Source organism: Asanoa iriomotensis (genome assembly GCF_016862515.1).
Lineage (GTDB): Bacteria > Actinomycetota > Actinomycetes > Mycobacteriales > Micromonosporaceae > Asanoa > Asanoa iriomotensis.
The window spans coordinates 1-47,567 of record NZ_BONC01000063.1; the positions used below are offsets into that span (position 1 = coordinate 1).

The window sequence follows — 47,567 nt, forward strand, 5'->3', positions numbered from 1 at the left end:
GCGGCAGGACAGACCCTAGGCAACACCGTGGTGCGGGGTCCCCGCTACCGAGTTTCTGGCCTACTGTCTGGTGGTGGAGAGTGCGCCGGTCACGGTCGCCATCGTGCGGAGCCGCATCGAGGCGGAGCTGGCCGTGGGGCTGTTGCGCAGCCAGGGGCTGCGGGCGGCGTTCATCGCGGACGACGTCGGTGGGCTGGAGCCGCAGTTGCAGCAGAGCGGCGTACGCGTGCTGGTCGCGGCCGAGGACGAAGCCGCGGCCCGGCGCATCCTCGCGGACGTGGACGACGACGGGAGCTGACTTTGTTGGCGCGCAGCGAAGGCATGTGGTGGGGCACGGCGGTCGAGGCACCGGATCCGGGTGCGCTCTCGCGGTTCTACTCCGCGCTGCTCGGGTGGCCGATCGTCCACGAGGAGCCCGACACGGCCGTGGTCGCGACCGCGCCGACTGGGCCGTTTGTCGTTTTCCAGCGCGCGACCGACTATCGCGAGCCGGTGTGGCCGCCGGCCGACGGCGCGCAGAGGCCGATGATGCATTTCGACTTCCAGGTCGGCGACCTGGACGCCGCGGTGGCGGAGGCGGTCGCCCTCGGCGCGAAGCAGGCCGACCACCAGCCGCAGGAGCACGTCCGGGTGCTCTTCGACCCGGCCGGCCACCCCTTCTGCCTCTGCCGCGACGACGGCTGACCGGGCGGCGGCATGCACGACGTTGATCAACCGCTGCGTTACCGCCTGATCACCGGGCCCGACGACGCCGAGTTCTGCGCCCGGGTCAGCGGGCTGCTCGAGCGCGGCTACCGGCTGCACGGGTCGCCGGCGCTGACCTTCGACGGCGAGCGGGTGATCGCCGCGCAGGCGCTGGTGCTGGGGCCCGGCGACTGACAGACCGGTCAGGAATCGAGAAGCAACCGCGACCGGTCCGGGCATAGCGTCGAGGGCATGGATATCACCGTTCGTTGGACATTTCTCCCGCACACCGATCCTGACAAGTCACTCGCCTTCTACCGGGACGCCCTGGGTCTGACGGTGCACAACGACGTCGGACAGGGCACCATGCGGTGGATCACCGTCGGGCCCGCCGACGCGGCCGGCACCGCGATCGTCCTGACGCCGCCGGCCGCCGACCCGGGCGTCACCGACGAGGAGCGGCGCATCATCAACGAGATGATGGCCAAGGGCAGCTATGCCACCATCGTGCTGGGCACCGCCGACCTGGATGCGACGTTCGCGAAGGTCCGGGACAGCGGCGCCGAGGTCACCCAGGAGCCGACCGAGCAGCCGTGGGGCGTCCGGGACTGCGCGTTCCGCGACCCGGCCGGCAACCAGGTCCGGATCAACGAGGTGCGCTGAGCCGAAAACTGTCGCCCGGGCCGCGTAGCATGGCCGGACCCTGCTCGTACGCTGCGAAATCTCGCTCTGACCGGATGGAGAACCGATGAGCAAGGCGACCACGTCCGCTTCGCACGTCGCCGACAGTCACGACCTGATCCGTGTGCAGGGCGCCCGCGAGAACAATCTCAAGGACGTCAGCATCGAGATCCCGAAGCGCCGGCTGACGGTGTTCACGGGCGTCTCGGGGTCGGGCAAGAGCTCGCTGGTCTTCGACACGATCGCCGCAGAGTCGCAGCGGATGATCAACGAGACCTACAGCGCGTTCGTGCAGGGGTTCATGCCGACGCTCGCGCGGCCCGAGGTCGACCTCCTCGACGGTCTGACCACCGCGATCATCGTCGACCAGGAGCGGATGGGCGCCAACCCCCGCTCCACGGTCGGCACCGCCACCGATGCCAACGCCATGCTGCGCATCCTGTTCAGCCGGCTCGGCCAGCCGCACATCGGCCCGCCCAACGCGTTCTCGTTCAACGTGCCGTCGGTGCGCGCGAGCGGCGCGATCACCGTCGAGCGGGGCGGCAAGACCAAGGCGGAGAAGGCGACGTTCAACCGCCTCGGCGGCATGTGCCCGCGCTGTGAGGGCATGGGCTCGGTCAACGACATGGACCTGACGCAGCTCTACGACGACAGCAAGTCGCTCAACGAGGGCCCGTTCACGGTGCCGGGCTACAGCATGGACGGTTGGTACGGCCGCATCTTCAAGGGCTCGGGCTTCTTCGATCCCGACAAGCCGATTCGCAAATACAACAAGCGCGAGCTGCACGACCTGCTCTACAAGGAGCCGACCAAGATCAAGGTCGAGGGCATCAACCTGACGTACGAAGGCCTGATCCCCAAGATCCAGAAGTCGTTCCTGTCGAAGGACGTCGACTCGCTCCAGCCGCACATCCGCGCGTTCGTCGAGCGGGCCGTCACGTTCACGGTCTGCCCCGACTGCGAGGGGACCCGGCTGGCGGCCGAGGCCCGCTCGTCGAAAATCCAGGGCAAGAACATCGCCGACGTGTCCTCGATGCAGATCAGCGACGTGGCCGAGTGGCTGCGCGGCATCGAGGACCCGTCGGTGGCGCCGCTGCTCGCCGGGCTGCAGCACCTGTTCGACTCGTTCGCCGAGATCGGGCTGGGCTACCTCTCGCTCGACCGGCCGGCGGGCACGCTGTCCGGCGGCGAGGCGCAGCGCACCAAGATGATCCGCCACCTGGGTTCGTCGCTCACCGACGTGACGTACGTCTTCGACGAGCCCACCATCGGCCTGCACCCGCACGACATCGCGCGGATGAACGACCTGCTGCTCCAGTTGCGCGACAAGGGCAACACGGTGCTGGTGGTCGAGCACAAGCCCGAGGCGATCGCGATCGCCGACCACGTCGTCGACCTCGGTCCGGGCGCCGGCACCGGGGGCGGCGAGGTCGTCTTCGAGGGCACGGTCGAGGGCCTGCGGTCGAGCGGCACGCTGACCGGTCGCCACCTCGACGACCGGGCGACGCTCAAGCCGTCGGTGCGTGGGGCCAGCGGTGCGCTGGAGGTGCGCGGCGCCACGCTGCACAACCTGCGGGACGTCGACGTCGACATCCCGCTCGGCGTGCTGGTCGTGCTGACCGGCGTGGCGGGCTCGGGCAAGAGCTCGCTGATCCACGGCTCGGTCTCCGGCCGCGACGGCGTCGTCACGGTCGACCAGGGCGCGATCCGGGGGTCGCGGCGGAGCAACCCGGCGACGTACACCGGCCTGCTCGAGCCCATCCGCAAGGCGTTCGCGAAGGCCAACGGCGTCAAGCCGGCCCTGTTCAGCGCCAACTCCGAGGGCGCGTGCCCAAGCTGCAACGGCGCGGGCGTGATCTACACGGACCTGGGCATGATGGCCGGCGTAGCGACCACCTGCGAGGAATGCGAGGGCAAGCGCTTCGACGCGTCGGTGCTCGAATACCACCTGGGCGGCCGCGACATCAGCGAGGTGCTGGCGATGCCGGTGGCCGAGGCCGTCGACTTCTTCGGCGCGGGCGATGCGAAAACCCCGGCGGCGCACCAGATCCTGGAGCGCCTGGCCGACGTCGGCCTCGGCTATCTCACCCTCGGCCAGCCACTCACCACGCTGTCGGGCGGCGAGCGCCAACGCCTGAAGCTGGCGACCCACATGGGCGAGAAGGGCGGGGTCTACATCCTCGACGAGCCGACCACGGGCCTGCACCTGGCCGACGTCGAGCAGCTGCTCGGCCTGCTCGACCGCCTCGTCGACGCCGGCAAGTCGGTAATCGTCATCGAACACCACCAGGCGGTCATGGCCCACGCCGATTGGATCATCGACCTGGGCCCGGGCGCCGGCCACGACGGCGGCCGCATCGTCTTCGAGGGCACGCCGGCCGCGCTGGTCAAGGCCCGCTCGACCCTGACGGGCCAACACCTCGCGGACTACGTCGGAGCATGATCCCGTTCCGCTGGGACCTGGTCACCCGGACCAACTCGGCGCGCTGCCGCACGGCACGGCGGAACCCGACCTGGCTTGCCCAATCATCGCTACAAACGACGGTCACGGCCTAAACAGCGGCGCCGCACGCTGACCGACCCAGCCACACCCCGGCGCGGACCATCGGCAACAGCCGGCGCCCGCCCAACCATGGCCACAAACAGTGGTCACGGCCTCAATGGCGGCGGCTCGGGCTGAGCGCGACTCCGACGGACCAGGGTTGTGGCTACCGCGGCTGCTCGCTGTCGGTGGGTGGGTTGGCGGCCAGGCGGAGGATGTGCTCGATGAACGGGGCCTTGCCCGCGCGGTATTTCGGGCGGTCGTGGTCGTCGGTGGTGGCCAGGGCGGCTTTGACGCGGCCGTATTCGGCCGCCAGGTCCGGGTGGCGGCGGAGGAAGTCGCGGAAGCGGAGCAGCCCGGGCCAGGTCGGGTCGGCCACTTCCCAGACGTGCAGGTGGTGGGTGCGCCAGGCCGCGTCCGGGAAGCAGAACGACCACTTCCGGTTTTCGTGGTCGCCGGGCTCGGGCGCGTGCACCCAGCCGATCGCGGCCAGGTCTCGCTCGATGCCGGCGCTGCGGTCGTAGTCGTCGACCACCGCGGACATGTCGATGATCGCCTTGGCCGGTAGGCCCGGGATCGCCGTGCTGCCGATGTGCTCGACGCGACCGACGAGCCGGCCCGCGAGCGCGGCCTCGACCCGGTCGCGCTCGCGGGCGAAGCTGGCCGCCCAGCCCGGGTCGTGGGGAACGATCCTGATCGGATCCTGGCGTGTCATAGGTCTGCGATCGTAAGCCGCTACGATCCTCGATGTGTTCGAGGGCATGACGTGGCTCAACGAGCCCACCGACTGGTCGGTCGACGGCGACGAGATCCGGGCCGTCACCGGGCCCCAGACGGACTTCTGGCGGGCGACCTTCTACGGGTGGACCACCGACAGCGGGCACTTCTTCAGCCAGCCGGTGACCGGCGACTTCACCGCCGAGGCGGTCGTGTCCGCCGCGCACACCACCCGGTTCGACCAGGCCGGGCTGATGGTCCGTGCCGACGAGCGCAACTGGTGCAAGAGCGGCCTCGAGGTCACGTCGGGCGTCGTGCAGGTCAGCACCGTCTACACCCGGGAGTTCTCGGATCTCTCGGTCGCGCCGCTCCTCGGCGAACCAGGCGTGGTTTCCATGCGGGTCACCCGCTTCGACGCGGCGCTCGCCGTGCACTGCCGCGTCGGCGACGGGCGCTGGGAGTTGCTCCGGCTGGGCCACCTCGACCTGCCGGCCACTGTGGACGTCGGGGTCATGTGCTGCTCGCCGGAGCGCGCCGGGTTGGAGGCCCGGTTCCGCGGTTTCCGCGTCGGGCCGCCGATCCCGCGTGACGGGCTCGAATAGGTCCGTCACAGATCCGCGATGGTCAGCCAGTCCGCCGACCTCGGGCGGTAGCCGTAGCGTTGCATCAGACCGAGCACGACGGCCGCGGTGTGTCCGGCGCCGTAGACCACGGCGACCTCGATGTCCTCATCGCCGCGCTCCTCGTGCAGGTGGCAGAGGGCGGCCAGCAGGCGTTCGTCGCGTTCGCCGCCCAGCGCCGCCTCCAGCTCCGGCGAGAGGTCGTTGAGCTCCTCGTCCTTGAGCGTCAGCGGGAGGTCGTTCAGCTCCATGGAGCGCGACCAGATCACGCGGGTGCCGCCGAACAGGCGGACCACCACGATGGCCGGGAACACCGCCCACATCAGCAGGCGTTCCTTGAGCGGGATCCGCCGCCAGCCGTCCGCGAACTCCGCCTTGCTCACGTCCGGGCGCACGATCGGCACGCCGAGCGCGGCGTAGTCGATGCGTTGCTCGACCAGCTTCGCCCCGCGGTTGAACCTCAGCACCCGGTAGCTGAGCGTCAGCGCACCCACCAGCACCGAGCCCTTGCGCCCGCCGCCGCCGACGCCCTCGACCACGACGACGTCGGCCGCCTTGAGCCGCCGGGTCACCGCGGAGTAGAAGGTCGGCTTGGCCATGTGGAGCATCGGGTACAGCACGAACCGCAACGCCGTCCCTGGCCGGCGGAGCCGGATGACCGCCGACCGCACGGCCAGATCGGTGACTTCGATGATCTGCACGCCGCCCCCGTCCCTCGCGTGTGGACCGTCAGGGTGACAGCACCTGTCCACCGACCCGGTCAGCGCGCCGGGGTGAGCGGCTTGACGAGGAAGCGGCAGGGGTCGGCTATGTCGTGCCGTTTGCCGGCCGCGTCGACGTTCTGGTAGCGGTCCAGGTAGCGGCAGCCGGTGTCGGCGTAGCCGAGTCGCAGGTAGAGCGCCTCCGCTCGGTCGTTGTCGCCGCCGACACCCATGCCGATCCGCTGGGCGCCGCGCCGCGCGGCGAGTTCCTCGGCCGCGCGGATGATCGCCGTCCCGACGCCCTGTGACTGGTGGTCCGGCACCACTGCCAGCCCGTTGATCTCGGGGCAGTCGGGGAACCGCTCGCGGACCTCGGGTTCTTTGGCACCCTGCCAGAGGATCTCGCCCGAACCCACGACGACCTCACCGCGGTACGCGACGAGGAAGGTGCTGAACCCCTCACACTGCCGCCGGTAACGGGCCGCGTGGTAGTGGTTCAGCCCCGTCGGAAGCTGCCGCTCCAACGCGTCGACATCCCGCTCACCGCACTCCCTGACCACCAGTCGTGCCTCCACGTCGAAGCATGCTACGACCTTTCCGCTGCCCAGGGTGCAGGGCATATGGCAAGGGGTGGATTCGTTTGCGTCCATGCGTCACGCTGCACGGATGCTGCTTCGTCGCATGGTTGTCTGTGGCGCCGCGGTTCTGCTCGTGTTCGGGCCGTCTCTGTTGGCCCGCACCGGGGACGGTCCGGTGCCGCCCGCGAGCGGCACGGCGTCGGGTGGTGGCGGTGGGGCCACGCCGCCCTTCGCGCGATGGCCGCCCACCCCGCCGACCACCACATGGGTGCCGCGGACGTTCACCATGGTCGCCAGCGGCGACATCCTGCTCCACTCTGGACTCTGGCGAAGCGACTTCGTCAACCTGTTCAAGGACGTCGCACCGGTCGTCAGCGCGGCCGACCTGGCGATCTGCCACCTCGAGACGCCGCTCGGGAGACCCAAAGGCCCGTTCACCGGCTACCCGATCTTCTCCGTGCCGCCCCAGGTCACCACGGCTCTGAAGAGGACCGGCTACGACGCCTGTTCCACCGCGTCCAACCACAGCCTCGACGGTGGTGCCGCGGGCGTCCGCCGTACCCTCGACGCCCTGGATGCGGCGGGCATCGCGCACACGGGCACCGCGCGCAGCAAGGCCGAGGCGGCGCGGCCGACCATCTACGACGTCAACGGCGTCCGGGTCGGCCATCTCTCGTACACCTTCAGCTTCAACGGTCTCGTCGAACCCAAGGACAAGCCGTGGCTCGCGAACGAGCTCGACGTCGCCGCGCTGCTGCGGCAGGCACGAACGGCGCGGGCCGCGGGCGCCGAGTTCGTCGTCGCGTCCGTCCACTGGGGCACCGAGTACGCCCACGAACCCAACGCACAGCAGCGCCGGGTCGCCCGGGAGCTGCTCCGCTCCCCGGACGTCGACCTGGTCGTCGGCCACCACGCACACGTGGTGCAGCCGTTCGAGCGGATCGGCACCAAGTGGGTGGCCTACGGGCTCGGCAACCACGTCTCCGGCCAGGACTTCTCCCTCGACACCAGGGACGGGGTGATGGGCCGCTTCACGGTCACCGAAACAGAAAAGGGGCGGTTCCAGGTCACCCGCGCCGAGGCCCTGCCGACCTGGATGCTGCTCGACCGCGGCGCGCCGCGCGTCCTGGACGCGGCGCGCTGCGCGAGAAGCGGCGACAAGGCCTGCCTGGCGTCGTGGCGGCGGACCGCCCGCACGGTGAACACCACGGGCCTGACCGTCATGAAGGTACGGCCAACTCCCCCAGCGCCGACCAGTCGTCCTGCGGCACCGTCGCGTTGATGATCTTCGGTGTGGCGGCCAGATAGCCCGGCAGCGTCTTCTGCGCCTGCTTGAAGTGGTCGGAGCCGACGTGCGCGGCACCTGCGTCGCCGTCGCGGAACGCCTCGACCAGCACGTACTCCGTCGGGTCGTCGAGGCTGCGCGACCAGTCGAACCAGAGGCAGCCGGGCTCCGCGCGGGTCGCGTCCGTGAAGTCGCGCGAGATCGCCGGCCACTGGTCGGCGTGCTCGGGCTTCACCCGGAACTTGGCGGTAATGAAGATCATGCGAACCTCCGAGCGACCGGCGACCACGTAGGAGACCATTGTCCCCGCGGCCGGTCGTCGTGAGTGTCGCAGAATGACCCGTTCACACCTCTGCCAGGGCCTGGCCCAGGATCTCGAGACCCTCGGTGAGCTCGTCCCGGGTCGCCGTCAGCGGCGGCGCGATGCGGAACACCCCACCCATGCCGGGCAGCTGCACGACATTCATGTGCAGCCCCAGCGACAGGCAACGCTTCGTCACCGCGGCACCCACCTCGTCGGAAGCCAGCTCCAACCCGACCAGCAGACCCCGGCCGCGTACGTCGGTGATCACGTCATACCGCGACGCGAGCGCGAGCAGGCCGTCCCGGAGGAAGGCCCCCGACTCGGCGGCCCGCAGGTCGAGCTTGTGGCGTTCCAGCACGTCGAGCACCGTGTTGCCGACCGCGGCGACCAGCGGGTCGGAGACGTGCGTGGTGAAGAACAGGTAGCCACGCTCGTGCGCCCGCTGCTCGATCTCCGCGGAGGTCACCATCGCGGCCAGCGGCAACCCGGCACCCAGGGTCTTGGACAAGGTCAGGATGTCGGGTACGACGCCGTCGCGCTCGAAGGCGTACCACGCGCCGGTGCGGCACAGACCCGTCTGCGCCTCGTCGACGATGAGCAGCATCTCCCGCTCGCGGCACTTGGCCGACAGCGCGACGAGATAGCCCTCGGGCAGGTCGATCACGCCGCCGGAGCTGAGGATCGGCTCGACGATGCAGGCCGCCAGGCTGCCGACCGACTGCGCGTCGATCAGCTCGAACGCGAGGTCGAGCTGCTGCCGCCAGTCGGTGACGAAACGGGTCGGGACGGGGATCGCGAAGTTGCCCGGCGACGTCGGCCCGTACCCCTTGCGACCGGAGCTGTAGGTCGCGGCCGCCGCGGCCTGCGTCATGCCGTGCCACGACCGCGCGAAGGACACGATCTCGTGCTTGCCGGTGACCAGCTTCGCCATCCGGATCGCGGCCTCGTTGGACTCGGCGCCGGTGGTCAGCAGCAGCACCTTGGCCAACGGTGCGGGCAACGACCCGGCCAGCCGCCGCGCCAGCTCCACCACCGGCGGGCTGAGCATGCCGCTGAACAGGTGGTCGAGCTCGCCCACCTGACGGCGGACCGTCGCCACGATGTCGGGGTGCGAATGCCCGAGGATCGCGCTCATCTGGCCCGAGGTGAAGTCGAGGATCCGCCGCCCGGACTCGGTGAACACGTAGCTGCCCTCGGCGCGCACGATCACCTCGGGCGTGAACCGCCCGGCGGCCGAGTAGCGGACCAGGTGCCGGTCGACGTCATCCCAGAAGCCCATGCGCACACGCTAGACAGGCAGGCCCGCGGCGGGGAAGCCCACCGTGACGGTCAGGCCGCCGCCCGGGTTCGGCACCACGCTCAGGTCCGCGTCGTGGCTGTCGGCGACCGCGCGCACGATCGCCAGACCCAGCCCGCTGCCGCCGGCGCCCCGAAGTCGCTGGAACGGCTCCAGGATCCGGTCGACCGCGTCCGCCGGCACGACCGGGCCCGTGTTGGCCACGACGAGCACCGCCCGTGTCCCGGAGCACCCCGTCGAGACGTCGACCCGCCCGCCGTCGACGTTGTGCCGCAGAGCGTTGTCCACCAGGTTGCCGACCAGGCTGGCCACCAGGGTCGGGTCGGCACGGGCCACCAGAGCGGGCCGGAGGTCGGCGGACACGACGGAGGAACCGATCGCCGAAGCCGCCACCGCGGCAAGGTCCACGGGTTCCTGGGCCGCCAGCCCCTGCTGGCCTCGCGCCAGCGCCAACAACGCGGCGACCAGCCGCTCCTGCTGCTCCCCGACCCGCAACAGCTCCGCGCACACGGCGCGCAACGACGCGGCGTCCGCGGCCGGATCGGCGAGCGCGACCTGGATCAACGCCCGCTGGACCGTCAAGGGGGTACGCAGCTCGTGCGAGGCGTCGGCGACGAAGCGCCGCTGTGCGGCATAGGCGCTGTCGAGCCGGCGGTACAGCCCGGCCAGGGTGGCGGACAGCTCGGCGAACTCCGCGTACCGGCCGAGCGCGCCGTGTCCGGGCAACCGGTCGGCGGTGGCGGCGCCGGCCGCGGCGGTGACCTCCCGCAGTGGCCGCAACGCCCGCCCGGCGAGCGCCCACCCGACCGGCGCGGCGACCAGCGCCACGACGACCAACCCGGCGACGACGGCGAGCAGCACCTGCCCGGTGTTGCCGCCCGTGAACGCATCGGCCGTGGCACCGACCGCCTGGGTGGACCGACCCGTCCACAGCCCGAGACCGACGACGGCCACCGGCACCGCGCCCAGGACGACCGCCGCCGCCGCGTACGCCAGCGCGAGCCGACCCCGCAGCCGCGGCCGCTCAGTCGCCGGCACGGTACCCGCCCTCGCGTACCGTCGCGATGATCGACGGCTCGCCCAACTTTGACCGCAGCCGGCCGACGGTAGTCTTGACCGTCGTCGTGAACGGGTTCGCCGCCTCGTCCCAGACGTGGTCGAGCAGCTCCTCCGCCGACACCACCACACCGGGCCGGGCCAGCAGGTGCGCCAGCACCGCGAACTCCTTGGGGCTCAGGGAAACGGGCCGGCCGGCCCGGGTGACGGTCCGCCGGGCCGGGTCCAGCTCCACGTCGGCGCAGCGCAGCACCGGCGGCACGGCCCGGCCGGTGCGCCGGCCGAGCGCCCGCACCCGCGCGACCAGCTCCGGGAAGTCGAACGGCTTCGTCAGGTAGTCGTCGGCACCGAGATCGAGACCGTGCACCCGGTCGGCGAGCGTGCCGGCGGCGGTGAGCATCAGGACCCGGGACGCCAGGCCGCGCGAACCCACCCGCCGGCACACCTCGTCGCCGGACACGGACGGCAGGTCGCGGTCGAGCACCACCACGTCGTACGGCGTGACGTCCAGGCGTTCCAGCGCCGCGTCGCCGTCGGTGACGACGTCCACGGCGATGCCCGCGCGCCGCAGCCCGGCGCCGATCGTCCGGGCGAGCAGCTCGTGATCCTCGACCACCAGCACCCGCATGCGGCCCAGCATGCCAGCGGCCTGGTGACAGCCGGGTGACGGTCGCCTGTGACCGGGCTGTCACCAGTGCCGGCGTAGACATCGGCGGCATGATCCTGGAGACCGAAGCACTCGCGAAGCGGTACCGGCGGCGCTGGGCGCTGCGCGACTGCACCCTGGCCGTGCCCGAGGGCGCGATCGTCGGCCTGGTCGGGCCGAACGGCGCCGGCAAGACGACCCTGCTGCAGCTGATCGTGGGCCTGCTGAGCCCGACGGCGGGTGCCGTGCGGGTCCTCGGCGGCACCCCGGACACGGCGATGCGGTCCGGCCGGGTCGGGTTCGTCGCGCAGGACGCGCCGACCTACGCCGGCCTGACCGTGGCCGAGCACCTGAGCCTGCTCGGCGCCGGCCTCAACGCCCGCCGCTGGGACGCGGCCGCCGCCCGCGAGCGGGCGGACCGGCTGAGCCTCCCGCTCCGGCAGCGGGCCGGCCGCCTCTCCGGTGGGCAGCGCGCCCAACTCGCGCTCACGCTCGCCCTGTCGAAGCGACCCGACCTGCTGGTCCTCGACGAGCCGGTGGCCAGCCTCGACCCGCTGGCCCGCCGCGCGTTCCTCGACGAGACGGTCGCGGCCGCGACGACCACCGGCACCGCGGTGGTGCTCTCCACCCACCTGGTCGCCGATCTGGCGCACGCCTGCACCCACGTGGTGGTCGTCGCCGGGGGCCGGGTGCGGCTCGCGGCGCCGTCCCCCGACCCGGCCGAGCTGGAGCGGGTCGTGCTCGACGAGCTGGGGCGGTCCGCGTGATCCGGCTCGCGCTCCGCCAGTTCCGCGCCTCGGCCTGGACCGCCGCGGCCGGACTCGGCGCCGTCGCCGCGGTGGTCCTGGCGACCCGGCCGCACCTCGCCGACGCCGCCTCGGCCGCCCGTCGTGCCTGCGCACCGGCGGCACAGTGCCCGGCCCTGTCCGCGTTCGCCCTCGACAACACGCCCGCGCGTACCGTCGCCGGTCTCGTCGTGATCGTGGCCCCCGCGCTGATCGGCGCGTTCTGGGGCGCGCCACTGGTCGCCCGCGAGCTCGAAGCCGGCACCCATCGCCTGGTCTGGGCGCAGAGTGTCCGCCCGGCCCGTTGGCTGGCGACGAAGCTCGCGGTCGCCGGCACCGCGACCGTCCTGGCGACCGCCCTGCTCAGCGCGCTGGTCACCTGGTGGGCCGGGCCGCTGGACGACGCCGCGGCCGCCGTCTACGGCACGTTCGACCAGCGGGACCTCGTGCCGATCGGGTACGCGCTGTTCGCGCTCGCGTGCGGCGTGACCGCGGGGCTGGTCACCCGTCGGACGCTGCCGGCGATGGCGGTGACGCTGGCGGGTCTGGTGGCCGCGCGGATCGTCGTCACCGAGTGGCTCCGGCCGCTCGTGGCCGCACCGCGGGTGGTGTCGGTGCCGCTCGACCCGGACACGACCGGATACGGCGCCGGCGGCAACATCCTGCTCGGCATCGGACCGAGCACGCTGCAACCGGCGCCGCCGGACCTGCCGAACGCGTGGATCCAGTCCGTCCACATTGTCGACTCGGCCGGCACACCCCTCACCGACCAGGTGCTGACGGCCGCCTGCCCGACGATCGGCGGCGAGGGACCGGGTGGGCCGGCCGGCCCTGTGCCCGAGGCGGTCCGGCAGCGGATGCACGACTGCGTCGTGCGCATCGGCGAGCGCTACCACCAGGTCGTCACCTACCAGCCCGACGGTCGCTACTGGACGTTCCAGTGGTGGGAGCTGGCCCTGTTCACGGCGGCGACCGCGGTGCTCATCGGGTACGCGTGCCGCCGGCTCAGGCGTCCCTGACGAACACGATGCCGTCGATGCCGGTCAGGTGGGCCGGGTCCACGGGCGCGTAGCCGAACCAGGGCGACACTCGTGGCTCCAGATCGGACAGCGAGCGAGGGTCGACGAGGAACCGGTCCGACGGGAGCGCGTACAACCTTCCTTCGATGGTGTTGGGTGGTGGGGTCTCGACGCCCTGGTCGCGCAGCGTGCCCAGCGCGGTGGCCAGGACGGCGTACCCCTCCCCCAGCGCGGCCTCGACGAGCGCGCCCGCGCTCCACCATTCCGCCGGCGCCTCGCCCATCCGGATCGTGCTCCGGTGCCGCTGGAGGTGCGCGTTGTGGGCGAACGCCAGCACCGGACCGGCGAGGGCCAGCAGGTCGGCGGCCATCATGGACGCGCGCACGCTCAGCAGCCACGCCATCCGGCTCGGCGACGGCTCGGCCATCCAGAAGTGGTAGCGCAGCAGTCCGGTGGCGGTGCGGCCGTGCAGGCGCGCCCGGTCCCAGCCGTCCTGCGCGGCCAACTCCGGCGCCTGCGCGTCGAGCAGCGCCACCAGGTCGTCGGCGAGCACCCGCAGTTCCCTGGCCTCGGGCGTCCGCCCCACCGACTTGGCCGGGTCCCACATCGCGGCGGTGTCGGCCCACCGTTCGTCGGCACCGAGCAGGCGGTCGAGGCAATCGGCGGTGCAGGGCAGCAGGCCGGGGTCGACCCGGGCGGTGAGATAGGCGTGCAGGGCCGTGAGTGCCTGCCGGGGGCTCGGCGCATGGCTGATCTCGGTGGGCGCGTCGAAACCGGCGAAGTGCACGCGTTCCGGCGCCGGCCGGCCCTCGTTGTGGGCGCGCATCCACCGCACGAGGTCCCGGTTGGCCGCGGAGCCGCCGAGCCCGTGGCTGAAGCCGCGTCGCATGGCCTCGTCGAGGGTGCCGGCGCCCGACGTCACGTAGTCGTCCACGACCAGGCCCAGCAGGCAGTCGCTCTCGATGGCGATCGTCCGGTAGCCCTCCTGCTCGACGAGTTGCCGGAAGAGGTCGTTGCGCACCTCGAGCAGGACGTCGGCGCCGTGGGTGGGTTCGCCGAGGGCGAGCACGCGCGGCCGGGCGGGGAGCAACTCCAGCACGGTGGTGGGGTTGATGTCAACTGTCACTCCTTCGACGGTATCGTTGAACCGACGGTTGAACCTTTGTGCGAGATCGGCGCGGGTGGTGCGGCAAAACCCTCAACAGCTCAGGCCGGTCGACCTGGCACGCCCGCGCGGCTTGTCGACGCAGGCGATCAGGAACTACGAGGAGGCCGGGATCCTGCCGGCCGCCGCGCGCAGCCCGGCCGGCTATCGCGTCTACACCTCACGGCACGCCCGCGCGCTGCACGCGTTCCTGGCCCTGGCGCCGGGTCACGGCCATCAGACGGCCACGGCGATCATGCAGGCGATCAACGAGGGCAGGACGGCGTACGCGCTGCGGCTCGTCGACGAGAGCCACGCCCAGGTTCTCGAGGACCGCCGGACCCTCGAAGCCGTCGAGGCGGCGCTGCGGGACCTGAGCCCCGTCGCGGAGCCCCGCGGGGACTCCTTCGTCGGGCCGCTGGCACGACGGCTCGGCATCCGGCCGGCCACCCTGCGCAAATGGGAACGCGCCGGCCTGGTCCGACCAGGACGCGACCGGCAGACGGGCTACCGGGTCTACACCGCGGCCGACGTGCGCGACGCCCAACTCGTCCACCAGCTCAGGCGCGGCGGTTACCGGCTGGAGCAGATCGCCCCGCTGATCGACCAGGTCCGTACGGCCGGCGGCGTCGCGCCGTTGGAATCGACGCTGCGTGACTGGCACGCCCGCCTGACGCACCGCGGCCGCGCGATGCTCACCGGCGCCGCAGCCCTGTCGGCCTACCTCGACACCGACGACGCTGTGCCCTCGGGTCGCGCCGATCGGTCGTAGGCTCGACCGTATGACTGGCAAGAAGACGCACACCCTTGCCCTGCCGGGCGTCGACCTGGTGTACGACGTGCGCGGCCCGCTGCCGCCGGCCGACGGGCGGCCCGTGCTGCTGATGATCGGCCAGCCGATGACGGCCGACGGCTTCGGCGCGCTGGCCGAGCACTTCCCGGAGCGCACGGTCGTCACCTACGACCCTCGTGGTCTCGGCCGCAGCGTCCGGACCGACGGTCGCAAGGACAACACGCCGCAGCAGCAGGCCGCCGACCTGCACCTGCTGATCGACGCGCTCGGCGCCGGCCCCGTCGACGTGTTCGGCAGCAGCGGCGGCGCGGTCACCGGTCTCGCGCTGGTCGCGGCGCACCCCGGTGACGTCGCCACGCTGGTGGCACACGAGCCGCCGATCAACGCCGTGCTGCCCGACGCGGCGGCTGCGGCCCGGGCCCGGTCGGGCTTCTACGAGGCCTACCAGGCGAACGGCAGCGGCGCGGGGATGGCCGCGTTCATCGCGATGACGTCGTGGCAGGGCGAGTTCACCGACGAGTACTTCGCGCAGCCGGCGCCCGACCCGGCCATGTTCGGCATGCCGGCCGAGGACGACGGCACCCGCGACGATCCCCTGCTGTCGCAGCTGTCGTGGGCGGTCACCGACTACCGCCCGGATCCGGCCGTGTTGACGGCCGCGCCGACCCGCATCGTGGTCGCGGTCGGCGAGGAGTCCGCGGGCACCTACACCGCGCGGACCGCCGTCGGCACGGCGGCGCTGCTCGGCCAGGAGGCCACGGTGTTCCCGAGCCACCACGGCGGCTTCCTCGGCGGCGACTACGGCTACGCCGGCAAACCGGCCGAGTTCGCGGCGCGGCTGCACGAGGTGCTGCGTTAGCTCTGTGGTGGCGGTCGGTCGGGGCGTTGTCGGGTCACGCCGATGCTGGCGGCGGTGACCAGCAGCAGTGCGGCGATTGGGGCCGGGCCGAGGCGCTGGTCCAGGATCAGCAGGCCGGCGACGGCCGCGGCGGCCGGTTGCAGGCTCATGAGCACGCCGAAGACGCGCGTCGGCATGCGGCGCAGGGCGACCAGTTCGAGGGCGTACGGCACGACCGAGGACAGCAAGGCGACCGCGAGCAGGCCGGGCACCAGCCCCGGGTCGCGCAACGCCTCGCCGGCGCCCGCCGCACCGAACGGCAGCACGATGAGCGCACCGACGGCGAACGAGACGGCCAGGCCGCCGAGACCGGGCACGTCCTTGCCGACGCGGGCGCTGCACATGATGTACCCGGCCCCGCACCCGCCGGCCGCGAGGGCGAGCAGAAGGCCGGCCAGCGGGACGTCGACCCCGGTGCGCAGGCCGAGCAGCACGACGCCCGTGCCGGCCAGCAGCGCCCAGAGCAGGTCGGCCGGCCGCCGCGTCTGCACGACCGACAGCACCAGCGGCCCGACGAACGACGCGGTGACGACGATCCCTTGTGGCGCGATGCTCAACGCCAGGTAGGTCAGGAGGTTGAGCCCGGCGGAGAAGACACCCAGCAGGGCCGTCGACCGCCACGCCGCGGCGGACCACGACCACACCCGCGGTCGCACCAGGAGAGCGAAGACCAGGGCCGCGACGCCCAGCCGCAGGAGGAGCACCCCGGTCGGCCCGACCTCGTCGAACAGGGTGCGCGCGACGGCCACGCCGACCTGCGCGCAGGCGACGGACAACAGCACCAGCGGCGTCGTCGGCATCGCCCTGGGTCAGAACGGAGCCAGGACGCAGAACTCGTGACCCTCCGGGTCGGCCAGGCACGTCCACGGGGCGTCGCCCTGGCCGACGTCGAGGTCGGTGGCGCCGAGGGCCCGCAGCCGGGCCACCTCCGCGGCTTTGTCGTCACCCGGGGACGGCAGCAGGTCGAGATGGACCCGGTCGGGCACGCTCTTCGCGTCGGGTGTGCGGAGGAACTCGAGATACGGACCCTCGGCGGCGCGCAACACCGCGTGATCGTCGGTCACCGCACGCAGGGTCCAGTCGATCGCCTCACCCCAGAACCGGGCCATGGCCCGCGGGTCGACACAGTCGACCACCACCGCAGCGATCGGCCCGGTGTCCCGGTAGACCTCCCGGGGCTCCAGCACGCAGAACTCGTTGCCCTCGGGATCGGCGAGCACGGTCCACGGCACGTCGACCTGGCCGACGTGGACGGGCGTCGCGCCCAGGGCCCGCAGGCGTGCGACCAACTCGCCCTGATGCGCCGCGGAGGTGGTGGCGAGATCGAGGTGCACACGGTTCTTCGTCGCCGTCTTGGCTTCGGGGACGGGAACGACGTCGACGCCGAGAGCGACCGGGTGCGGCCAGACGAAGCCGCCGGTGGGCCCGACGTAGGTCGTACCGCCGGATCCGACGCGGTAAACGGTCCAACCGAGCGCCTCGGCCCAGAACCGACCGACCGCCGCGTGGTCGAGAGCCTTGATGTTCACCTGCACGGGCCGCAGCGCCATGCCGGCGATCCTATGCGCCGCTACCCGCCGCCCCCAGTGGCAACCGCGCGGCGGACCGCTCCGATCAGCAGGTCGACGACGAGGAACGCCGCGAGGCTGACGCCGAGCAGCGGCAACGCCCAGCCGACCGCTGCCGCGACCACCAGGATCACGACGACCGCCGACGGGTGGGCCTGCCGCCACGCGCCGCGCGCGGGCGGTGCGCCGAGTGGCGCGGCGCGATCGGCTCGGGTGGGTCGGCGCTGCCACCACATCCGATAACCCCACCCGGTCACGCACAGCAGCCCGAGGGCGAGCGCGGCGAGCAGGATCTGGTTGACCAGCCCGAACAGGTAACCCATGTGGAGGGCCACGCCCCAGCTCGACAGCTTGGCGAGCAGCGGCCAGTCCGCGAACTCGTTCCGCGCGATCACGGTCCCGGTGGCCGGGTCGACCGCCACACTGTCCTGGCTGGTCGGCCAGCTCAGGTCGTTCTCCGCCACCACCCACGCCGTGCCGGGTTCGGCCGGCGGGCTGACCTCGATCAGACCGGACAACCCGGCGTCGCGGGCGATGGTCGCCACGCGGTCCACGTCGGCGATGGCGGCCTCGCCGCCGGACGACGCGCCACCGTCGTGATGGCCGCCCCCGCTGTCGCCGCCGGGCGCGGTGCCGGGCAACGCGGTGTCCAGCACCGGACGGTCCGCGTTCAAGCCGCTCCGCAACACGTCGAAGTTGGCGCCCGCATAACGCGACCACGTCAGGCCCGTCGCAGACAGCGCGAGCAGCCCCACCACCAGCCACACGCCCGTCGCGGCGTGCCAGCCGCGGGTACGCCGGACGCCGACCTTCGCCGACAGGTCCGGCAGGACCGTGCGGCGCAACGTGGCCCGGGCCATCCATTGCCGGCGCAGCCACAGGAACAACCCGCCGAGCGCGACCAGCCACAGCCAGCTCGCCGCCAGCTCGGAGTAGTGCCGGCCGACCACACCGAGGTGGAGGTTGCGGTGCAGGTCGTCCAGCCAGGTCTGCAGCGGTGTGCTGCCGAACCAGGTGGTCAGCGTCCCGCGTAACTCGTTGGTGTAGGGGTCGACGTAGACGGTGTGCTGTTTCTCGCCGAGCTCGGGGAGGTTGAAGACGACCTTGGTCGGGTCGGTCGGCGCGACCGGCGGGATCACGGTCCCCACGCTGCCGTCCGGATGCGCCCGCACCGCCGCGGCCACCTGCTCCGCGAGGGGCCGGGCCGCGCCCCCGGGATCGACGCGCAGCTCGTGCGCGTACACGATGCGGTCGAGCTGTGGGCTGAAGACGAACGCGAGCCCGGTCAGCGCGGCCACGACGAGAAACGGCGCGACGAGTACGCCCGCGTAGAAGTGCAGTCGGAGCACCAGCGGCCCGATCGTGCGCCGGCGCGGGCTCGCCATGACGCCGACTTCCGGCGCGCCTGGATCTGTCGTCAGGTCAGTGGTGGTCGACAAGGGGCCTCCCAGATCGGCGTGCACCGCTGGCACGACACCGAGTTGGTCGGCGGCGACCCTCGACAAGTTCCCGGCGATCGATGCGTCACCCGCCGCTTAGCCCGCGCGGGTGACGGCGGCGTCCAGAAGTGCGCGGGCCGTGGCCTTGACGGTGTCGGTGGCCTGCTCGCGGGTGTAGCCGGCGATGTCGACCAGCCAGATGAGTGTCTCGATGCCCGTCGCCGAGCGGATCGCGACGGCGAGCCGGCCGACGTCGACGTGCGGGTGGCTCTCCCGCAACGGCGCCAGCGCTTCGGCGATCCAGCCGATGGCGCGGCCTTGCCGCAGCACCGGTTGATCGCCGGACGGCTCGAGCGACAGCCGCAACGCGGCGCGTAGCTGCGGCTCCCACGTGAAGTTGTAGCGGGCGAACGCGGTCATGAGCGCGTCGAGGCGGGCGACCGGATCGGCCGGTGCTTCGGGTGGCAGGAGGCTGTCGGGCGAGATGGTGGGCTGGGCCGCGAGCAGCAGACTGCGCTGGTTGGGGAAATACCGGTAGGCAGTGGTGCGCGAGATCCCGGCCCGCTGGGCGGCGTCGTCGACCCGCGGCGTCAGCCCGGCGGCGAGCAGGTCGCGGGCGGCGGTGACCAGCGCGAGCCGGGTGCGCGACTTCTGGGCTGTCCGGCCGGTCGACTCATAAGGCATCACCATGCCATCATGGCACCGTAGTCCCATATAGAGGAGCCCGCGATGGACGCTTACGACCCGACCGTCACCGACCCCGCCCTCTACAAAGTGATCTTCGAGAACGAGCGGGTACGCGTCCTCGAGTACCGCGACGAGCCCGGCGACCACACCCACGTGCACCGGCATCCGGACAGCGTGATGGTCACGCTGTCGACCTTCCGCCGCCGCGTCGCCTCCGGCGGCCGGAGCGTCGAGGTCGACCTGCGTGCCGGCGAGGCCCGCTGGGTGGGCGCGCAGGAGCACGCCGGCGAGAACATCGGCGACTCCGCGACACACAGCATCTTCGTCGAACTGAAGGAACCGGCACCGACGACCGGCGCCGGCGCCCCACTGGGCCCCAGCGCCGGCTGACGGTCTCAGGTCGCCTCGCCGCCGGCTTCCAGCACGCGGGCAAGCGCCCGCGGGCCGCCGTCGAGCACCTCCGGCGCCCGCACCTGCAATGCCTTCACGACGCGTTCGAGCCGACGCTGCAGCACGCCGCGCGTCGCGTCGCGGGGCAGGCGCAGGAGTCCGCGCAGCTCGGGAACGAGCTTCTCGACGGGCACGTGAGGAGCTCCGGCGACCTGCACCCAGACCGCCAGTTGGCGCTCCACCCAGTCCGCTTCCACGGTGATGGTGACGGTCTCGTTGGCCACCGCGACGTCAGCACCCCGCCAGGCGTTCGGGTGCGACTCACGCACCCGAAAGCCCCGTCCCGCCAGGACGGCGAAGGCCGCGACCGCCGCACTCCGTGCCGTCGTAGCCGGCGGCGACGGCTGTCACGCCGGTCAGGCCGCGCACGTCGACCGCTGCGGCAGGCGCACCGGGAGCGGGACGGGGTGCGGCTGACGATCGGCCTCGCCCTCCGGTCGGGCCGCCCGGGTCGGCGGGACTGGAAAAGGGTTCGTCGGGGTCGCGGTGTCCTGGCACAGTGGCGGACCATGACGGACCTCGAGTTCCTGACCGCCGGTGACATACCGCTCATGCAGGGTCTGGCTCAGCGCGTCACCGCTGCCCGTCCGGACCTGATCAGTGCCGGCGCTTCCTACGGGGAGCTGGCCTGGGTCTGGGGTCAGGGAAGCGTGCTCCACAGCGCGACCTGGCGGCGCCGGCTGTGGTTCTCCGCCGACGAACTGGTGGCCTGGGGCTGGGCCTTTCTTCCGCGCCAGGTGACGCGCGACGACGGATCGGTCAAGGACGTCACCGGCGCGTCGTTGAGCTACCAGGTCCATCCTGAACACACCGCACTGATCGATGAACTGATCGACTGGTACGACGGCGTGGCGGACGGCCTCGAGCGCACGGTGTCGCCGACGACCGCCGAGGAGTTCGCCCTGGAGCGGTGGGCGGCGCACGGCTACGAGACCGACGTGGAGGCGCTCGGCGACACCGGCGACTGGACCCAGCTCAACGAGCGTGAGCTCACCGATGTGGAGGAACCGTCGCTGCCGGCCGGGTTCCGTTTCCGCACCGCCGACCAGGTCCGGCCGGAGGCCGTGGTCCGCGCGCACGTGGACGCCTGGACGCCCTCGGCGTACACGATCCAAAGCTATGCGGCCGTCCGGCGGACGGCGGCCTATCGCGGCGACCTGCACGTCCTCGTGGAGGCGCCGGACGGCACGATGGCCGCCTCGACCATCATGTGGCTCGACGAGGCGAACACGACCGTCGAGTTCGAGCCGGTCGGCACGCATCCGGCATTCCGGCGGCTCGGGCTGGCCAGGGCGATGATGCTGCACGGGATGCGGCTCGCGCGGGCGGCCGGTGCCACCCACGCCACGGTCGTCTGCCTGGGAGCGCCGGGGCACCCCAAGGCGCGCGCCCTGTACTACGGCCTCGGATTCCGGGAGCTCTCACGAGACGCACCGCTCGTCAGAACCGCCAAAGCGGGCTGAACAGCCATGCCTGCACCGCGCTGGTTCTTTCGATTCTTGTACGACCGGGAGAGTGCCGCCTGGGAGCGGCGACGCGACGAGCCGGAGCAGCGTGCACTGGTCGAGCGGATCGCCGATCGGCTCGCGAACGTGGTCGCACCGCCCGGACCAGTCGCCGACCTCGGCTGCGGACCCGGCGCGCACGCCCTCGCACTCGCCCGGCGCGGCTATGACATCGTCGGTGTCGACGGGTCACCGCGCATGGTCGAGGTCGCCAAGGCGCGAGCAGCTCGCGACCAGGTCGCCGCCGCGTTCGACACACAAGACGTCGGCGCTCGACTCGGCTTCGCGGACGCGTCGCTCGGCGGTGTGCTCGCGATCCTCGTCGTGCAGCACCTGCCGCGTCCCGCGGCCTTCGTCGCCGAGATCCGGCGCTGCCTCCGGCCGGGCGGCCATCTGTTGATCACAGCGCCGGCCCGCGCGCGGATCACGTCCTCGAACCTCTACTGGCGACTGCGCGCCACGTGCTACCAAGCCGCGCCCGGTGTCGTCCGCTTCTACGACTCCGACTCGCTCCGTCGTCTGGTCGAGGAGCAGGGCCTGACCGTCGTCGAGTCCGACGCCGAACCGGGTCGCGTGAGCGTGTTGGCCCGCGCGTGACGCCTCACCACCATGCCGCGCCGGTGGCGAATGCGTTGGCCATCAGTCGCGCGCCGTCGTCGTTGAGGTGCATGCCGTCGCCGCTGTCCAGCGCCGGGTCGATGTAGTCCGGTGCGTCGGGGTTCGCGACAGCTGCGGCGACGTCGCAGACCCCGTCGAAGACGTCGGTGCCGCGGATCCAGTCGTTGACCTCACGGCGGACGGCAAGACCGGCGGGGGTGCTGATCCCCGGATAGATCGCGCCCGCGAACGGGCCGACGGTGGCGGCGAGGATCTTCAGGTCGGCGGCGTGCGCCCGGCGGGCGAGCGAGGTGAGGCCGGCGACGAGGGCGTCCGTGGTGGCGGGCGGCTCGCCGAGCATGCCGGGCAGACCCAGGTCGTTGATTCCGAAGTGGACCAGCACGTGCGTGGTGCCGGGCACCGAGAGCACGTCGCGGTCGAACCGCCCGAGCGCGCTCTCGCCGACCTCGTCGGTCAGCAGCCGGTTGCCGGCGATGCCCTGGTTGACGACCCAGCCCTTGTCGAGGCGGCGGTTGAGGAAGTCGACGGAACGGTTGTTCGCGCCGATCGTCGACCCGACGCCCTCGAACCAGGAGTCGCCGAACGCCACGGCGATCGCCGTGGCGTCGGGACTGAGCACGTCGACGCCCGAGACGTAGAACCTGGCCTCGACCTGCTCGGAAGCCGGCAGCGTCGGGGCCGTCACGTGGTTGCCGTGCGCGATGTGCGCGACCTCCGCCGGCTTGTGCGCGTAGGTCGCGAGGCCGGTCTCCTCCGGGAAATACAGGCTGAGAACGAGCCGGGCGTCGGCCGCGACAGGCAGGTCGATCGGGTCGCCGACCACCTCGTCCCCCGGCGCGATGGAGACCTTCTCGGCGCCGTCGAAGGTGAGCACCGCCTGCCCGCTGTCGGTGGCGACCGAACCCGCGCCGACGGTCAGGGCCGTGCGGCCGAAGCGGTTCGTGAGGCGGATGCGGAACCGCTGCCCGCCACCGGCCAGGTAGAGGGCCTGGCGCACGGTCTGGTCGGCGAACCCCCGCGGTTCGCTGAGCTGGACCTGCTCGTACGGGCTGATCACGGCGCTGCGGAAGCCGGCTGTCCAGATCATGTCCGCTCCGTTCGTCTCGTCGAGTGCTTTTGCTTCGAACTCGAAGCAACTCAACCCTACCTTGCTTCGAGTTCGAAGCATTCGGCATCGACGGTGACGCTCGACACAATGCTTCGGATTCGAAGCGGTACGGTGAGGGCGATGACCGACTCCCCACCCGGGCTCGACCCGGCCCAGATCGAGGCCTACTTCGCGCTCATGGAAGCCGTCGGGCTCCTCGAACACCAGGTCGAGCAGCACCTGCGCGCCGACGGCGGGATCAGCTACGTCCAGTTCCAGCTCCTGGCCCGCCTCGCCGCCGCCGACGGCCAACTGACCATGACGCAACTCGCCGACGGCGTCGTCTACAGCCGCAGCGGGCTGACCTATCAGGCGGGGCTGCTGGAGAAGGCCGGGCTCATCACCCGCGGCACCAGCGCCGACGACGAGCGGGCCACCCTGGTCACCATCACCGACGCCGGCCTGGCCCTCTTTCGCAAGGTCCTGCCGGGACACGTCCAGGTCGTCCGCCGCCAGCTGCTCGCACCACTGTCCGATCAGGACCTTCATGACCTGGGCGACATCATGACCCGGGTACGCGACCACATGCGCAACGAACCGCCGCGCTCCGCCGCTCCCCGCAAGCGCCGGCAGCGGTAAGAACCCCGGGTGCCCGGGTCGTGGTGACCCCGGGCACCCTTGCGGCGATCAGAAACCGAGGACGGCGGGGCCACCGACGACCGGCAGGCGCAGTTCGCTGTCGTTCGGCGCCACCCGCAGCTCGGTGCCGCCGAGCGGGAGCAGCGTGTAGTCCTGGTCGCTGGAGAACACCACGACACCGATCCGGTGCCCGGCCTGGAAGATGTAGTCCTTCGGCTCCAGGGTCCACCTGAAGTCGTACATCTTGCCCTGCTTGAGCTGGTCGGTCTTCGACGCCTTCTTGCGGTTCTGCGGGTCCATCCAGCCCCGGGTGACCACGGTCGGCGCGGCGGTCGAGCCGGCCACGCCGTAGTCCACCAGGTACACGGTCAGGTTCGCGTCCGGCTTGTTCTCGATGGCCATCCGCAGCCGCATCTCGGGACGGCCGGAGATCCGGACGTTCTGGCCGAGCGCCGGCGAGACGTACGCGAGCCGGTTCGGGCTGGTCGTCTCCGGGCCCGCCACCAGCGTGCTGGGGCGGATCGTCCGGCCCTCGTCGACGAAGCTCTGCTCCACCTTGTCCTTCGGCGCCTTGCCGGTGGTCAGCGTGCCGGTCGTGGTCGGGTCGGTCGCGGCGAGCCGCAGCGCGACGTCCTTGGCGGCGTTGTCCGGCCAGTTGGCGTACGTCGTGTAGTTGCGGTCCTCGCGCTGCACGACGGCCGTCGGCTCGTCCATGATCCCGTTGTCGACGTTCCACAGCCAGTAGTCGAACCACCGGTTCTCGGTCTGCTTGTAGGTCCAGGCCTGGCCGCTCGGCAGGGTCACCGAAGCGTTGTTGCCCGGACCGCCGTGCCCGCCCTGGTGCAGCCAGATCTTCCGCGGCACGTCGCGCTTGGCGAGCTCATCCCACCAGCCGGCGAAGTTCTCGGTCTTGACGTTCCAGTCGTTCAGGCCGTGCACGACGAAGACGCTGGCCTTCACGTCGCTGGCGTCGCGGTAGTCGCGGTCCTCCCAGAACTTCGAGTAGTCACCGGTGATCCGGTCCTGCTGCTCGGTGATCTGGGCGAGCTCGTCGACGCAGTCGCCCAGGGCCCGGGCCTCTCCGGCGGTGTACTGGGCCAGGATGTCGAGGTCCTCGCCCTGGTAGGTGCCCGGGGCGACGACGAGCCCGTTGGCCCGGTAGTAGTCGTACCAGCTGCTGATCGCGGAGACCGGGACGATCGTCTTGAGGCCCTTGACCCCGGTCGTGGCGACCTGGTTGGGCAGCGTCCCGTTGTAGGAGACGCCGGTCATCCCGACCGCGCCGGTGGTCCAGTCGGCGTCGACCGGCGCGCCGGCGGCGTCGAACGCCTTGGCGCGGCCGTTGAGCCAGTCGATGACCGCCTTGGTGCCGAGCGTCTCGGCCTGGTCGCCGCTGGTCGGGCAGCCGTCCGAGTCACCGGTGCCGACGCTCTGGCCGAGCACGACGGCGTAGCCGCGCGGCACGTAGTAGTCGTCGAGCGACCCGGGCAGGTTGGCCTTGGCCTCGGCGTTCGGCGCCGGCGTCGGGCCGGCGAGCGCACGCGACCGGCTCGACAAGCCGTTCTGCGGCAGCTCGTCCACGAGCACGCTCGGGTACGGCACGTCGCCCCAGGTGCCCTTCCGGTACGGGCTGTGCTCGAAGATCACGGGAACCTTGAAGCCCTGGGTCTCTGTCTCCAGGGGTCGCGAGATGTCGATCGCGACCCGGTCGAGCCGGCCGTCGTGATCGGTGTCCACAGGGGTCTCGACATAGACCCGTTCCTCGATCGCGTCGGCGAACGAGAAGACCGGTTGGGTCATCCCGCCGCTGACGACGATGTGTGGGGACGGCGTTTCGGCCTCTTGAGCCGCCGCCGGGGCTGCGGTCGCGACCACGACAAGCGTGCCGGATATCGCGACGCCGAGGAGTGCCAGACTGGAGGGTCTGCGCATGGAGAAACTCTCCGTTCGAGAGGGGTCGCCGAGGGGTATCGGCGGGGGTGGATCACGATGATCCACTTGGTCATGCTAGGCCTGACGCCGGCCGTGTCCCGTCCTGAGCAGGATGATGATGATCACGAGCGGTGGCCCGCGAACGCTCTGCCAGGACGCGACCGCCGCCAGGACCATGCTCGGTCCTGGCGGCGGCCATTCGTACGCGGGTCGCTAGTCGACGATCGTGATCGTCGCCTTGCGGTAGTTCTTGCCGTTCTTGTCGGGGTCGTAGCCCTTCTCGACGTTGCCGGCGGCGTCGACCGAGAACCAGTTGAACGTCGTCGTCTCGGTCACGTGGAACACCTGGCCACCCTCACGGAACTCGGTCGCCTCGTAACGGGGCGACTCGAGGGTGGGCCGGCTGCCGTCGGTCGTGTAGTAGATCGTCGCCGGCTCGCTGGTCTCGAAGCGCACGTCGACCGAGCCCGTGAACGTGCCGCCGCCGGGCACGAGGTCGGACGTCGGCTTCTGCTTGTCCTTGCCCCAGTCCGCGGCGACCCGGAACATCTCCATGAGGCCGTTGGCGTACTCCATCGTCTCGGAGTGGCCGCTGACCAGGTGCGGGTCACCGACCCACTCCGGCTGGAACGAGCCGCCCTGCCAGTTGCCGGTGGCCGGGTTGTAGACCGAGCCGCCGACCTCCCAGCCGAAGGCGAAGATGCCGTACGTGTGGTACAGGTCCTCACGCACGTTGCCCGCGGACGAGTAGAGGACGTCCGACGAACCGCCGACGTTCTCCGGCGTGACGACCGTCTCCCGGAACGCCTTGACCTGCGAGAGGATCCGGCCGGCCGACTGCCAGTAGAACGCCTCGTCGCCCAGCGGCGGGCGCGGCGTGGTGATCCGGCCGTCCGCGATGTAGGCGCCGGGCTGCCAGAACAGCTGGCCGCCGTTGGAGTGCACCGACATCATGAACTTGATGTTCGTGTACTTCTCGACCAGCCAGATGATGTTCTTCGACTCCGGCTCCGACAGTTCCTCGGGGCCCTGGTAGGTGCCGCTGGTGCAGCTGAACGACCCGCCGTCGTAGCCGTCGAAGCCCGAACCGACCCGGTAGTTGCGGTTCAGGTCGACGCCCCAGGAGTTGCGGCGACCCGGGTCGGCGTCCACGTCGGGGCAGTGGTTGGTCATGTTCTTCCGCTGCGAGGCGAAGTTGTAGAAGCTGTAGTTCGCCCCGTCGGGGTTGTTGGACAGGATGAAGAAGACGTCGGTGTCGTTGACGATCTTCTTCGTCTCCTGGTCGGTCCGGTAGTTCCGGACCAGACGCTCGGCCGCCTCCAGCGAGGCCGTCGCCGGCACCCACTCGCGGGCGTGGTCCTGCGCCTGGATCAGGACGCCGGGGTTGCGCCCGTCGCGGTGCTTGCCGATCCGCAGCACGGGGATCGTCTTCGGGCCGCGGGGCACCTCGCCCTCCGGCGCGCCGACGCGCTTCTCGCCGAGGGTGTCGGTCAGCGCGACCGGGCTCGCCGTCGCGGCGACGATGCCGGTGCCCGCGTTGGTGCGGTACGGGTGCGCCCGGTCGACCAGACCCTGCGACTGGGTCTCCAACGCCGCCGACACCTGCGCGGCGGTGCTGGCGAGCGCGCCCGCGGCGTCCTTGGCGAGCAGGACGCGGATGGCCTTGCCGGTCACCTCGACGCCGAGCGGGAGGCTCGCGCCCGGCCGGTCGACGAACGCGACGGTGATGTCGTTGCCACCCTCGTGGCCCCACGCCGCCGAGCTGACGACGACCGCGGACTGGCCGGTGCCGCCGATCGTGGCCTGCGCCTTGCGCTGGTAGCCGTTCGTCTTGTTCGGCAGGTAGATGATCTCGGCGATGTCCGGGTACTGCTTGGCGATCTCCTCGGCCCGCGCGTACAACTGCTGCGGGTGCTTGTAGCCGTCGATGAAGTCGTACTGGTAGCCGGGGCGCTCGGTCAGCGGCGCCGGAGCGTTCTCGAGCCAGTCGGAGACGTCACCGGTGGCGACACCGCCGGTGGAGCTGGTGACCTTGATCTGGCTGGGACGGGTGTCCAGCTTGAACAGGTTCCGGTGGAACATGTACTGCCCGGAGTCGACGAACCGGCTCATCGTGCGGGCGAAGCCGAACGGGGTGTCCTTGCCCGAGTTGTTCTCGAGCTGCATGCCGACGATCGGGGTGGTCTGCGCCCCTTCGGTGGTCCGGGCCTCGACGTAGAGGAAGCCCTGGCCCTTCGTGGTGAACCAGTCGGCCCGGACGACCCGCACGGTCTCCTCGTGGGTGAGGGTCTGCACGGACCGCGCACCGAAGGCGGGTGCGAGGCCGCCGTCCGCCACCGTGGGCCACTCGAAGCCCTCGCCGTCGGCGAGAACCTTGACGCCCATCGCCTTGAGCTGTGCGATCTCGTCGACGGTCGCGATCACCTCGCCCTCGATGCCGTTCGGCACCCGCTTGAGGCCGTGCTCGATGTCGAAGCCGGCGTCGTTCACCTTGCTGAGCAGGTCGGCGCCGCTCAGCTCGACACGGACGGCGGTAGCCCCGTCGGTGGCCTCCAGGAGGGACCGCCCGGCGGCGGTGGAATCCGCGGGGTCCGCGCCCGCCGATGGTGTTGCCATGAGGACGCTGCTCGCCACCAGGGCGGGCAGCGCGAGAAGTGCGATCCGCAGTCGTCTGCGTCGCATACTTCCTCCTTCTTTCTGCGCTTCGGGTCGGACGGTCTACTGAGGACACTTGTCACGAGCGAGGCTGGGTCAGGTCAGCGTATGTGCATCCTTCGTTCCGACCGTCGTGCGCAACGGATCTTGAGTATTAATTGAGCTGCTCCGGCGCCGGGCCGGTCGCTTATCGTGGGGCGGTGCCGCGCCTCGTCGTCTCCGGGCCGGATCTCGGCCGGATCCGGTTCGCGGTCCTGCCGTTCCAGGAGACGCTGAAGGCCGCCCGCGGTCTGGGTCTGCGGCAGGCGCCGCCGGGGCTGGCCGCGTGGCGGCACACCGCGCGCCGGATCCTGCCCCCGGCGGCCGCGCCCGCGGTGGCGCTGTGTTCGGCCCATCCGCGCCACATGCCGGATTTCCTGACACCGGAGCCGCCCGGCGTCGCGCGCAGCTTCGCCGACGAGCTCGGCGCCGCGCTCGACGATCCGGCCGCGCCGGTCTCCGCCGACACGGCCGCGTTCGGCGCCGTCGTGCGTACACCCATGAAGGTCGTCGACGACCTGGTGGCGCATCCGGACCGCGGGCGACGCGCGCTGGCGACGTCGTTCGTGGCCCTGCACCGCGCCCTGCTGGCCGAGGACTGGCCTCGGTTGCACGCGCAGCTCGCGGCCGACGTGGCGCATCGCGCGCGGCTCTCGGCCAGGCACGGCGTCGAGGCGATGCTGGCGACGCTGCACCCCGAGCTGGTGCGCTGGCATTACCCATTCCTGGAGTACGCGGGCCCGCCCGAGCCCGACTACCCGCTCAACGGGCGGGGGCTGGTGCTCGTGCCGAGCATGTTCCTCACCGACGGCGTGCACCGGCAGCTCAACGACCGGCAACAGCCGATGCTCTTCTACCCGGCCCGCACGGCCGCGGCGTTCTGGCAGGACCCGCGCGCCCTCGGCGGGCGCCTGGCCGACCCGATCGGCGCCCGGCGGGCCGCGGTGCTGCGGATCCTCGCGACCAGACCGGGTTGCGGCACCGGCGACGTGGCGGCGGCACTGGGCGTCGCGCCCTCGACCGCCTCGGCCCACGTCGCCCACCTGCGCCGCGCGGGCCTGGTGACGACGCAGCGCGAGGCCCGCCGTTCCCGGCATGAGCCCACACCGCTGGGCTGGCAGCTGCTGGACACCTTCATCGCCTAGTCGACGGCGACCGCCTCGATCTCCAGGAGCCATTCCGGGGCGTAGATGTCCGTGATGATGATGGTGATCGCGGGGCGGTGGTCACCGAGGACCTCGTGGCGGATGCGGCCGTTCTCCTCGCGGTAGGCGCGGTCGGACAGATAGGTCGTCACCTTGGCGAGGTTCTCGACGCCCATGCCGGCCTCCGCGAGAACGGCCAGGACGTTGCGCCAGGTGAGCCGACACTGGTCACCGAAGTCGGTCGGGACGACGCCTTGCTCGGCCCAGGGCACCTGCCCGCTGACGAAAACGGTCCGGCGGGCACCGGTGACCAGAGTGCCGTGGGTGTAGGCGCCGGTCCGCTCGGGAAGGATCGGGGGGTTGAGCTGCTCGATCTCGTAGGTCATGGCGGCCGACGCTAGGCGCACGGCCGACGCACACGCGAACGTTTCGCCGGATCACCGAACCGTCGAAGGGCGCTCAGATGCGCGGGGGTCCCGTCGAGCCACGGACGACGAGTTGGGTGGGCACGGTGACGCCGCCCGTCGTGGGCTCGCCGGCCAATAGGGACAGCAGCATGCGGCCGGCGAGTCTGCCCTGCTCGTGCACCGGTTGCGCGACCGTGGTGAGGTCCGCGAGCTCGGCCATCGGGTGGTCGTCGATGCCGATCACCGACATGTCCTCCGGGATCCGCAGGCCGGCCCGCCGCAGGGTGCGGACGGCGCCGAGGGCCACCTCGTCCGAGTGGGCGTAGACGGCCGTCGGCGGCTCGCGCAGGCTCAGCAACCGGGACATCGCGTCGGCGCCGGCGAGACCGCCCCAGGGGATCGTGACCACCAGGTCGGGGTCGGTGGGCAGGCCGGCTTCGCGCAGCGCCACCTCGTAGGCCCGGGTGCGCCCCGGCGCGGCCGGCCAGCCCGGCTCCGCCGGGTCGACGGCGGCGATCATGCCGATCCGGCGGTGCCTCAGGAACAACAGATGGTCGACGGCCTGGCGCCCGGCGGACAGGTCGTCGATGGCGACATACGGATAGTTCTCGACCTGGCCGCCGGCCGCGACGATGTGGACGCCCATGAGTTCGAGCCGGTCGCGCTCCTCGTCGCGGATCGGCATGCCGAGCACGACCACGGCGTCGACCTTGCGGCGGGCCGGCAGCCGCTGGAAGAAGTCGCGCCGGTCCTCGGCGTCGCCGACGTGGTAGAGCAGCACGTCGAGGCCGGCGTCGCGGAGCACCCACTCCAGGCCCTCCAGCAACGTCGCGAAGAACCAGCGTGCGATGTGCGGCACGACCACCGCGACCCGGCCGGTGACGCCACCGGCCAGGCGGGACGCCTCCGGCGAGATCACATAGGACAGCTGCTCGGCAGCCGCCAGTACGCGGGCGCGCGTCTGCGAAGCCACGTGCGGGTGGTTGCTCAGGGCGCGTGAGGCCGTGGCCATCGAGACGCCGGCGCGGCGCGCGACATCGGCCATGTTGACTTTCTCGTGCAACGCCACGGCGTTGAGCGTAGCAAAATCATGGAAGCGTTTCCGAGGTAACAATCGCTGCACAAAGCGACTATTGACATGAGACGCAGATCACATCGAGGCTTGTTTCCGCAAGCGTTTCCAAGGCGTGCACCTTCACCGCAGAAGGGATGGCACCGTGGTCAGACACCGACCTCACCGGCGGGTGGCCGGCTCTGCTCTCGTCCTGTTCGCCGCGGCCTGCGCCCTCTCCGGATGCGGCGGCGGTGAGGGTGGGGCGACCTCGCTGACCTACTACATCGCCGACGCGGCGCAGGCGGACGTGGCCGCGCGCTGCGCGACCGAGTCCGGCGGGGCGTACACCTTCGACATCCAGCGGTTGCCGAACAACGCAGCCGGCGGCCGGGAGCAGTTGTTGCGCCGGCTGGCCGCGGAGGACCGCTCGATGGACATCGTGAGCGTCGACCCGCCGTTCATGGCGGAGTTCGCCAACGCCGGGTTCCTGCGCGCGTTCACCGACCAGGAACGGCAGGAGTTCTCGGACGGGGTGCTCGAAGGCCCGCTCAAGCAGTCGACGTTCCGCGACACGCTCTACTCCGCACCGCTCTACGGCAACACCCAACTGCTCTGGTACCGCAAGTCCGTGCTGCAGAAGGCCGGCGTGGACCCGTCGGCCGGCCCGGTCACCTGGGACCAGCTCATCGAAGGTGCGAGCCGCGCCGGCGTGACCGTGGCCGCGCAGGGACGCCGCAACGAGAGCCTCATGGTCTGGGTCAACGCCCTCGTCGCGTCGGCCGGCGGCTCGATCCTGCAGCCCGGCTCCGAGAACGTGCCCGCCGACCAGGTCGAGGCCGGGCTGGACAGTCCAGCCGGCGCCGCGGCCGCCCGGATCATGCACGAGCTCGCGGTCTCGCCGGCCGCACCCGCCGGCTTCAGCACGGCCGGTGAGGAGGACTCCCGTGCCGCGTTCCAGGCCGCGACCGGCGGGTTCATGGTCAACTGGCCGTACGTCTGGGCCGCCATGGACGCGGGCATCGAAGAGGGTTCGCTGCCGGCGAACTTCAAGGACGACGTCGGGTGGGCCGCCTATCCCCGCGTCGACGCGGGCACCGAGAGCGCGTCCCCGTCCGGTGGTCTCGGCCTGTCGATCAGCGCGTTCAGCCGCAAGCAGGACCTGGCGGTGGAGGCCATCCGGTGCCTGGCCGACGAGCGGAGCCAGAAGGAGTTCATGATCTCCGCCGGCAACCCGGCCGCCCTCGGGTCGGTCTTCGACGACCCCGACATCCGCGCGAAGTTCCCGATGGCCGACCAGATCCGCACCGGCCTCGACGCGGCGACGCCGCGACCGGTCAGCCCCTACTACGGCGACGTGACCGGTGCGATCCAGACCGCCTTCCACCCGCCGGACTCGCTCTCCCCCGAGACCACGCCGCGAGCGGCCAACGACCTTCTCGAGGCGGTCCTGTCCAACGAGAGACTGATCTAGGAGCGGCCATGAGCACGACGATTCCCGCCGCACCGCCGAGCACACCCGCGCGCACGCGCCCGCACCGCCGAGCTCCCGTCACCGACCGCGCCCGGAAGGAGCGGAACCTCGGCTGGCTGCTGGCCGGACCGGCGTTCATCGCGATGGTCGCGGTCACCGGATACCCGATCCTCAACGCCGTCTGGCTGTCGCTGTTCGACTACCGCCTGACCGATCCGGCGGGGCGGGACTTCGTCGCCCTCGGCAACTACGTGACGATCCTGACCGACGGGCTGTTCTGGAAGCAGTTCGGTGTCACCTCGCTGATCACCGTGGTGACCGTGTCGGCCGAGCTCGTGCTCGGTTTCGCGCTCGCCATGGTCATGCACCGCGCGCTCTACCTGCGCACGGCGCTGCGCACCGCGATCCTCGTCCCGTACGGCATCATCACGGTCGTCTCCGCCTACGCCTGGGCGTACGGGTTCAGCAACACCTACGGCTTCGTCAACGGGCTGTTCGGCCTCGGCGACTACGACTGGTTCGGCGGCACCTGGTCCGCCCTGTTCACGGTCTGCGTCGCCGAGATCTGGAAGACCACGCCGTTCATGTCGCTGCTGCTGCTGGCCGGCCTGGCCCAGATCCCCGACGACTACCTCGAGGCGGCGAAGGTCGACGGCGCCACGGCCTGGCAGCGCGTCAAGCGGGTGATCCTGCCCAATATGAAAGCGGCCATCATGGTGGCGCTGCTGTTCCGCACGCTCGACGCGTTCCGCATCTTCGACAGCGTCTTCATCATGACGGCCGGCGCTCAGGGCACCGAAACCCTGTCGTTCCTCGCGTACCGGCAGACGATCAGCCGGGTGATGGTCGGCCTGGGCTCGGCGGTCAGCGTCATCCTCGCCGTTCTCGTCGTCCTCATCGCGGTGATGTTCGTGAAGGTCTTCAAGACCGACCTGTCGCAGCAGAGGGGTGATCGCAAGTGAAGACCAGCCGCAGGACCCAGGTGTTCTGGATCGTCGGCGCGATCCTCATCATCGCGTACGCCATCATCCCGGTGCTCTGGATCGTGTCGCTCTCGTTCAAGGAGGGCGACGACATCACCAACAAGTCGTTCCTGCCCACGGTGTGGAGCTGGGAGAACTACCGCACGGTCTTCGCCTCCGACCTGTTCACCACGGCGTTGCGCAACTCGGTCGGCATGTCGCTGATCGCCACGACCATCTCGGTGGTGCTGGCCACCCTGGCGGCCTACGCGATCTCCCGGTTGAACTTCCCCGGGAAGCGACTGGTGCTCGGCGTCGCGCTGGCGATCACCGTTTTCCCGGTCATCGCGATCGCCACCCCGCTGTTCAACCTCTGGCGGACCATCGGCCTGTACGACACGTGGCTCGGCCTGATCATCCCGTACCTGTCGTACTCGCTGCCGCTGTCGGTCTATGTCCTCGCCGCCTTCTTCCGCGAGATCCCGTGGGAGATGGAGCAGGCCGCCCAGGTCGACGGCGCCACCGCCTGGCAGGCGTTCCGCCGGGTCATCGTCCCGCTCGCCGCCCCGGGCGTGTTCACCGCGGCGATCCTCACCTTCTTCGCCGTCTGGAACGACTTCGTCTTCGGCATCACGCTGACCTCCAGCGAGGCCGCCCGACCCGTACCCGCCGCGCTCGCCTTCTTCCAGGGCGCTTCGCAGTTCTCGCAGCCGACCGCGCCCATCGCGGCCGCCGCCGTGGTCGTCACCATCCCGGGTGGTCGTCCTCGTGCTGCTGTTCCAACGGAAGATCGTCGCCGGTCTCACCAACGGCGCCGTCAAGGGCTGAAAGGAACTCGGCATGGCAGCCATCGAGATGCGCAACATCGTCAAGGAGTACGGCGACGGCTTCAAGGCGGTCAACGACGTCAGCCTGGACATCGCGGACGGCGAGTTCATGATCCTCGTCGGGCCGTCCGGCTGCGGAAAGTCGACCCTGCTCCGCATGATCGTCGGCCTGGAGGACATCACCTCGGGCGACATGGTGATCGGTGGCGACCGGGTCAACGAGAAGGCGCCGCGCGACCGGAACCTGTCGATGGTGTTCCAGAACTACGCGCTCTACCCCCACCTGACCGTGTTCGAGAACATCGCGTTCCCCCTGCGGTTGCAGAAGCGCATCGCGGAGGACGAGGTGCGGCGCCGGGTGCACGAGGCGGCCGCCATGCTCGAGCTGAACGAGCACCTGGACCGCAAGCCCGCCAACCTCTCCGGCGGCCAGCGCCAGCGGGTGGCGATGGGCCGGGCGATCGTCCGCCACGTCGACGCGTTCCTGTTCGACGAACCACTGTCCAATCTGGATGCCAAGCTGCGCGGGCAGATGCGCACCGAGATCTCCCGCATGCAGCGCCGGCTCGGCACCACGACGGTGTACGTGACGCACGACCAGACGGAGGCGATGACCCTCGGTGACCGCGTCGCCGTGCTGCGCCGGGGCTTCCTGCAGCAGGTCGCCTCACCGCGCGAGCTGTACGAGCAGCCGGTCAACATGTTCGTGGCCGGGTTCATCGGCTCCCCGCCGATGAACTTCCTTCCCGCGGTCGTCGCCGGCACGCGGTTGCGACTGCCGTTCCTGGACCTCGACCTGCCGGCCAACGTGGTCGGCAAGGTCGACGACGGGCAACTGCTGATCGCCGGCATGCGGCCGGACCACTTCGAGGACGCCCGCCTGCTCGACCCTGCCAAGCGCGACAAGGGCGCGGTGTTTCGGGCCCGGGTCGACGTCACCGAGTGGCTGGGTGACTCGCAGTACGCGTACATCCCGTTCGAGGCGGGCCCGGAGGTCACCAGGCAGCTCGCCGACCTGGCGGCCGAGTTGGACAGTGAGGCCCTGCGCACGCAGCTGATCGTGAAGATCGACGCGATGAGCCGGCTCCGTGAGAACCACGAGGGCGAGTTCTGGGCCGACACCCGCCGCATGCACCTGTTCGACCCGCGTACCGGGCAGAACCTCACCCGCGACGAGGCCGCCGCGGCCGACCTGGCCCACCTCGAGGAGGAGGACTTCCGGGACCGGATGGACGCGCCCGATGCGGCAGCGCGGTGACCCCTTGGTGGCGCCACGCGGTGATCTACCAGGTGTACGTGTGGAGCTTCGCCGACTCCGACGGCGACGGGATCGGTGACCTCCAGGGCGTCCGGTCCCGCCTGCCCTACCTGCGCGACCTCGGTGTCGACGCCGTGTGGCTCAACCCGTTCTATCCGTCGCCGCAGGCCGACAACGGCTACGACGTGGCCGACTACCGCGACGTCGACCCCCGGTTCGGCACGCTGGCCGACGCGGACGCGCTGATTCGCGACGCCCACGCGGTCGGCCTGCGGATCGTCATCGACCTCGTGCCGAACCACACGTCGTCGCGGCATCCATGGTTTGAGGCGGCGCTGGCGGCTGCGCCCGGCGACCCCGCGCGGGGCCGCTACCTGTTCCGCGACGGGCGCGGCGACGAGCCACCCAACAACTGGACGAGCAACTTCGGCGGTCGCGCCTGGACCCGCGTGCCGGACGGCCAGTGGTACCTGCACCTGTTCGCGCCGGAGCAGCCGGACCTCGACTGGACGGCCTCGGAAGTGCGCGAGGAGTTCCACGACATCCTGCGGTTCTGGCTCGACCGGGGTGTCGACGGGTTCCGGATCGACGTCGCGCACGGCCTGGCGAAGGACCCGGCGATGCCGGACGTGCACGAGTCCGGGGCGATCCATCCACACTGGGACCTCGACGAGGTGCACGACGTCTACCGCGGCTGGCGCCGCGTCCTGGACGCGTACCCGGGCGACCGGGTCTTCGTCGGCGAGATCTGGGTGCAGAGCGTCGACCGGCTCGCGTTGTATCTGCGCCCCGACGAGTTGCACACCGCGTTCAACTTCGCTTTCCTGACGGCGTTGTGGGACGCGGCCGCCCTGCGGACGGCGGTCGACGAGAGCATGCGGGCGCTCGAGCGGGTCGGCGCGCCGCCGACCTGGGTGCTGTCCAACCATGACGTGGTCCGGCACGTCACCCGATACGGCGGCGGCGCTCCAGGCCTCCGGCGCGCCGGCGCCGCCGCCCTGCTCATGCTCGCCCTGCCCGGCAGCGCCTACGTCTACCAGGGCGAGGAACTGGGCCTGCCGGAGGTCGAGGACCTGCCCGACGGCGTGCGCCGCGACCCGGTCTTCACCCGCACCGGCGGCGCCGAGCCAGGACGCGACGGCTGCCGGGTGCCGTTGCCGTGGTCGGGCGCGTCAGCCTCGCTGGGGTTCGGCCCGGGGCAGGCCAGTTGGCTTCCGCAGCCGCGGGCCTGGGAGGCACTGACGGTCGAGCGCCAGACCACGGACCCAGCGTCGATGCTGAACCTGTACCGCACCGCGCTGGCCCACCGCCGCAGCATCCCGGCGCTGGCCTCCGCCGACCTGACCTGGCTGCCCGCACCGCCTGAGGTGCTGGCCTTCCGCCGTGGCACCGACTTCCTCTGCGTGGTCAACGTCGGAGACGCTCCGGTCCAGGTGCCGACGTCGGCATCGCCGCTGCTGACCAGCGGCCCACCCGCCGCCGACGGCACGCTGCCGGGAGCCACCGCGGCCTGGTACCGGGAGCCCGCTCAGGGCAGCAGGGCCAGCTTGCCCACGGTGGACCGTGCGCGCAGTTCCTCGAGTGCTTTCGACCCGTCGGCCAGCGGGTAGGTGGTGGGCCGGCCGGGGCCGAGCACGCCGGCCGCGATGAGTGCGAACAGCTCGCCCATGACGTCGCCGAAGATCTGCGGCGCGGCCTGGATCAGGACGCCGATGTTCAGGCCGATCAGGTGGAGTTGGTGCTTGTAGACCAGGTCCCAGTTGGTGATCGTGGCCTCCCCGCCCGCGAGGCCGTAGACGACGACCCGGCCGGTGATCCGCTTGGCCGCGGCCAGGCTGGCGTCCAGGGTGCGGCCGCCGACGGATTCCAGCACCAGGTCGGCGCCCGCACCGGCGGTCAGTCGGTGGACGTCGTCGGCGAGGTCGGTGCTGTCGGAGTCCAGAACGTGGTCAGCGCCGAGCGTGCGTACCACATCGTGCTTTCCCGGCGACGCGACCGCGATCACCGTCGCGCCGTAGTGTTTGGCCATCGTGACCGCGGCCTGGCCGGTCGCGCCGGCCGCGGCGTGGATCAGGGCGGTCTGCCCGGGGGCGACGCGGCCCAGGGGCCGGACCGCGGCCAGCGCCGTCGGCCAGCTCACGACCAGGCCCAGCGCCTGCTCGTCGGACCAGCCGACCGGCACGCGGACCGCGGCGACCGCGGGCAACACCATGTACTCGGCGAAGGCGCCGCCCGCGATGCCGACACCGATGACGTGGTCGCCGGGCTCCAGGTCGGTCACGGCCGCACCCACGCGGGTGACTTCGCCGGCGGCTTCGATGCCCGCGACGTACGGCGGCTGCGGGCCACCCGGAAAAGTGCCGGTGGCCTGCTGGAGGTCGACGAAGTTGATCCCGGCGGCGGTGACCCGGATCAGGATCTCGTCCGGGCCCGGGACCGGCACTGGTGCGTCCGTGATCAGCTCAAGGTCCTGGGGGCCGTTCAGCGATGTCTGCCGCAGGGCTCGCATGGTGGAGGAGACGGTCATGGAGATCGTTTTCCTTGCCTCGGGTGTATGTCGTTACACCCAGGTAGACCCGCCCGGACCGGCAAAGGGACCGCTACCAAGGGCCGAATCCGAACACGGCGACCAGCGCCGGGTCGCCGAACGAGGAGATCCGGCTGATGCCGGCATCGGTGACGGTGAGCACGCAGACGCCGTACGGCTGATAGTCGCCGTGCTGGTCGCGGGTGTAGACCGCCGCGGCCGGCTGCCCGTTGGCGCTGGTGGCCAGCAGGCGCCAGGTGCCCGGCGAGCCCAGCAACTGGTTGCGCAGGAACGGCACGCAGACCGTGCGGCCGCGGAACCAGGTGCGCAGCGGCGTCGCCTCCAGCGTGGCATCCGCCACCAGCAGCCGCTCCAACGCGTCGGCGTCGGCGTTCTCGAACGCTGCGATGTATCGGTCGAGCAGCGCCCGGGCGCGTGGATCGTCCGGTTCGCTGACCTCGCCGTCGGCCAGGGCCAACTGTTCCATTCGCGCCCGGGCACGGTGCAGCGCGCCTTTCACCGACGCCGTCGTGGTGCCGAGCATGGCCGCGACCTCGTCGGCCCGAAACGCCAGCACGTCCCGGAGGACCAGCACCGCCCGCTGCATCGGCGGCAGGTACTGCAAGCTGGCGACGAGCGCCAACCGCACTCCGGCACGCGCGGCGACGATGGCTGCGGGATCGGCCGAGTCCGGCAGCACCACCGCGTCCGGCGCCGGCTCCAACCAGGTCACCTCGGTCGTGGCCGCGGCCAGGGGCGCGTCAGGATCGGATTCCGACTCGGATATCCCGGACGGGAGAACGCGTCGGCTCGGCTTCCCCAACTCGGTCAGGCACCTGTTGGTGGCGATCTGATAGAGCCAGGTGCGCACGGACGACCGCCCCTCGAACCCGCCGTAGGACCGCCAGGCCCGCAGATAGGTCTCCTGCACGACGTCCTCGGCGTCCTGGATCGAGCCGAGCATGCGGTAGCAGTGCGCGATCAGCTCACGCCGGAACGGCTCGCTGGCCTCGACGAACCCGGTGGTGTCAGCGACCCGCTCGTCATCCACGTTGCCAATTCATACACCCCGACCGTGGTCGCCTGCGTGAAACGCCGCCTCTACGCCCAGGCGGGATCACGGCCGGTCAGGCCGAGGATGCGGTCCAGGGTGGGTGCGTCGGCCGGCACCGTGATCTCCGGTCCGTACATGCCCATCTCCCGGCCCTGCTCCACGCCGGCGAGGATCGTGCCGTGGAGATGCGTCAGCAGGTCGGCGGGTAGTTCCAGGCGTTGCCCGGTCGCTACCGCCAGGTCCCAGCCGTGCACGGCCAACTCGCCGACGATCATCTCGCCCATGACGGGGGCAGGCAGCATTTGCGGCGTGCCCATGCTCGTCTCGCCCTCCCAGGCGCTCGGCGGCGCCCACGAAGAGGTCATCTCGTCCAGCAGGGCGAGGAGGCGGCCGCGCCAGTCGCCGGCCGCCAGGTCGGCGTCGGCCGGCGGCGGCGGCACGGATTCCTTGCGGCCGGCGGCGGCAAGCGACGGGCCCCAGAAGAGGAGGTGGTTGATCAGCGCCCGCACGTCGTACTCCGTGCACGGGGTCTTGTTGGCGAGTTGGTCGTCGGTGATGCCGCGGGCGACCGTGGCCATGGCCTCGGCCGCGTGGGAAAGGTGTGACATGGCTTGAACGCTAGGCGGCAGGGGCCGGAGCGGTATTGAACAAAGGCGACATAAACTCGGCCGTGTGGGGCGGGACGTTCGTGAGCTGCGGAGTGCGTGGACCAGGTATCAGCGCCACGCGTTCCACGCCCCGTCGCCGGCGCTCGCGCCGTGGGTGGAGCGCTACTGGGAGGCTCGCTGGGACTACGCCGAGCCCTACCGGCAGAAGATCGTGCCGTACCCGAACGTGCACCTGTCGTTCGGCGTCGGCCGCGCGGACGTCAACGGCGTGAGCAGCGGCTACCAGATCAAGGTCCTCGAGGGCCGCGGCCACGTCTTCGGCGTCGCGTTCCGGCCGGGCTGCTTCCGCCCGTTCCTCGGTGCCTCCGTCTCGACGATCACCGACCGCGTCGTCCCGGCGACCGAGGTGTTCGGCCCGGACCTGCCTGCGACGCTCGACGTGCCGACCGTCGACGCGTTCCTGCTGCGGCACCTCCCGGACGGCGACGACCCGCTGGTGCGGCAGGCGGCGGCCGCGGTCGAGCTGATCGCCGCGGACCAGGCCGTGACCAGGGTCGAACGCCTCGCAGGCGAGCTGGGGCTGAGCATCCGGGGGCTGCAACGGCTCTTTGCCGAGTACGTCGGCATCGGGCCGAAGTGGGTGATCCGCCGCTACCGCCTGCACGAGGTGACCGCACGCATGGCCGCCGGCGGTGAGATCGACTGGGCCGCGCTGGCGGCGGACCTCGGCTACGCCGACCAGGGTCACTTCATCCGCGACTTCAAGAGCATGTTCGGCGAGCCACCGACCTGGTACGCGCAGCGGTACTAGTCGTGCGCATCGAGATCAGTGTCGAGTCGATCGACGGTGTTCGGGTCGCCGCCCGGGCCGGCGCCGCGCGCGTCGAGCTGTGCGCCGGCCTGTCCGAGGGCGGCCTCACCCCGAGCGTCGGGCTGATCGAGGCCGCCGCAGACCTGGCCGAGGTGCACGTCCTCGTGCGGCCACGACCGGGCGACTTCCACTACTCGCGCGACGAGGTGGACCTCGTCGTGCGCGACATCGCCGCCGCACGACGGCACGGCGCGGCGGGCGTGGTCGTCGGCGCCCTGGCCGGGGACGGCACGGTCGCGGACGACTGTGCCAGGTTCGTCGACGCCGCCGAGGGACTGGAGACGACGTTCCACCGCGCCATCGACGTCAGCGCGGACTCCCGCCGGGCCCTGGACCGGTTGGCGGACCTGGGTTTCACGCGGGTGTTGACCTCGGGCCGGCGCCGGTCCGCACTCGACGGTGCGCCACTCATCAAGGACCTGGCCACCCGGACTCGGGTCACCGTGATGGCGTGCGGCGGAGTGCGGGCCGGCAACGCCGCGCTGGTCATCGCCGCGACCGGCGTCGCGGACCTGCACGCGGCGCCCCGCCGACCCGCGGGCACCGCCCTCGCCGGCGATGTGTCCTATGCGGGCGTCGGCGTCCCACCCGGCTACGACCGCTTCGAGACCGACCCGGACGAGGTGACCGCACTCTGCGCGGTTCAGAAATCATGAGCCGTGGCCGCGTGTGCCAGGTCGGCCCACGCGGCCACGGGCTGTTGCCGTGTCAGAGGCCCGTCAGGCGGTCGCCTTGGCCGCCTCGACGATGACCTCGGTGACCTCGTCGGGATGCGAGATCAGCCCCAGGTGCGAAGCGTCGATCCGGGTGATGGTGGCCCCCGCCCGGGTCATCATCGCCTCCTGGCCGGCCGGCGGGATAACCAGGTCCTCGGTGCCGATCACGGCCCACGAGGGGATCGTCTTCCACGCCGGCTCGGTCGCCGCCTCGGCCAAGGCGTTGGTGGCCAACGCGCTCTGGGACACGGCGAGCACCGCACCCTGCTGCCGGGGCAGGTCGTTGGCGAACCCGGTGATGAACACCTCCGGTAGGACGTACGAGTCGACCGCACCCTGTGGTGCGCCAGGGAACGGCACGAGCTTGAAGACGCTCGTGGGGTCGGTCAAGGCCGGCTCGAGTACTGAGCCGGAGCCGGCGGTGAGCCCCGCCAGGGTCTCCCCTTCGTCCGGGGCGAAGGCGTCGACGAACACGAGCGCCTTGACATTGCTGTTGCCGGTCGCGGCGTTGCTGGCGACGAAGCCGCCGTAGGAGTGGGCCGCGAGCACGATGGGACCTTCGATGGTGGACAGAAAGTCCTGCAGGTAGCCGGTGTCGACCGACGGCCCCCGGTTGGGTTGCGGCGCGACCTGGACCTCGTAGCCGAGTGCCTGGAGGTTGCTGACTTCCTGACTCCAGCTCGAGCCGTCGGCCCAGGCACCGTGCACAAGGACGATGGTGGGCTTGGCCTCTTGCCCCCCGCCGAGGTCCGGTCGCGGACCACCGTCCGCGAGCGCGTTCGGGGCGGCTGAGCCGAGCGCTGTGAAGAGCGCCGCGGCGACGAGCGTGGTGGCGATGATCTTCGGCCGACGTAGCGAGATTCCGAGCATGTCTCTTGTCCCCCGTTGGTCAGTCGTCTTCGAGCGCGGGCAGTTGCACATCGCGCCAACGCAACCCAGCCGAGGCCGCAACGGGGTCGGGAACACCGCCGAGCGAGCACACGGGCCTATGGCGGCGGGTTCCGGTGCCGCGGCGGGTTCCCTCCTTCGATCGCCTGAGCCTCACCGTACTCATCGCCAGCAGGAGTCCTGGACAAAAAGAGAGAATCGCTCAAGTTTTGCGTTGCACACCGATGACATGATCGGAATCGCTCGTGAGCGCCCGACGTTCCGGATTGGAAGGCGACATGACTGTGCGGCGCCGGCGTTCGCGATCCGTGGCGATCGTGGCCGTTCTCGCGATCTCCGTCGCCGTGGGGTCGTTCGCGTGCACCGCCTCGCAGCATCGAGGGACTCAGCCGCCGGCCGCGGTGGCCACACCGATGACGCCGCGGCAGCTCCGCAACTCGGTGTCGGTGGCGGTGGTCACCCGGATCGACGAGGCGGCATGTGTCGCGGGTAGCGGCGGTGTGCCCGGTCCAGGACGCGACGGGGACTGGTGCTACTTCCTCGATCAAGGCCTTGATGTCACGAGGGCCGAACGGATCGAGTCCGTCCAGGACGGTTTCGGCGGCTTTGCCGTCGAGGTGACCCTTACGCCGGCAGACCGCGGTGAGTTCGCTGCCTGGACCGCTCGGGCTGCTGGGCGCCAGATCGCCATCAGTGTCCAGGGCAGGATTGTGGCGGCGCCCCAGCTCCTTGAACCGCTCGGCGGCAATTGGCTAGATATCCCCGGCCTCACCGAAGCCGACGCTGGAACCCTGATGCGGCAGCTTCGGTGACTCTCAGCCGACGGAAAGGCACATCAGTACGTAGCGGTCTTCGTCATCACGATGAAGGTGAATCCGACGCTCGTCGGGCGGCGGAGGGAGATGTCGCACTTGATTCGCCGCAGCACCTCGTTTCTGCTGAGTCGGAGCCCTTGCGCGATGAGCCGGTCGGGCCGAATGGGCACCGCGTCCTCGAAGACGACCGCAACGTGCCGCGGCCACGACTCGTCGAGTGGTGCGGGTGGAGCGTCCAACTGCCAGGCTCCCTGCCAGTCGAGGGCGATCCCTAGGCGTCGAGCGAACTGTGGGTCGAGCAGGGTGGCGGCTACGAGCGCCGGATCGTTGGAGTGGTAGCCGTCGAGCAATGCCGGATCGAGGGACCTGACCCGCGCTCGCTCGTGCACCGTGAGCTTGCTCGTCCGATCGCAGGACACGCAACGGACCAGAAGCCACACGTCCAGGAGTTTGCCGTTGGCGTTGACACGGAATCTGCCCCTGCCGGTGGTGGCCGACCTCGATGGGCAGTCCACGCACCGCAACGACAGCAGCGGCAGCCCGGTGCGGCGAACGACCCAGGGCAGCGCGATATGAGGTTGTGAAGACATGACGATCTCTCTGAAGACCTGACCCGAGGCCGATTACGCGCGGCCTCGATCGCTGCATGAACGGGCGCACGCGGGCAGCCCGGCAAGACCGACGGGGCGTCGGCCTTGCGAATGCACGGAGGAAACGTCAGGTCTAAAGAGCAGGCGTGGTCACGCGGTTCGTCCTCTGTCCGCACAGCGAAGGGGTGCCCGGCAACCTACGAGAACGCGACCGCAGAACACAAACGGATTTCCGGACAGGTCCAACGGTTCGTGCGGCTAGGCCTGGCTGGACAACGCGCCCTCGAGCAATGCCGGCAGGGCGCGAAACACGAGGGGAAGGTCGCCCAGGTCGCCGATCCCGACCCAGGCGATGTCGTCATGCTCCTGCGGCGCACGGTTGGTGGGAGAGCCGACCCAGTCTCTGATGTGCCAGACGCTCACGCGGACGGCGTCCTCGCCGCTGCCGGCATGCAGGTCGCCCAACCGTGCCGAGGACTCCGCCACGATGTGAACTCCCAGCTCCTCGTGCATCTCACGCGCGAGGGCCTGTAGGTCCGACTCACCCGCTTCGACGTGCCCTCCGGGCAGATCCCAGAGATCCGGGTAAGCCTGTCGGGTCGGGCTGCGGTGCACCAGCAGGACCGCGCCGTTCTCCACCAGTGCGCCGCAGACGACGATATGCATGGCGGGATTAGAGCAGAGGGATACGACAAGATCGCTGTCGTCCGAGCCGATGGGCGGAGGGCCGCCCCAGCGGGCTGTGCGACGGCGAGCTGCGAACAGTTCGTGCCGCTCAGACGCACGCCCGAGGTGCACGAAACTCATGCCCCGAACCGAACATCGGCCTCGCCGGAGCGGTCTTGAACCGCCTGCACCGATGGCCCCGACTGCACACGGGTGCGCGTCGCAGGCGAGAGCCGCCCGCGCGCAGGGTGACTGAACGCGCAGGTCGGAGAGGTTCTGGGAGTCGGCGGCGGTACCCCCTGCGGGTATCCTCCAGGCATGGATCATCTCGAGGTTCGAGAGCTCGTGTACTTCATCGCCCTCGCGGAGAACCTGCATTTCGGTCGCGCCGCCGAGCGGCTGGGCATCGCGCAGCCCCAGCTGTCGCGCGCGATCATCCGCCTGGAGCGGCGGATGGGTGTGCGGCTGTTCGACCGCACCAGCCGGCGGGTCCGCCTGACCGAGGCCGGCGACGTGTTCCTGCGCGAGAGCCGTGGCGCCCTCGCGGCGGTGGATGGCGCCGTGCGGCGTACCCAGCAGGCGGCGCAACCGCGCCGGTTGGTGCTCGCGGTGCGCTCGGGTACGGGGGCTGGGCTGCTGCCCCGGGTCCTGGACGCCTACCGGCGTGGGCCCGATCCGGTTCCGGTCGAGACGGTGTTCACCCCAGAGTTGGCTGCGGCGGTCCGCGACGGTACTGCCGACATGGCGCTGATCTGCGACAACGAGGATTTTGACGGGCTGGACAGTGTCGCGCTCCTCGATGAGGACCCGGTCGCGCTGCTGCCGCTCGGGCACCCGCTGGCCGGGCGGGACAGCGTGACCGTTCGGGAGCTGCAGGCCGAGGAGCAGTTCCATGATCAGTGCCCGCCGGCCAGCCTGGACGAGATCGTCGACCGGGTCGCGCTGGGACAGCTTGTCGTGGTGATCGGGGCCAGCGCGACCGGGCGGCTCGGACCGTCAGTGGTCGCCGTACCGGTGGCGGACCTGCCGGGGACACGGTTGGTGCTGGCCTGGCCCCGCGCCACCGCATTGGCCACGCGCGACCGGTTCGTCCGCACCGCGATCGCGGTAGCGATCAGCAGTGGGCAGCTCCCCGGCGCCGCCGCCACCGAGCCCGCCGGCCCTGGCCCGGCGCCGGAGTCCGCGGCGGTCCCGGATGTGCGCCGACGCGACCGGTCGCCGGTCAGATCTGCGTGAGTCCGCCGTCCACGAGCAGCTCGATGCCGGTGACGTAGCTGCTCTGCGCGGAGGCAAGGAACAGGGCCGCGGATGCCTGCTCCACCGCGTCGGCGACGCGCCTGAGGGGCACCGGCCCGGACATCATCGCCTCGAACTCCTCGGGCGTGACGCCGGTCGGGCGGGCGACCTCGAACGCCGGCGTGCGGGTGCTGCCCGGGGCCAGCGCGTTGACCCGGATACCGCGTTCCCCGAGCTCGTTGGCCCAGGTGCGGGTGAGCGAGCGGATCGCCGCCTTGGACGCCGCGTAGACGCCGAGACCGGCCGCCCCGGTTCCGGCCGCGATGGACGAGGCGAGGATGACGGACGCGTGGTCGTTGAGCAGCGGTACGGCCTTCTGCACGGTGAACAGGGTGCCACGCACGTTGCGCCGCATGGTGCGGTCGTAGTGCTCCTCGGTCACCTCGGTCAGCGGGACGAATTCGCCGCCGCCGGCGTTGGCGAACAGCACGTCGATGCGGCGCCGGTCGGCGTCGATGGTCCGGAAGAGGCGGTCGAGGTCAGCGAGGTCGGTGACGTCGCCGGCTACCCCACTAGCGCTGGCCCCGATCCGCGCCACAGCCGACGCCAGCTCCTGTTCCCGCCGCCCGGTGAGGTACACATGCGCGCCCTCCTCGGCGAATCGCGCCGCAGCCGCGAACCCGATCCCCTCGCTCGCGCCCGTAACCACGGCGACCTTGCCGTCGAGCTGACCCATTGCTGAACTCCCTGATGTGTTGCCGGAGCGGGCGACCCGTTGATCGCCCGCCCCTCCAGCACACTGCGCGCAGCGGGGACCAACAATGACCAGTTGTGCATGCGCCGATAACCGCCAGGTATCGGTGTCGGCATCGGAGAGGCCCCACGGGGCTCGAACCAGGGGTGCGCCATGCGAGGCCCGAACCGGCAACCGCGAGTCCTCTGCTTTGACACCTGTGCGGGCTGCGGTCCCACCGCCAGTCAACCTGGAGCAGCGATCCCTGCGCGTTCCGCGCCCATACATCGACCCGCGCTGCGCGTTTGCAGCTCTGTGACGTGCCCCGGCGGGATACAGGCCACGACTGCGCACCGTCCCGGCGGTTGTCCCTGGTCACGGACGTGTACGTGGGCGATTGACCGCAACGGCCGCGATCTGCTCCAGTGGGATCGCCTTACATGGAGGGTGGGAGTCGCCCGACGGACAACTGCGGCCCTGGCTTTGAGCCGGTCCGGGATGTCGTCGTCTGCTCGGTTAGTCCTTTGCAACGGTGTGGTCGATGGCGGCGGCGGCGAGCCTTCCAGCACGATGCCGTCGTGCTGGAAACCGGTGACCCGGACGCGGTATTCGCCCGGTCTGTGTTTTCGGTGTCCACATCGGGTGCCGTCGGCGGAACCGGGTTCCTGGTTGCGCCAGGCATACTCGTCACCTGCGCATACGTCGTGGTCGGGGAGGTCCGAGGTCAGGTGGAGGTCTGCTGCTTCTTTCCGGCACCGTCACCGCGATCGAAAGGTTCGGCGTGTTCGTGGCGCTCGATCACGGCCCCGACCACCCGGTCTTCCCCGGCGCACGCCCTAAACGATGTGCGATGACGGCCCCGCCGACGGTTTTGATGGGAGTTTGCAATGGCTTGGTGGAAGAAGCGGGAAAAGATCGAAAGCGTTCGCGTGATGTACGTCAAAGACAGGGACGAATTCCCGCCCTTTTACTGGGCTGCCTGCGAATGTGACTGGTGCGGCGAGCGGAGGCCGGACGAACCAGGCGCCAGGGAAGCCGCCTTCGCCGACGCCTACGCTCACGCCGCGGTCCACGCGGAGATCTCCCCCATCGTGGTGGAGCCTGACGTCGCCTATCCCATCGACAGGCCATGAGGCCGTGGCACATTGCGCCAGTTGCGCTCGTCCCAGCGGCTGCGCAGGTACCCGTCCTGCTCCGGGAGCACCTTCAACTACCCCTGCGGATTCTCGCCGAAGGGTAACCCGGCCGAGTTGGCAACCACTCCGGTGGGATCCCAGTAACCGAGCGGCCGGCTCGCCACATCGCCTCGCGTTGCGAAGTGGAAGGCACGCGCGTTCGTGCTCGGACGGGGGTGAGGAAGCGGTGCTCTA

General features: G+C 71.0%; 49 protein-coding genes and 2 pseudogenes. 26 read left to right on the forward strand and 25 right to left on the reverse strand.

Going from position 1 to position 47,567, the window contains the following annotated elements; translation table 11 throughout:
- Window positions 1–73: 73 nt before the first annotated feature.
- From Air01nite_RS31880 to Air01nite_RS31900, 5 genes are all read left to right on the forward strand, one after another.
- On the forward strand, window positions 74–298 hold the full coding sequence (locus Air01nite_RS31880; RefSeq protein WP_203707064.1) for a putative signal transducing protein: 225 nt from the start codon (window positions 74–76) through the stop codon (window positions 296–298).
- 5 nt (window positions 299–303) lie between these two features.
- Window positions 304–684 carry a VOC family protein gene (locus tag Air01nite_RS31885; RefSeq protein ID WP_425546857.1) on the forward strand — a complete coding sequence of 127 codons (381 nt, stop codon included), beginning with the start codon at window positions 304–306 and terminating at the stop codon, window positions 682–684.
- Window positions 685–696: 12 nt separating this feature from the next.
- Window positions 697–879: a DUF1737 domain-containing protein gene (locus Air01nite_RS31890; protein WP_203707065.1), complete on the forward strand. Its 183-nt coding sequence runs from the start codon at window positions 697–699 to the stop codon at window positions 877–879.
- Window positions 880–936: 57 nt separating this feature from the next.
- Window positions 937–1,347, forward strand: a complete 411-nt coding sequence (locus Air01nite_RS31895) for a VOC family protein (RefSeq protein WP_203707066.1) — start codon at window positions 937–939, stop codon at window positions 1,345–1,347.
- 85 nt (window positions 1,348–1,432) lie between these two features.
- Window positions 1,433–3,808, forward strand: coding sequence for an ATP-binding cassette domain-containing protein (locus Air01nite_RS31900; RefSeq protein WP_203707067.1), 2,376 nt, complete (start codon window positions 1,433–1,435; stop codon window positions 3,806–3,808).
- A 265-nt stretch (window positions 3,809–4,073) separates the two neighbouring features.
- Here the strand turns inward: Air01nite_RS31900 and Air01nite_RS31905 are convergent, their stop codons facing one another.
- On the reverse strand, window positions 4,074–4,622 hold the full coding sequence (locus tag Air01nite_RS31905) for a GrpB family protein (protein ID WP_203707068.1): 549 nt from the start codon (window positions 4,620–4,622) through the stop codon (window positions 4,074–4,076).
- A gap of 34 nt (window positions 4,623–4,656) precedes the next feature.
- Between Air01nite_RS31905 and Air01nite_RS31910 the strand changes: the two genes are divergently transcribed.
- A complete protein-coding gene (locus tag Air01nite_RS31910) occupies window positions 4,657–5,226 on the forward strand; it encodes a DUF1349 domain-containing protein (RefSeq protein ID WP_203707069.1) in 570 nt (189 codons plus the stop codon).
- A 5-nt stretch (window positions 5,227–5,231) separates the two neighbouring features.
- Here Air01nite_RS31910 and Air01nite_RS31915 read toward each other — a convergent pair whose 3' ends face one another.
- A complete protein-coding gene (locus Air01nite_RS31915) occupies window positions 5,232–5,945 on the reverse strand; it encodes a hypothetical protein (RefSeq protein ID WP_203707070.1) in 714 nt (237 codons plus the stop codon).
- A 59-nt stretch (window positions 5,946–6,004) separates the two neighbouring features.
- Window positions 6,005–6,520 (reverse strand): GNAT family N-acetyltransferase, encoded by a 516-nt coding sequence (locus Air01nite_RS31920; RefSeq protein WP_239091100.1) that lies wholly within the window; start codon window positions 6,518–6,520, stop codon window positions 6,005–6,007.
- Between the two features lie 91 nt (window positions 6,521–6,611).
- Between Air01nite_RS31920 and Air01nite_RS31925 the strand changes: the two genes are divergently transcribed.
- Window positions 6,612–7,805: a CapA family protein gene (locus Air01nite_RS31925; RefSeq protein ID WP_203707071.1), complete on the forward strand. Its 1,194-nt coding sequence runs from the start codon at window positions 6,612–6,614 to the stop codon at window positions 7,803–7,805.
- Here the strand turns inward: Air01nite_RS31925 and Air01nite_RS31930 are convergent.
- The 4 genes from Air01nite_RS31930 to Air01nite_RS31945 form a co-directional block, all read right to left on the reverse strand.
- Complete coding sequence (locus Air01nite_RS31930) at window positions 7,744–8,070, reverse strand: putative quinol monooxygenase (protein WP_203707072.1); 327 nt, start codon at window positions 8,068–8,070, stop codon at window positions 7,744–7,746. The two genes, Air01nite_RS31925 and Air01nite_RS31930, sit on opposite strands and share 62 nt — an antisense overlap.
- An 82-nt stretch (window positions 8,071–8,152) precedes the next feature.
- A complete protein-coding gene (locus Air01nite_RS31935; RefSeq protein WP_239091101.1) occupies window positions 8,153–9,391 on the reverse strand; it encodes an aspartate aminotransferase family protein in 1,239 nt (412 codons plus the stop codon).
- A gap of 9 nt (window positions 9,392–9,400) precedes the next feature.
- Window positions 9,401–10,447: a sensor histidine kinase gene (locus tag Air01nite_RS31940; protein ID WP_203707074.1), complete on the reverse strand. Its 1,047-nt coding sequence runs from the start codon at window positions 10,445–10,447 to the stop codon at window positions 9,401–9,403.
- Window positions 10,434–11,093: a response regulator transcription factor gene (locus Air01nite_RS31945; RefSeq protein ID WP_203707075.1), complete on the reverse strand. Its 660-nt coding sequence runs from the start codon at window positions 11,091–11,093 to the stop codon at window positions 10,434–10,436. The genes Air01nite_RS31940 and Air01nite_RS31945 overlap by 14 nt, the downstream gene beginning before the upstream one ends.
- An 89-nt stretch (window positions 11,094–11,182) precedes the next feature.
- Between Air01nite_RS31945 and Air01nite_RS31950 the strand changes: the two genes are divergently transcribed.
- Both Air01nite_RS31950 and Air01nite_RS31955 read left to right on the forward strand, forming a co-directional pair.
- The gene (locus tag Air01nite_RS31950; protein WP_203707076.1) at window positions 11,183–11,878 is read left to right on the forward strand and encodes an ATP-binding cassette domain-containing protein; all 696 of its coding nucleotides are present in this window, start codon (window positions 11,183–11,185) and stop codon (window positions 11,876–11,878) included.
- The gene (locus tag Air01nite_RS31955; RefSeq protein ID WP_203707077.1) at window positions 11,875–12,915 is read left to right on the forward strand and encodes an ABC-2 membrane transporter-related protein; all 1,041 of its coding nucleotides are present in this window, start codon (window positions 11,875–11,877) and stop codon (window positions 12,913–12,915) included. Before Air01nite_RS31950 ends, Air01nite_RS31955 begins: the two co-directional genes overlap by 4 nt.
- Here the strand turns inward: Air01nite_RS31955 and Air01nite_RS31960 are convergent.
- Window positions 12,902–14,041 (reverse strand): erythromycin esterase family protein, encoded by a 1,140-nt coding sequence (locus Air01nite_RS31960; RefSeq protein WP_239091102.1) that lies wholly within the window; start codon window positions 14,039–14,041, stop codon window positions 12,902–12,904. The two genes, Air01nite_RS31955 and Air01nite_RS31960, sit on opposite strands and share 14 nt — an antisense overlap.
- A gap of 112 nt (window positions 14,042–14,153) precedes the next feature.
- Here Air01nite_RS31960 and Air01nite_RS31965 point away from each other — a divergent pair, with 112 nt between their 5' ends.
- Together Air01nite_RS31965 and Air01nite_RS31970 are read left to right on the forward strand one after the other, a co-directional pair.
- Window positions 14,154–14,831 (forward strand): TioE family transcriptional regulator, encoded by a 678-nt coding sequence (locus Air01nite_RS31965; RefSeq protein WP_239091103.1) that lies wholly within the window; start codon window positions 14,154–14,156, stop codon window positions 14,829–14,831.
- A 10-nt stretch (window positions 14,832–14,841) separates the two neighbouring features.
- Window positions 14,842–15,711: an alpha/beta fold hydrolase gene (locus tag Air01nite_RS31970; protein ID WP_203707079.1), complete on the forward strand. Its 870-nt coding sequence runs from the start codon at window positions 14,842–14,844 to the stop codon at window positions 15,709–15,711.
- On the opposite strand, the gene Air01nite_RS31975 is transcribed toward Air01nite_RS31970, so the two are convergent.
- The 4 genes from Air01nite_RS31975 to Air01nite_RS31990 all read right to left on the reverse strand — a co-directional run bounded on the left by Air01nite_RS31975 (window position 15,708) and on the right by Air01nite_RS31990 (window position 19,447).
- Complete coding sequence (locus Air01nite_RS31975) at window positions 15,708–16,550, reverse strand: EamA family transporter (RefSeq protein WP_203707080.1); 843 nt, start codon at window positions 16,548–16,550, stop codon at window positions 15,708–15,710. The two genes, Air01nite_RS31970 and Air01nite_RS31975, sit on opposite strands and share 4 nt — an antisense overlap.
- A gap of 9 nt (window positions 16,551–16,559) precedes the next feature.
- Window positions 16,560–17,300 carry a VOC family protein gene (locus Air01nite_RS31980; RefSeq protein WP_203707081.1) on the reverse strand — a complete coding sequence of 247 codons (741 nt, stop codon included), beginning with the start codon at window positions 17,298–17,300 and terminating at the stop codon, window positions 16,560–16,562.
- Between the two features lie 20 nt (window positions 17,301–17,320).
- Window positions 17,321–18,757, reverse strand: a complete 1,437-nt coding sequence (locus tag Air01nite_RS31985) for a PepSY-associated TM helix domain-containing protein (RefSeq protein WP_308439997.1) — start codon at window positions 18,755–18,757, stop codon at window positions 17,321–17,323.
- A 96-nt stretch (window positions 18,758–18,853) separates the two neighbouring features.
- Window positions 18,854–19,447: a TetR/AcrR family transcriptional regulator gene (locus tag Air01nite_RS31990; protein ID WP_203707082.1), complete on the reverse strand. Its 594-nt coding sequence runs from the start codon at window positions 19,445–19,447 to the stop codon at window positions 18,854–18,856.
- Window positions 19,448–19,486: 39 nt separating this feature from the next.
- On the opposite strand from Air01nite_RS31990, the gene Air01nite_RS31995 reads away from it, so the two are divergent.
- On the forward strand, window positions 19,487–19,834 hold the full coding sequence (locus Air01nite_RS31995; RefSeq protein ID WP_203707083.1) for a cupin domain-containing protein: 348 nt from the start codon (window positions 19,487–19,489) through the stop codon (window positions 19,832–19,834).
- 5 nt (window positions 19,835–19,839) lie between these two features.
- On the opposite strand, the gene Air01nite_RS32000 is transcribed toward Air01nite_RS31995, so the two are convergent.
- Window positions 19,840–20,163: a hypothetical protein gene (locus Air01nite_RS32000; RefSeq protein ID WP_203707084.1), complete on the reverse strand. Its 324-nt coding sequence runs from the start codon at window positions 20,161–20,163 to the stop codon at window positions 19,840–19,842.
- 240 nt (window positions 20,164–20,403) lie between these two features.
- Here Air01nite_RS32000 and Air01nite_RS32005 point away from each other — a divergent pair, with 240 nt between their 5' ends.
- Both Air01nite_RS32005 and Air01nite_RS32010 read left to right on the forward strand, forming a co-directional pair.
- Window positions 20,404–21,357: a GNAT family N-acetyltransferase gene (locus tag Air01nite_RS32005; RefSeq protein ID WP_203707085.1), complete on the forward strand. Its 954-nt coding sequence runs from the start codon at window positions 20,404–20,406 to the stop codon at window positions 21,355–21,357.
- Between the two features lie 36 nt (window positions 21,358–21,393).
- Window positions 21,394–21,996 carry a class I SAM-dependent methyltransferase gene (locus Air01nite_RS32010; RefSeq protein ID WP_203707086.1) on the forward strand — a complete coding sequence of 201 codons (603 nt, stop codon included), beginning with the start codon at window positions 21,394–21,396 and terminating at the stop codon, window positions 21,994–21,996.
- A 4-nt stretch (window positions 21,997–22,000) separates the two neighbouring features.
- On the opposite strand, the gene Air01nite_RS32015 is transcribed toward Air01nite_RS32010, so the two are convergent.
- Window positions 22,001–23,104: a GDSL-type esterase/lipase family protein gene (locus tag Air01nite_RS32015; protein WP_203707087.1), complete on the reverse strand. Its 1,104-nt coding sequence runs from the start codon at window positions 23,102–23,104 to the stop codon at window positions 22,001–22,003.
- A gap of 141 nt (window positions 23,105–23,245) precedes the next feature.
- Between Air01nite_RS32015 and Air01nite_RS32020 the strand changes: the two genes are divergently transcribed.
- Window positions 23,246–23,743 (forward strand): MarR family winged helix-turn-helix transcriptional regulator, encoded by a 498-nt coding sequence (locus tag Air01nite_RS32020; RefSeq protein WP_203707088.1) that lies wholly within the window; start codon window positions 23,246–23,248, stop codon window positions 23,741–23,743.
- Between the two features lie 48 nt (window positions 23,744–23,791).
- On the opposite strand, the gene Air01nite_RS32025 is transcribed toward Air01nite_RS32020, so the two are convergent.
- Window positions 23,792–25,675: a Xaa-Pro dipeptidyl-peptidase gene (locus tag Air01nite_RS32025; RefSeq protein WP_203707089.1), complete on the reverse strand. Its 1,884-nt coding sequence runs from the start codon at window positions 25,673–25,675 to the stop codon at window positions 23,792–23,794.
- A gap of 213 nt (window positions 25,676–25,888) precedes the next feature.
- A complete protein-coding gene (locus tag Air01nite_RS32030) occupies window positions 25,889–28,357 on the reverse strand; it encodes a M14 family zinc carboxypeptidase (protein ID WP_203707090.1) in 2,469 nt (822 codons plus the stop codon).
- Between the two features lie 173 nt (window positions 28,358–28,530).
- On the opposite strand from Air01nite_RS32030, the gene Air01nite_RS32035 reads away from it, so the two are divergent.
- Window positions 28,531–29,514: an ArsR/SmtB family transcription factor gene (locus Air01nite_RS32035; protein ID WP_203707091.1), complete on the forward strand. Its 984-nt coding sequence runs from the start codon at window positions 28,531–28,533 to the stop codon at window positions 29,512–29,514.
- On the opposite strand, the gene Air01nite_RS32040 is transcribed toward Air01nite_RS32035, so the two are convergent.
- Window positions 29,511–29,900, reverse strand: a complete 390-nt coding sequence (locus tag Air01nite_RS32040; protein WP_203707092.1) for a RidA family protein — start codon at window positions 29,898–29,900, stop codon at window positions 29,511–29,513. The two genes, Air01nite_RS32035 and Air01nite_RS32040, sit on opposite strands and share 4 nt — an antisense overlap.
- Before the next feature lie 73 nt (window positions 29,901–29,973).
- Window positions 29,974–30,990 carry a LacI family DNA-binding transcriptional regulator gene (locus tag Air01nite_RS32045; protein WP_239091104.1) on the reverse strand — a complete coding sequence of 339 codons (1,017 nt, stop codon included), beginning with the start codon at window positions 30,988–30,990 and terminating at the stop codon, window positions 29,974–29,976.
- 148 nt (window positions 30,991–31,138) lie between these two features.
- Between Air01nite_RS32045 and Air01nite_RS32050 the strand changes: the two genes are divergently transcribed.
- The 5 genes and pseudogenes from Air01nite_RS32050 to Air01nite_RS32070 all read left to right on the forward strand — a co-directional run.
- Entirely contained in the window at window positions 31,139–32,446 is a 1,308-nt protein-coding gene (locus Air01nite_RS32050) for an extracellular solute-binding protein (protein WP_203707093.1), read from the forward strand.
- An 8-nt stretch (window positions 32,447–32,454) separates the two neighbouring features.
- Complete coding sequence (locus Air01nite_RS32055) at window positions 32,455–33,408, forward strand: carbohydrate ABC transporter permease (RefSeq protein WP_203707094.1); 954 nt, start codon at window positions 32,455–32,457, stop codon at window positions 33,406–33,408.
- 215 nt (window positions 33,409–33,623) lie between these two features.
- Window positions 33,624–34,094 (forward strand): annotated as a pseudogene (locus Air01nite_RS42070) (carbohydrate ABC transporter permease); the annotation flags it as partial.
- A gap of 154 nt (window positions 34,095–34,248) precedes the next feature.
- The gene (locus Air01nite_RS32065; RefSeq protein ID WP_203707095.1) at window positions 34,249–35,493 is read left to right on the forward strand and encodes an ABC transporter ATP-binding protein; all 1,245 of its coding nucleotides are present in this window, start codon (window positions 34,249–34,251) and stop codon (window positions 35,491–35,493) included.
- A pseudogene (locus Air01nite_RS32070) lies at window positions 35,490–37,013 on the forward strand (glycoside hydrolase family 13 protein); the annotation flags it as partial. The gene Air01nite_RS32065 and the pseudogene Air01nite_RS32070, both read left to right, overlap by 4 nt.
- 8 nt (window positions 37,014–37,021) lie before the next feature.
- Here the strand turns inward: Air01nite_RS32070 and Air01nite_RS32075 are convergent.
- The 3 genes from Air01nite_RS32075 to Air01nite_RS32085 form a co-directional block, all read right to left on the reverse strand.
- Entirely contained in the window at window positions 37,022–38,020 is a 999-nt protein-coding gene (locus Air01nite_RS32075) for an NADPH:quinone oxidoreductase family protein (RefSeq protein WP_203707097.1), read from the reverse strand.
- A 73-nt stretch (window positions 38,021–38,093) separates the two neighbouring features.
- On the reverse strand, window positions 38,094–39,071 hold the full coding sequence (locus Air01nite_RS32080; protein ID WP_203707098.1) for a sigma-70 family RNA polymerase sigma factor: 978 nt from the start codon (window positions 39,069–39,071) through the stop codon (window positions 38,094–38,096).
- A gap of 50 nt (window positions 39,072–39,121) precedes the next feature.
- Complete coding sequence (locus Air01nite_RS32085) at window positions 39,122–39,682, reverse strand: TIGR03086 family metal-binding protein (protein WP_203707099.1); 561 nt, start codon at window positions 39,680–39,682, stop codon at window positions 39,122–39,124.
- A gap of 64 nt (window positions 39,683–39,746) precedes the next feature.
- Here Air01nite_RS32085 and Air01nite_RS32090 point away from each other — a divergent pair, with 64 nt between their 5' ends.
- The gene (locus Air01nite_RS32090) at window positions 39,747–40,493 is read left to right on the forward strand and encodes a helix-turn-helix domain-containing protein (protein WP_203707100.1); all 747 of its coding nucleotides are present in this window, start codon (window positions 39,747–39,749) and stop codon (window positions 40,491–40,493) included.
- Between the two features lie 2 nt (window positions 40,494–40,495).
- Window positions 40,496–41,209, forward strand: coding sequence for a copper homeostasis protein CutC (locus tag Air01nite_RS32095; RefSeq protein WP_203707101.1), 714 nt, complete (start codon window positions 40,496–40,498; stop codon window positions 41,207–41,209).
- A gap of 63 nt (window positions 41,210–41,272) precedes the next feature.
- Here Air01nite_RS32095 and Air01nite_RS32100 read toward each other — a convergent pair whose 3' ends face one another.
- Entirely contained in the window at window positions 41,273–42,139 is an 867-nt protein-coding gene (locus tag Air01nite_RS32100) for an alpha/beta fold hydrolase (protein WP_203707102.1), read from the reverse strand.
- A gap of 326 nt (window positions 42,140–42,465) precedes the next feature.
- Here Air01nite_RS32100 and Air01nite_RS32105 point away from each other — a divergent pair, with 326 nt between their 5' ends.
- A complete protein-coding gene (locus tag Air01nite_RS32105; protein WP_203707103.1) occupies window positions 42,466–42,969 on the forward strand; it encodes a SecDF P1 head subdomain-containing protein in 504 nt (167 codons plus the stop codon).
- A gap of 23 nt (window positions 42,970–42,992) precedes the next feature.
- Here Air01nite_RS32105 and Air01nite_RS32110 read toward each other — a convergent pair whose 3' ends face one another.
- The gene (locus Air01nite_RS32110; RefSeq protein WP_203707104.1) at window positions 42,993–43,562 is read right to left on the reverse strand and encodes a DUF1062 domain-containing protein; all 570 of its coding nucleotides are present in this window, start codon (window positions 43,560–43,562) and stop codon (window positions 42,993–42,995) included.
- A 258-nt stretch (window positions 43,563–43,820) separates the two neighbouring features.
- Entirely contained in the window at window positions 43,821–44,369 is a 549-nt protein-coding gene (locus Air01nite_RS32115) for an NUDIX domain-containing protein (protein ID WP_239091105.1), read from the reverse strand.
- A gap of 177 nt (window positions 44,370–44,546) precedes the next feature.
- On the opposite strand from Air01nite_RS32115, the gene Air01nite_RS32120 reads away from it, so the two are divergent.
- Window positions 44,547–45,464 (forward strand): LysR family transcriptional regulator, encoded by a 918-nt coding sequence (locus tag Air01nite_RS32120; protein ID WP_203707105.1) that lies wholly within the window; start codon window positions 44,547–44,549, stop codon window positions 45,462–45,464.
- Here Air01nite_RS32120 and Air01nite_RS32125 read toward each other — a convergent pair.
- On the reverse strand, window positions 45,451–46,200 hold the full coding sequence (locus Air01nite_RS32125; RefSeq protein WP_203707106.1) for an SDR family NAD(P)-dependent oxidoreductase: 750 nt from the start codon (window positions 46,198–46,200) through the stop codon (window positions 45,451–45,453). The two genes, Air01nite_RS32120 and Air01nite_RS32125, sit on opposite strands and share 14 nt — an antisense overlap.
- 884 nt (window positions 46,201–47,084) lie before the next feature.
- Between Air01nite_RS32125 and Air01nite_RS32130 the strand changes: the two genes are divergently transcribed.
- Entirely contained in the window at window positions 47,085–47,330 is a 246-nt protein-coding gene (locus Air01nite_RS32130) for a hypothetical protein (protein WP_203707107.1), read from the forward strand.
- Window positions 47,331–47,567: the final 237 nt, after the last annotated feature.

Coding starts and splice junctions, on each gene's coding strand:
- Air01nite_RS31890 (WP_203707065.1), top strand. CDS start 697: ATGCACGACGTTGATCAACCGCTGCGTTACCGCCTGATCACCGGGCCC.
- Air01nite_RS31895 (WP_203707066.1), top strand. CDS start 937: ATGGATATCACCGTTCGTTGGACATTTCTCCCGCACACCGATCCTGAC.
- Air01nite_RS31900 (WP_203707067.1), top strand. CDS start 1,433: ATGAGCAAGGCGACCACGTCCGCTTCGCACGTCGCCGACAGTCACGAC.
- Air01nite_RS31905 (WP_203707068.1), bottom strand. CDS start 4,622: ATGACACGCCAGGATCCGATCAGGATCGTTCCCCACGACCCGGGCTGG.
- Air01nite_RS31925 (WP_203707071.1), top strand. CDS start 6,612: ATGCTGCTTCGTCGCATGGTTGTCTGTGGCGCCGCGGTTCTGCTCGTG.
- Air01nite_RS31930 (WP_203707072.1), bottom strand. CDS start 8,070: ATGATCTTCATTACCGCCAAGTTCCGGGTGAAGCCCGAGCACGCCGAC.
- Air01nite_RS31935 (WP_239091101.1), bottom strand. CDS start 9,391: ATGGGCTTCTGGGATGACGTCGACCGGCACCTGGTCCGCTACTCGGCC.
- Air01nite_RS31945 (WP_203707075.1), bottom strand. CDS start 11,093: ATGCGGGTGCTGGTGGTCGAGGATCACGAGCTGCTCGCCCGGACGATC.
- Air01nite_RS31950 (WP_203707076.1), top strand. CDS start 11,183: ATGATCCTGGAGACCGAAGCACTCGCGAAGCGGTACCGGCGGCGCTGG.
- Air01nite_RS31970 (WP_203707079.1), top strand. CDS start 14,842: ATGACTGGCAAGAAGACGCACACCCTTGCCCTGCCGGGCGTCGACCTG.
- Air01nite_RS31975 (WP_203707080.1), bottom strand. CDS start 16,550: ATGCCGACGACGCCGCTGGTGCTGTTGTCCGTCGCCTGCGCGCAGGTC.
- Air01nite_RS31980 (WP_203707081.1), bottom strand. CDS start 17,300: ATGGCGCTGCGGCCCGTGCAGGTGAACATCAAGGCTCTCGACCACGCG.
- Air01nite_RS31990 (WP_203707082.1), bottom strand. CDS start 19,447: ATGGTGATGCCTTATGAGTCGACCGGCCGGACAGCCCAGAAGTCGCGC.
- Air01nite_RS31995 (WP_203707083.1), top strand. CDS start 19,487: ATGGACGCTTACGACCCGACCGTCACCGACCCCGCCCTCTACAAAGTG.
- Air01nite_RS32005 (WP_203707085.1), top strand. CDS start 20,404: ATGACGGACCTCGAGTTCCTGACCGCCGGTGACATACCGCTCATGCAG.
- Air01nite_RS32015 (WP_203707087.1), bottom strand. CDS start 23,104: ATGATCTGGACAGCCGGCTTCCGCAGCGCCGTGATCAGCCCGTACGAG.
- Air01nite_RS32020 (WP_203707088.1), top strand. CDS start 23,246: ATGACCGACTCCCCACCCGGGCTCGACCCGGCCCAGATCGAGGCCTAC.
- Air01nite_RS32025 (WP_203707089.1), bottom strand. CDS start 25,675: ATGCGCAGACCCTCCAGTCTGGCACTCCTCGGCGTCGCGATATCCGGC.
- Air01nite_RS32030 (WP_203707090.1), bottom strand. CDS start 28,357: ATGCGACGCAGACGACTGCGGATCGCACTTCTCGCGCTGCCCGCCCTG.
- Air01nite_RS32040 (WP_203707092.1), bottom strand. CDS start 29,900: ATGACCTACGAGATCGAGCAGCTCAACCCCCCGATCCTTCCCGAGCGG.
- Air01nite_RS32055 (WP_203707094.1), top strand. CDS start 32,455: ATGAGCACGACGATTCCCGCCGCACCGCCGAGCACACCCGCGCGCACG.
- Air01nite_RS32065 (WP_203707095.1), top strand. CDS start 34,249: ATGGCAGCCATCGAGATGCGCAACATCGTCAAGGAGTACGGCGACGGC.
- Air01nite_RS32075 (WP_203707097.1), bottom strand. CDS start 38,020: ATGACCGTCTCCTCCACCATGCGAGCCCTGCGGCAGACATCGCTGAAC.
- Air01nite_RS32085 (WP_203707099.1), bottom strand. CDS start 39,682: ATGTCACACCTTTCCCACGCGGCCGAGGCCATGGCCACGGTCGCCCGC.
- Air01nite_RS32100 (WP_203707102.1), bottom strand. CDS start 42,139: ATGCTCGGAATCTCGCTACGTCGGCCGAAGATCATCGCCACCACGCTC.
- Air01nite_RS32110 (WP_203707104.1), bottom strand. CDS start 43,562: ATGTCTTCACAACCTCATATCGCGCTGCCCTGGGTCGTTCGCCGCACC.
- Air01nite_RS32115 (WP_239091105.1), bottom strand. CDS start 44,369: ATGAGTTTCGTGCACCTCGGGCGTGCGTCTGAGCGGCACGAACTGTTC.
- Air01nite_RS32120 (WP_203707105.1), top strand. CDS start 44,547: ATGGATCATCTCGAGGTTCGAGAGCTCGTGTACTTCATCGCCCTCGCG.
- Air01nite_RS32125 (WP_203707106.1), bottom strand. CDS start 46,200: ATGGGTCAGCTCGACGGCAAGGTCGCCGTGGTTACGGGCGCGAGCGAG.
- Air01nite_RS32130 (WP_203707107.1), top strand. CDS start 47,085: ATGGCTTGGTGGAAGAAGCGGGAAAAGATCGAAAGCGTTCGCGTGATG.